At 50.1% G+C, this 57,671-nt stretch carries 50 protein-coding genes and 1 tRNA gene (2 of these 51 cut by a window edge); 33 read left to right on the plus strand and 18 right to left on the minus strand.

All coding sequences use genetic code 11. From position 1 onward, the window contains the following. The 5 genes in view from hflX to Q8M75_RS07420 are tightly spaced (at most 47 nt apart) and all read left to right on the plus strand, a layout consistent with a single transcriptional unit that may run on beyond the window. Positions 1–780, plus strand: partial view of a GTPase HflX gene (hflX, locus tag Q8M75_RS07400; RefSeq protein ID WP_305487923.1) — the 3' portion only. The gene continues 477 nt to the left of window position 1, outside the view; the window shows 780 of its 1,257 coding nt (coding positions 478–1,257); the start codon falls outside the window, past its left edge; it ends in the stop codon at positions 778–780. Beyond that, positions 770–2,212, plus strand: a complete 1,443-nt coding sequence (hflK, locus tag Q8M75_RS07405; protein WP_305487924.1) for an FtsH protease activity modulator HflK — start codon at positions 770–772, stop codon at positions 2,210–2,212. The genes hflX and hflK overlap by 11 nt, the downstream gene beginning before the upstream one ends. A gap of 5 nt (positions 2,213–2,217) precedes the next feature. Beyond that, the gene (hflC, locus tag Q8M75_RS07410; RefSeq protein ID WP_305488227.1) at positions 2,218–3,087 is read left to right on the plus strand and encodes a protease modulator HflC; all 870 of its coding nucleotides are present in this window, start codon (positions 2,218–2,220) and stop codon (positions 3,085–3,087) included. Positions 3,088–3,099: 12 nt separating this feature from the next. Then, entirely contained in the window at positions 3,100–4,281 is a 1,182-nt protein-coding gene (locus Q8M75_RS07415; RefSeq protein ID WP_305487926.1) for an ATP phosphoribosyltransferase regulatory subunit, read from the plus strand. Between the two features lie 47 nt (positions 4,282–4,328). Beyond that, complete coding sequence (locus Q8M75_RS07420; RefSeq protein WP_305487928.1) at positions 4,329–5,669, plus strand: adenylosuccinate synthase; 1,341 nt, start codon at positions 4,329–4,331, stop codon at positions 5,667–5,669. A 72-nt stretch (positions 5,670–5,741) separates the two neighbouring features. On the opposite strand, the gene Q8M75_RS07425 is transcribed toward Q8M75_RS07420, so the two are convergent. After that, a tRNA-Leu gene (locus Q8M75_RS07425) sits at positions 5,742–5,828 on the minus strand. Positions 5,829–5,902: 74 nt separating this feature from the next. Between Q8M75_RS07425 and rnr the strand changes: the two genes are divergently transcribed. Both rnr and rlmB read left to right on the plus strand, forming a co-directional pair. Next, a complete protein-coding gene (gene rnr, locus Q8M75_RS07430; protein WP_305487930.1) occupies positions 5,903–8,266 on the plus strand; it encodes a ribonuclease R in 2,364 nt (787 codons plus the stop codon). After that, positions 8,266–9,003, plus strand: coding sequence for a 23S rRNA (guanosine(2251)-2'-O)-methyltransferase RlmB (gene rlmB / locus Q8M75_RS07435; RefSeq protein WP_305487933.1), 738 nt, complete (start codon positions 8,266–8,268; stop codon positions 9,001–9,003). The genes rnr and rlmB overlap by 1 nt, the downstream gene beginning before the upstream one ends. A gap of 127 nt (positions 9,004–9,130) precedes the next feature. Here rlmB and Q8M75_RS07440 read toward each other — a convergent pair whose 3' ends face one another. Genes Q8M75_RS07440 through tal form a run of 3 tightly spaced genes read right to left on the minus strand, consistent with a single transcriptional unit; the run spans position 9,131 to position 11,442 of the window. Then, entirely contained in the window at positions 9,131–9,412 is a 282-nt protein-coding gene (locus Q8M75_RS07440) for a hypothetical protein (RefSeq protein ID WP_305487936.1), read from the minus strand. Between the two features lie 7 nt (positions 9,413–9,419). Further along, the gene (locus tag Q8M75_RS07445; protein WP_305487937.1) at positions 9,420–10,421 is read right to left on the minus strand and encodes a nucleotidyltransferase domain-containing protein; all 1,002 of its coding nucleotides are present in this window, start codon (positions 10,419–10,421) and stop codon (positions 9,420–9,422) included. A gap of 58 nt (positions 10,422–10,479) precedes the next feature. Then, positions 10,480–11,442 carry a transaldolase gene (gene tal, locus Q8M75_RS07450; RefSeq protein WP_305487940.1) on the minus strand — a complete coding sequence of 321 codons (963 nt, stop codon included), beginning with the start codon at positions 11,440–11,442 and terminating at the stop codon, positions 10,480–10,482. 86 nt (positions 11,443–11,528) lie between these two features. Between tal and rpiA the strand changes: the two genes are divergently transcribed. Continuing rightward, positions 11,529–12,218 carry a ribose-5-phosphate isomerase RpiA gene (gene rpiA, locus Q8M75_RS07455; RefSeq protein WP_305487943.1) on the plus strand — a complete coding sequence of 230 codons (690 nt, stop codon included), beginning with the start codon at positions 11,529–11,531 and terminating at the stop codon, positions 12,216–12,218. 94 nt (positions 12,219–12,312) lie between these two features. Here rpiA and Q8M75_RS07460 read toward each other — a convergent pair whose 3' ends face one another. Together Q8M75_RS07460 and argA are read right to left on the minus strand one after the other, a co-directional pair. Next, on the minus strand, positions 12,313–12,585 hold the full coding sequence (locus tag Q8M75_RS07460; protein ID WP_108469150.1) for an oxidative damage protection protein: 273 nt from the start codon (positions 12,583–12,585) through the stop codon (positions 12,313–12,315). A 52-nt stretch (positions 12,586–12,637) separates the two neighbouring features. Continuing rightward, the gene (gene argA, locus Q8M75_RS07465) at positions 12,638–14,014 is read right to left on the minus strand and encodes an amino-acid N-acetyltransferase (RefSeq protein ID WP_305487949.1); all 1,377 of its coding nucleotides are present in this window, start codon (positions 14,012–14,014) and stop codon (positions 12,638–12,640) included. Positions 14,015–14,034: 20 nt separating this feature from the next. Here argA and hrpA point away from each other — a divergent pair, with 20 nt between their 5' ends. The 11 genes from hrpA to Q8M75_RS07520 all read left to right on the plus strand — a co-directional run bounded on the left by hrpA (position 14,035) and on the right by Q8M75_RS07520 (position 28,871). Beyond that, entirely contained in the window at positions 14,035–18,006 is a 3,972-nt protein-coding gene (gene hrpA, locus Q8M75_RS07470) for an ATP-dependent RNA helicase HrpA (protein WP_305487952.1), read from the plus strand. 89 nt (positions 18,007–18,095) lie between these two features. Next, positions 18,096–19,073, plus strand: a complete 978-nt coding sequence (locus Q8M75_RS07475; protein ID WP_371131776.1) for a cytochrome D1 domain-containing protein — start codon at positions 18,096–18,098, stop codon at positions 19,071–19,073. Between the two features lie 8 nt (positions 19,074–19,081). Beyond that, the gene (locus Q8M75_RS07480; protein WP_305487955.1) at positions 19,082–19,879 is read left to right on the plus strand and encodes a polysaccharide deacetylase family protein; all 798 of its coding nucleotides are present in this window, start codon (positions 19,082–19,084) and stop codon (positions 19,877–19,879) included. After that, positions 19,876–20,856 (plus strand): sterol desaturase family protein, encoded by a 981-nt coding sequence (locus Q8M75_RS07485; RefSeq protein ID WP_305487958.1) that lies wholly within the window; start codon positions 19,876–19,878, stop codon positions 20,854–20,856. The genes Q8M75_RS07480 and Q8M75_RS07485 overlap by 4 nt, the downstream gene beginning before the upstream one ends. Next, positions 20,819–21,721, plus strand: a complete 903-nt coding sequence (locus Q8M75_RS07490; protein ID WP_305487960.1) for an EI24 domain-containing protein — start codon at positions 20,819–20,821, stop codon at positions 21,719–21,721. Before Q8M75_RS07485 ends, Q8M75_RS07490 begins: the two co-directional genes overlap by 38 nt. A gap of 9 nt (positions 21,722–21,730) precedes the next feature. After that, positions 21,731–22,558, plus strand: a complete 828-nt coding sequence (locus tag Q8M75_RS07495; protein ID WP_305487962.1) for a molybdopterin-binding protein — start codon at positions 21,731–21,733, stop codon at positions 22,556–22,558. A gap of 169 nt (positions 22,559–22,727) precedes the next feature. Further along, positions 22,728–24,143 carry a type I glutamate--ammonia ligase gene (gene glnA / locus Q8M75_RS07500; protein WP_305487965.1) on the plus strand — a complete coding sequence of 472 codons (1,416 nt, stop codon included), beginning with the start codon at positions 22,728–22,730 and terminating at the stop codon, positions 24,141–24,143. Positions 24,144–24,173: 30 nt separating this feature from the next. Further along, positions 24,174–25,292: a nitrogen regulation protein NR(II) gene (gene glnL / locus Q8M75_RS07505; protein ID WP_371131777.1), complete on the plus strand. Its 1,119-nt coding sequence runs from the start codon at positions 24,174–24,176 to the stop codon at positions 25,290–25,292. After that, complete coding sequence (gene ntrC, locus Q8M75_RS07510) at positions 25,289–26,743, plus strand: nitrogen regulation protein NR(I) (protein WP_305487971.1); 1,455 nt, start codon at positions 25,289–25,291, stop codon at positions 26,741–26,743. Before glnL ends, ntrC begins: the two co-directional genes overlap by 4 nt. Beyond that, positions 26,736–27,581, plus strand: coding sequence for an exodeoxyribonuclease III (xth, locus tag Q8M75_RS07515; protein ID WP_305487974.1), 846 nt, complete (start codon positions 26,736–26,738; stop codon positions 27,579–27,581). Before ntrC ends, xth begins: the two co-directional genes overlap by 8 nt. Positions 27,582–27,722: 141 nt before the next feature. Beyond that, a complete protein-coding gene (locus Q8M75_RS07520; protein ID WP_305487975.1) occupies positions 27,723–28,871 on the plus strand; it encodes an iron-containing alcohol dehydrogenase in 1,149 nt (382 codons plus the stop codon). A gap of 40 nt (positions 28,872–28,911) precedes the next feature. Here Q8M75_RS07520 and Q8M75_RS07525 read toward each other — a convergent pair whose 3' ends face one another. Continuing rightward, positions 28,912–29,958: a LacI family DNA-binding transcriptional regulator gene (locus Q8M75_RS07525; protein WP_305487978.1), complete on the minus strand. Its 1,047-nt coding sequence runs from the start codon at positions 29,956–29,958 to the stop codon at positions 28,912–28,914. A 180-nt stretch (positions 29,959–30,138) separates the two neighbouring features. On the opposite strand from Q8M75_RS07525, the gene Q8M75_RS07530 reads away from it, so the two are divergent. The 9 genes from Q8M75_RS07530 to Q8M75_RS10115 all read left to right on the plus strand — a co-directional run bounded on the left by Q8M75_RS07530 (position 30,139) and on the right by Q8M75_RS10115 (position 37,937). Then, positions 30,139–30,813, plus strand: a complete 675-nt coding sequence (locus tag Q8M75_RS07530; RefSeq protein ID WP_305487981.1) for an ABC transporter permease — start codon at positions 30,139–30,141, stop codon at positions 30,811–30,813. Next, on the plus strand, positions 30,795–31,592 hold the full coding sequence (locus Q8M75_RS07535) for an ABC transporter permease (protein ID WP_305487983.1): 798 nt from the start codon (positions 30,795–30,797) through the stop codon (positions 31,590–31,592). The genes Q8M75_RS07530 and Q8M75_RS07535 overlap by 19 nt, the downstream gene beginning before the upstream one ends. 1 nt (position 31,593) lies before the next feature. Beyond that, positions 31,594–32,376 (plus strand): ABC transporter ATP-binding protein, encoded by a 783-nt coding sequence (locus tag Q8M75_RS07540; protein ID WP_305487985.1) that lies wholly within the window; start codon positions 31,594–31,596, stop codon positions 32,374–32,376. Positions 32,377–32,409: 33 nt separating this feature from the next. Further along, a complete protein-coding gene (locus Q8M75_RS07545) occupies positions 32,410–33,468 on the plus strand; it encodes an ABC transporter substrate-binding protein (protein WP_305487987.1) in 1,059 nt (352 codons plus the stop codon). A gap of 65 nt (positions 33,469–33,533) precedes the next feature. Next, positions 33,534–34,847 carry a histidinol dehydrogenase gene (hisD, locus tag Q8M75_RS07550; protein ID WP_305488229.1) on the plus strand — a complete coding sequence of 438 codons (1,314 nt, stop codon included), beginning with the start codon at positions 33,534–33,536 and terminating at the stop codon, positions 34,845–34,847. Beyond that, positions 34,844–35,614, plus strand: coding sequence for an SDR family NAD(P)-dependent oxidoreductase (locus tag Q8M75_RS07555; RefSeq protein WP_305487989.1), 771 nt, complete (start codon positions 34,844–34,846; stop codon positions 35,612–35,614). Before hisD ends, Q8M75_RS07555 begins: the two co-directional genes overlap by 4 nt. A 9-nt stretch (positions 35,615–35,623) precedes the next feature. After that, the gene (locus Q8M75_RS07560) at positions 35,624–36,628 is read left to right on the plus strand and encodes a galactitol-1-phosphate 5-dehydrogenase (RefSeq protein WP_305487990.1); all 1,005 of its coding nucleotides are present in this window, start codon (positions 35,624–35,626) and stop codon (positions 36,626–36,628) included. Between the two features lies 1 nt (position 36,629). Further along, entirely contained in the window at positions 36,630–37,709 is a 1,080-nt protein-coding gene (locus Q8M75_RS07565) for an aminotransferase class III-fold pyridoxal phosphate-dependent enzyme (RefSeq protein ID WP_371131762.1), read from the plus strand. A 9-nt stretch (positions 37,710–37,718) separates the two neighbouring features. Then, entirely contained in the window at positions 37,719–37,937 is a 219-nt protein-coding gene (locus Q8M75_RS10115; RefSeq protein WP_371131763.1) for a hypothetical protein, read from the plus strand. Here the strand turns inward: Q8M75_RS10115 and Q8M75_RS07570 are convergent. From Q8M75_RS07570 to Q8M75_RS07585, 4 genes are all read right to left on the minus strand, one after another. Next, a complete protein-coding gene (locus Q8M75_RS07570; protein WP_305487993.1) occupies positions 37,934–40,078 on the minus strand; it encodes a M3 family metallopeptidase in 2,145 nt (714 codons plus the stop codon). The two genes, Q8M75_RS10115 and Q8M75_RS07570, sit on opposite strands and share 4 nt — an antisense overlap. 50 nt (positions 40,079–40,128) lie before the next feature. After that, positions 40,129–40,983 (minus strand): bifunctional methylenetetrahydrofolate dehydrogenase/methenyltetrahydrofolate cyclohydrolase FolD, encoded by an 855-nt coding sequence (folD, locus tag Q8M75_RS07575; RefSeq protein ID WP_305487995.1) that lies wholly within the window; start codon positions 40,981–40,983, stop codon positions 40,129–40,131. Positions 40,984–41,056: 73 nt separating this feature from the next. Beyond that, positions 41,057–41,695: a response regulator transcription factor gene (locus tag Q8M75_RS07580; protein ID WP_108469140.1), complete on the minus strand. Its 639-nt coding sequence runs from the start codon at positions 41,693–41,695 to the stop codon at positions 41,057–41,059. 42 nt (positions 41,696–41,737) lie between these two features. Next, the gene (locus Q8M75_RS07585; protein ID WP_305487999.1) at positions 41,738–44,275 is read right to left on the minus strand and encodes a PAS domain S-box protein; all 2,538 of its coding nucleotides are present in this window, start codon (positions 44,273–44,275) and stop codon (positions 41,738–41,740) included. Positions 44,276–44,481: 206 nt separating this feature from the next. On the opposite strand from Q8M75_RS07585, the gene aceE reads away from it, so the two are divergent. Genes aceE through lpdA form a run of 3 tightly spaced genes read left to right on the plus strand, consistent with a single transcriptional unit; the run spans position 44,482 to position 50,343 of the window. Next, positions 44,482–47,184, plus strand: a complete 2,703-nt coding sequence (gene aceE / locus Q8M75_RS07590; RefSeq protein WP_305488000.1) for a pyruvate dehydrogenase (acetyl-transferring), homodimeric type — start codon at positions 44,482–44,484, stop codon at positions 47,182–47,184. Positions 47,185–47,206: 22 nt separating this feature from the next. Continuing rightward, a complete protein-coding gene (aceF, locus tag Q8M75_RS07595; RefSeq protein ID WP_305488002.1) occupies positions 47,207–48,532 on the plus strand; it encodes a dihydrolipoyllysine-residue acetyltransferase in 1,326 nt (441 codons plus the stop codon). An 11-nt stretch (positions 48,533–48,543) separates the two neighbouring features. Beyond that, entirely contained in the window at positions 48,544–50,343 is a 1,800-nt protein-coding gene (gene lpdA / locus Q8M75_RS07600; RefSeq protein WP_305488003.1) for a dihydrolipoyl dehydrogenase, read from the plus strand. A 110-nt stretch (positions 50,344–50,453) separates the two neighbouring features. Here the strand turns inward: lpdA and Q8M75_RS07605 are convergent, their stop codons facing one another. Next, a complete protein-coding gene (locus tag Q8M75_RS07605; RefSeq protein ID WP_305488005.1) occupies positions 50,454–51,005 on the minus strand; it encodes a phasin family protein in 552 nt (183 codons plus the stop codon). Positions 51,006–51,240: 235 nt separating this feature from the next. Here Q8M75_RS07605 and Q8M75_RS07610 point away from each other — a divergent pair, with 235 nt between their 5' ends. After that, the gene (locus Q8M75_RS07610; protein ID WP_305488006.1) at positions 51,241–52,110 is read left to right on the plus strand and encodes a DMT family transporter; all 870 of its coding nucleotides are present in this window, start codon (positions 51,241–51,243) and stop codon (positions 52,108–52,110) included. 65 nt (positions 52,111–52,175) lie between these two features. Continuing rightward, positions 52,176–53,282 (plus strand): serine hydrolase, encoded by a 1,107-nt coding sequence (locus Q8M75_RS07615; RefSeq protein ID WP_305488008.1) that lies wholly within the window; start codon positions 52,176–52,178, stop codon positions 53,280–53,282. Between the two features lie 43 nt (positions 53,283–53,325). Here Q8M75_RS07615 and Q8M75_RS07620 read toward each other — a convergent pair whose 3' ends face one another. The 6 genes from Q8M75_RS07620 to Q8M75_RS07645 all read right to left on the minus strand — a co-directional run. Next, positions 53,326–54,102, minus strand: coding sequence for an IclR family transcriptional regulator (locus Q8M75_RS07620; protein WP_305488232.1), 777 nt, complete (start codon positions 54,100–54,102; stop codon positions 53,326–53,328). A 98-nt stretch (positions 54,103–54,200) separates the two neighbouring features. After that, positions 54,201–55,226: a quinone-dependent dihydroorotate dehydrogenase gene (locus tag Q8M75_RS07625; protein ID WP_305488009.1), complete on the minus strand. Its 1,026-nt coding sequence runs from the start codon at positions 55,224–55,226 to the stop codon at positions 54,201–54,203. Between the two features lie 8 nt (positions 55,227–55,234). Next, positions 55,235–55,981 (minus strand): arginyltransferase, encoded by a 747-nt coding sequence (locus Q8M75_RS07630; protein ID WP_305488011.1) that lies wholly within the window; start codon positions 55,979–55,981, stop codon positions 55,235–55,237. After that, positions 55,978–56,715, minus strand: coding sequence for a leucyl/phenylalanyl-tRNA--protein transferase (gene aat, locus Q8M75_RS07635; protein ID WP_371131764.1), 738 nt, complete (start codon positions 56,713–56,715; stop codon positions 55,978–55,980). Before aat ends, Q8M75_RS07630 begins: the two co-directional genes overlap by 4 nt. Before the next feature lie 3 nt (positions 56,716–56,718). Then, positions 56,719–57,279 carry an NUDIX hydrolase gene (locus Q8M75_RS07640; RefSeq protein WP_305488237.1) on the minus strand — a complete coding sequence of 187 codons (561 nt, stop codon included), beginning with the start codon at positions 57,277–57,279 and terminating at the stop codon, positions 56,719–56,721. A gap of 22 nt (positions 57,280–57,301) precedes the next feature. Beyond that, positions 57,302–57,671: the end of a bifunctional chorismate-binding protein/class IV aminotransferase gene (locus Q8M75_RS07645; RefSeq protein ID WP_305488013.1), read on the minus strand. 1,460 nt of this gene lie beyond the right edge of the window; 370 of the gene's 1,830 nt are visible here — the last part of the coding sequence; the start codon falls outside the window, past its right edge — the gene reads right to left on this strand; the stop codon is at positions 57,302–57,304.

The raw sequence follows: 57,671 nt of genomic DNA on the forward strand, positions 1-57,671 counted from the left end.
GGCCCTGGCGAAACCCAGATGGAGCTGGATCGACGCATGCTGGCGACCAAAGCCAAGCGCCTTGAGCTTGAACTCGAGAAATTGCAACGCCAACAGCGCACCCAGCGTCGGTCTCGCAGCCGTAAGGACGTCTTCTCGGTTTCCTTGGTGGGCTACACCAATGCGGGCAAATCGACCTTGTTTAACGCCTTAACCAAGGCCGATACCTATGCAGCTGATCAGCTTTTTGCTACCTTGGATACCACCTCCCGGCGGGTGTTTTTGCCTGAAGTGGGCTCGATTGTGGTCTCCGATACAGTTGGATTTATCCGGGATTTGCCCCATCAGCTGGTGGAAGCCTTTCGGGCGACCTTGGATGAGACCATCCATGCCGACCTAATACTCCATGTGATTGACGCCTGTAGCCCTGTAGCCAAGGAGCAGCAAGCCCAGGTTGAGGCGGTTCTGGCTGAAATTGGGGCCGATTCCATCCCCCGGCTTGAGGTGATGAACAAGATCGACCTGATGCCCCAGACCTTTACCAAAGGGCCCATGGTTGTGAGGGATATTGAGGGTCAGCCAAGCCGCATTTATCTGTCGGCGCAAACGGGGCTGGGCCTTGATTTACTGAGGGAAACTCTCGCTCAAAGCGCTGTAATGACTGATAGAATTAGGGATCAACACAACCGACCCAAGTCGCAATTGACTACGGAGGAGTTGTTGGCCCCTATGACAGAACGACCTGATTCCGCTGAATTTAACCCAATTCCACTAAAACACTATTTACCCCATGATGCGTAGACTGCTTTCGATTTTTTCGGTAAATGACCCTGGCTGGGGTAATTCGCCACGTCCAAATGACAATAAAGGCGATGCCGCTGGGTCTAAGGATGGTAATGCTGGCAATGAGGGTGCGCCCCCAGCAGAAGAGCAGGGTGCCTCGGCCAACCCGCCTTCGAGTAAACCTGACACCGATCGCAAACCGGTAGGCAATGGCCCGCCCGACCTCGATGAACTCTGGCGCGACTTTAATGATCGCCTGAGCAACCTCTTTGGCGGCAAAAAAGGTCCTAGTCGACCCAGTGGTGGCTGGGATGGCAAACCCAATCCCAACCCCAACAATGGCCGAGGCGGTCCTCCCGGCGGTTCCCGTCCACCGATTTTCTCGGGCGGCATGCCGTTTTCCTCTAAGAATGGCATTTTGGCTGCCGTTGGTGGCGTCTTCTTCATTTGGATTGCCAGTGGCTTTTTTATGATCCAAGAGGGTCAGGCTGGAGTGGTTCTAACCTTTGGTAAATACGATTACACCGCAGGACCTGGTATTAACTGGCGCATGCCGTATCCGTTTCAAACTACTGAAGTCGTGAATATTTCAGCGGTACGCTCGGTCGAAATTGGTCGCTCAGTCGTAATTAAGGCAACCAACCAAAAAGACTCTTCGATGTTGACTGAAGACGAGAACATTATTGATGTACGTTTTGCTGTGCAGTACCGACTCAAAGACCCAACCGAATACCTCTTCAATAACCGTGATCCGGATTTTGCCGTAGTGCAAGCAGCCGAAACGGCCGTACGTGAAATCGTTGCGCGTAGCACCATGGATAACGTGCTCTACGAAGGGCGTGAAAAGATTGCGATTGACTTAACCGCATCGATTCAGCGCATCTTAGATAGCTACAAGGCAGGTATCTTTATCACCAGCGTCACGGTGCAAAATGTGCAACCCCCTGAGCAAGTGCAGGCGGCCTTTGATGACGCTGTAAAAGCGGGCCAAGACCAAGAGCGCTTGAAGAGTGAAGGTCAGGCCTATGCCAATGACATTGTCCCGCGTGCCAAAGGTACTGCAGCGCGATTAATCGAAGAGGCCGAAGGCTACAAGGCCCGTGTCATTGCAACTGCAGAAGGTGATGCGATGCGCTTTAAGCAAATCTTGGTGGAGTATGCGAAAGCACCGCAAGTCACCCGCGATCGGATGTATGTAGACACCATGCGTGAGGTGTATACCAACGTCTCGAAGATTTTGGTTGATACTGCAAAAGGCAACAATATGCTTTATTTACCGCTCGATAAGATCGTGTCGCAAGTGACTGCAGAAAGCAATCAAGCAGCAAGCCAAGCCACTGGCTCTGTTACGGTTGCCCCCGCCGCTGATGTACCCACTACCAGAGCGCCCGAGCGCGTTCCAGATCGCCGTGATGGCGGTTTACGTAGCCGAGATCGGGACGCACGATAATGAATATGAATCCGAACCGCATTATTACAACCGTTGTTGGTCTGGTGCTGATTGGCATCGTCCTTTCCTCCAGCATTTTCGTAGTGGATCAGCGTAAGTACGCTGTGGTTTTTGCTTTCGGTCAGTTTGTCCGAACAGCGGATGAGCCCGGCCTGCACTTTAAGCTGCCAGCACCATTTCAAAACATACGTTTCTTTGATCGTCGCATCATGACGATTGATAACCCAGAAGCAGAACGCTATATCACTGCTGAAAAGAAAAACTTGCTGGTTGACTCGTATGTGAAGTGGCGCATTATTGATCCGCGTAAATTCTTCATCAGCTTTAAGGGTGATGAGCGGATGGCTTCTGATCGCTTGACGCAGCTGGTGCGTTCCGCGCTGAATGAAGAGTTCACCAAACGCACGATCCGGGAAATTATTTCTGAGCAGCGCGATGAAGTGATGCAAAACATTCGCAAAAAAGTAGAGGTAGATGCTGCTGATATTGGCGTTGAGATTGTCGATGTCCGTTTAAAGCGGGTTGATCTCTTGGCCGAGATTAGTGACTCGGTCTATCGCCGCATGGAAGCAGAGCGTAAGCGCGTAGCCAATGAATTGCGCTCAACCGGTGCTGCTGAGTCCGACAAGATTCGTGCGGATGCAGAGCGTCAGCGGGACGTGATTTTGGCGGAAGCCTACCGTGACGCGCAGCGCATCAAAGGTGCCGGCGACGCACGCGCAACGGCCTTGTATTCCGAGGCTTTTGGTCGCGACCCGCAGTTTGCGCAGTTTTACCGCAGCCTAGAAGCCTATCGGAGCTCATTCAAAGATAAGCGCGATATTATGGTGATTGAACCCAATAATGAGTTCTTTAAGCACCTTAATAAGAAATAAGAAGCGCGTATCGTGAATCGTTGGTTACTGCCTGAAGACATCGCCGATGTCTTGCCTGCTAAGGCGCGTAAAGTGGAGCAGCTGCGCCGCAGCTTGCTGGACCTTTATCGCTCCTACGGCTACGAGCTGGTTGCCCCGCCGTTACTCGAGTTTTTAGATTCCCTTCTCACGGGCACCGGCTCAGACCTCAATTTACAAACCTTTAAATTGGTTGACCAGCTTTCGGGCAGAACGCTAGGGCTGCGCGCCGATATGACGCCGCAGGTCGCTCGTATTGATGCGCACCTACTCAACCGTACTGGCGTAACGCGGCTTTGTTACGCAGGATCGATTGCCCACACCCGTACACCCATTGGCTGCTCTTCGCGCGAAGAGTTGCAGCTGGGTGCAGAGATTTATGGCCACGCTGGCTGGGAAGCTGACTTAGAGGCGCTGACGCTGCTATTGCAAACATTGCAAACCGCTGGCCTCTCGCAGGTTTATCTTGATCTATCGCATGCCGGCATATTGACTGGCATCGTAGCGGATCAGGCCGTCGCAAAAGAAGAGATGGAGACCCTCTACGGACTTTTGCAAAGCAAGGACCGTAGCGGCCTAGCAAACTGGTCTCGCAATTTGCCGCAGTCCGTTGGTCAAGCCTTAATGGCATTAACTGAACTGAGTGGCCCGGCTGCTGAAGTCCTTGTGCGAGCGCGGACGGCTTTGCCAAACCATGCTCTGGTCAGCGATGCCTTAGCGCTGCTGGAGCGACTAAGCAATGCCATTGGTTTGATGCCATCGGCGCCCGAAGTCAGCATTGATTTAGCTGATTTGCGTGGCTATCAATATCACAGTGGCATGATGTTTACCGCGTATGTGGATGCATTACCCCAGCCGATTGCGCGGGGCGGTCGTTACGATCATGTGGGACAGGCTTTTGGCCGTGCCCGACCAGCCACGGGTTTTTCGATTGATTTGCTCACCTTAGCCGGCTTGTCCACTGACCTGGAGGAGGGTTCGGCGATTGTGGCCCCTTGGATCAGCGATGCGGGGTTGAATGCGGCTATACAGGCCCTGCGTAGTGCGGGTGAGATTGTGGTTCAGCTAGCGCCTGGCGATGCTGGACTCAGTGCAGAATATCGACTGGATCGTGTTTTAGTTGAGCAGGGCGGCACTTGGAAAGTGCAGCCAAAGAGCGCTGGCAAGAGTAGCTAGTACCCTGCAATGTCTTTTTGATTGATTTGTTTATTACTGGATTAAATATGCCTCAACAACAACAAACTCGTGGCCGCAATGTGGTCGTTATTGGCACGCAGTGGGGCGATGAAGGTAAAGGCAAAGTCGTCGACTGGTTAACCGACCATGCGCAAGCGGTTGTGCGCTTTCAGGGTGGACACAATGCGGGACACACCCTCATTATTGGTGATAAGAAAACCATTCTGCGTTTAATTCCGTCCGGCATCATGCACAAGCAAGTGATTTGCTATATCGGCAATGGTGTTGTGCTCTCACCTGAAGCGCTCTTTAAAGAAATTGGTGAGCTCGAGGCGGCTGGTTTAGATGTCTGTTCCCGTTTACGTATCTCGGAAGCGGCTACTTTAATTTTGCCGTACCACGTGGCGATTGATCATGCCCGTGAGAAAAAACGCGGCGAAGCCAAGATTGGTACCACTGGCCGCGGTATTGGACCTGCCTATGAAGACAAGGTAGCGCGCCGTGCATTGCGAGTGCAGGATCTGTTTTACCCCGAGAAGTTTGCTGAGCAGTTGCGCGAGAACTTGGAATATCACAATTTCATGTTGACGCAGTATTACGGCGCGAGCCCAGTGGATTACAAAGCGACCCTCGATGAAGCCATGTCCTATGCAGCGCGCATCAAGCCCATGGTAGTGGATGTTTCGAGTGCACTCTATGCAGCAGGGCAAGCAGGTCAATCGCTCTTGTTTGAGGGCGCTCAAGGCACCTTGCTCGACATTGATCACGGCACTTACCCCTATGTCACCTCCAGCAATTGCGTAGCAGGCAATGCCGCAGCCGGATCCGGCGTTGGCCCCGAGTCCTTGCAGTACATCTTGGGCATTACCAAAGCATATTGCACGCGCGTAGGTGCAGGTCCTTTCCCAAGCGAACTCTATGACCACGACAACCCGGCCAAGCAAGATCCAGTCGGCATTCGGTTGGCAGAAGTCGGTAAAGAATTTGGTTCGGTGACGGGCCGTCCGCGTCGTACTGGTTGGCTCGATGCCGCCGCTTTAAAGCGCTCGATTCAGATTAATGGCCTCAGTGGTCTCTGCATTACTAAGCTGGACGTACTCGATGGATTTGAAACCATTCGCTTGTGCGTGGGTTATCACTTGGATGGTCAGCGCTTGGATGTTCTTCCCCGCGGCGCAGAAGCGGTTGCGCGTTGCGAGCCGATTTATGAGGATTTCCCGGGCTGGAAAGGCACGACCTACGGTATTCGGGAGTGGGATAAGTTGCCACCAGAGGCGCAAACATTTTTGCGCCGGATCGAAGCCGTTGCGGGCAAACCGATTGCAATGGTTTCTACAGGGCCGGAGCGCGATGAAACCATACTCCTGCAGCACCCATTTGAGGCTTAAGGCAAACGCAGTTCAGCTCTGCACAATGCTAGGGGGCAATGCGCTAAAAATGCACAACCCCATTTGGAATGATGGTGCCCAGAAGAGGACTCGAACCTCCACAACCTTTCGATCGCCAGCACCTGAAGCTGGTGCGTCTACCAATTTCGCCATCTGGGCATTGGGCTCTATTATAGGGCTAGCGGCCATTTTGGCTTATATCCACCGGAATTCTCACCAAATGAATGAAAGCCATGCGTAAATCTGTGCCCCTAGTACCGCGTGAATCCGATCGCCTCGGCACGATTCAGGGGCATCGCGATGGTTTCGGCTTTGTGGTTCCAGACGATGCGGGCGAGGACATCTTTCTCTCCGAGCGGGAAATGTCCCGGGTAATGCATGGCGACCGAGTCAAGGTTCGGGTCATGGGAACCGATCGGCGTGGACGTCCTGAAGGCCAAATTGTCGAGGTGATCACCCATGTGAATCGCCTTGTGATTGGTCGTTTGTTAAATGAGAACGGCGTTCTCATTGTGGCGCCTGAAGATAAGCGCATCGGCCATGACATATTGATACCACCCAAAGGGCAGCTCAATGCCAAACTAGGTCAAGTGGTGAGCGTAGAAATCATCGACTACCCTGACAGTTACCGCCAAGCAGTAGGCCGAGTAGTTGAAGTGCTGGGTGAGATCGATGATCCTGGCATGGAAATTGAGATTGCCGTTCGCAAGTACGGCGTGCCCCATGAATTTTCCGCGGCCACCATGAAAGAGGCTGCTGCACTGCCAGACGGGGTGACTCAGGCTGACTTAGAAGGGCGAGTAGATTTACGGGATGTGCCCCTTGTCACCATTGACGGCGCCGATGCCCGCGACTTTGACGATGCCGTCTATTGCGAGCCCACTATGTTTGGCAAGGTCAAGGCCTGGCGCTTGATTGTGGCGATTGCGGATGTGTCGCATTACGTTAAGCCCGGTAACGCCTTGGACGAAGAAGGATTGCTGCGGGCAACTTCAGTGTACTTTCCGCGTCGCGTGATTCCGATGCTGCCAGAAAAGATTTCTAATGGCCTGTGTTCTTTAAATCCGGGTGTAGATCGCCTCTGCATGGTGTGCGACTCAGTCATTGATGTCCATGGTGAAATCCTAGCCTATCAGTTTTATCCGGCGGTCATGCACTCGGCGCAGCGCTTTACTTACGACGCAGTATGGGAAGTCATCAGCAACTCCAACGGCCCCGATGCGGCGCGTTTTGCGCAGTTCCGCCCATTGCTGAGTAATTTGTATGGCTTATTCAAAATCTTATTGTCTGCGCGCGAGAAGCGGGGTGCCTTGGATTTTGAAACTACCGAGACCCAAATTATTTCAAATGAGCTTGGCAAGATTTTGCGCATTGAGCCACGCACGCGTAACGACGCACATCGCTTAATTGAAGAGTGCATGTTGACCGCCAACGTATGTGCTGCTGATTTTTTACAAAAAAATAAGCACTTGGGTTTGTACCGGGTTCATGCCGAGCCATCGGAAGAGAAAATCATGACGCTGCGGCAGGTCCTGCGCACCGCATCACTGAGTCTTGGCGGTAATGAAAAGCCACAGCCCAAAGACTTTGCCAAGCTGATTAAAGAAATTAAGCCCCGTCCCGATGCAACGATGTTGCAAACCGTGGTGCTCCGATCAATGCAGCAAGCGGTCTATCAGCCTGAAAATGTCGGGCATTTTGGTTTGTCGTATCCTGCCTATGCCCACTTCACCAGCCCGATTCGGCGTTACCCTGACTTATTGGTGCACCGGGCGATTAAAGCTATCCTGCAAAAGAAGCCGTATTACCCCAGCTTGCCTGAGCGTGTTCCACTGAACCTTACCTTGCCACGCAAGGGGCAAGCACGCACCAATGCGTCGGAAGCGAAAAAGTCCCAGAGCGCGAGTAAAGCAGCTGGACCACAAAAGGGCAAAGGGGCAGCAGCGAGCGGCGCACTCGCGGTATGGGGTCAGCTGGGTGTGCATTGCTCATCGAATGAAAGGCGTGCTGACGAGGCATCGCGTGATGTCGAGGCCTGGCTCAAGTGCTATTACATGCGGGATCACCTCGGCCAAGAATATGCCGGCACGATTACCGGAGTGGCGAGTTTTGGACTCTTTATTCAACTGGAAAATCTCTTTGTTGAGGGTATGGTCCACGTTACTGAACTCGGCGGCGACTACTACCAATACGACGAAGCCCGTCAGGAATTACGCGGTGAGCGCACCGGCATGCGCCACCGTCTGGGCGACCGCCTGCACGTCCTCGTTAGCCGAGTCGATTTAGATGCGCGCAAGATTGAGTTCTCTTTAGTTAAGTCTGTAATTAGTGAGCGCGATGGTGTGCGTAGCCGCACCCTCGTGCTCGCGAGTGATACCGGTAAGCCCAATAAAAAAGCAGCATCCAAAAAGTCGCGGCCCTCGAGTAAAGCGCCCAAGAAAAGCGCAGGCATTAATGTCAATGCAGCCAAAACAGCCGGCAAGCAAGGCGCCAAGCAATCCAAGTCAGCCAAAGCATCGCGTGGCAAGTCGGCAGCCATTCGTGCCCCAGGAAAGCCTGCCGGTAGCAAACCCCCCGTTCGAAAAGGGAAGCGTTAATGAAGCAAATTATGCTCGGCTTTCATGCGATTCAGGCGCGCTTGCGCCTTGATCCCGATAGCCTCAAGGCGGTCTATTTTGATCCAGCGCGGCGCGATCGCCGCATGGGTGATTTTTTAAAACAAGCCGAATCAATTTTGGGCGACCGACTCCACTCTGCGGATTCAGAGCGCTTGCATAAATTAGCCGGCCACGATCGCCATCAGGGCGTTGTTGCCTTGGCGGAAAAAATGACGGTGGCCCGGACCTTAGCTGAGCTGGTTGATGGCATTGAAGGCAAGCCTCTTCTACTGGTACTCGATGGAGTGACCGACCCGCATAATCTGGGTGCTTGCTTGCGTGTGGCGGATGGTGCTGGAGTGCATGGAGTGGTGGTTCCAAAGGATCGCTCCGCGCACATTAATGCGACGGTAAGTAAAGTCTCCAGCGGCGCTTCTGAAGTGATGCCTTTAATCACCGTAACGAATCTCGCGCGTAGCATGCGTGAGATGCAAGAGCTCGGCATCTGGTTGATTGGCACCGACGATCAGGCAGAGAAGTCAATTTATGACTTGGATTTAACCGGACCGATTGCTTTAGTCATGGGCGCAGAAGGCGAGGGGATGCGGCGCTTAACGCGTGAGCATTGCGATCAGCTCGTGCGCATCCCAATGCATGGCGTGGTTGAAAGCCTCAATGTCTCGGTAGCTAGCGGCGTTTGCTTGTATGAGGCATTGCGTCAACGCAGCCTGAAGTAGGCTACTGAATACTTTAAGCAACGCTTGTAAAATTTTTCTTTAAGTTTCGCATCGCAGGCTAACCTGGCCTGCGCAAAGGCGTCCCACTAAACAATATCACCAGAATTGCGGAGCTTGCATTTCTGGCTCATCCAAATAATGCGTCGCGCAAAACAACTTTGCCCTTTGGTAAGCGTTTGGCAGCATCCTTGCGTAATGCTAAAACCTCTTTTGCTGTTAAGGGGCCATCATCAGCAGCATAAGTAGACAAAACATCTGTGGCGGACCTCGACAAGGCGATATGGATAACCTGCATTTCATTTATCCCTAATTCTTTTGCTATTGCACTAACTGTTGCTCGTGTCATACCAAATGGTGTGTCCCTAGATTGGAATTTCACTAATAAGCTATCGTTTACAGCCTTCATCATTACAAATCTATCGTTTCATTTTTAAATCAGTTAGCGCGCGTTTGAGTACGCCTTTTGGAAAGTACCGCATATCGCACGTATTCATTGGCAAGTGAGGTAAGTACTCTTGCAATATGGCAACCACCATTAGTGCTTGATTGAGATCTCGCTGTTTTTTTACTGGCTCGCGGTCTACTTGATGGGACAGCCAGGCTTTATGGATAGCAAATGCCCTGGGGTCCGGTACCGGCATCATGACAGGTGCCCCATTGCTGGCAATGACAACCTGTTCTACTCGCGGCGAGTTTGCTAGCCATTCTAAATTTGGTATTTCTACGAGCTCTAGATCATTCTTGGCCATGGGGCTTGGCTTTGCAAATAGCATTCCTTTGTCTTGCCCAATTAAATCAACCATGAAACCATCTTTATTGATTGCTCTAAATTGCTCTGTTGAGGATAGTTCAAAGGTCTTGTCTGCTTTTTTAAGCAATCCCAGGAGTCCTTCGCCATCCAGTTTTTTTGTAATCAGGGAAACTGGTTGGCGCACATCGTATAGAAGATCAACGTCACCCGATGCTAGTAGTTCCATTTTTAGCTCGACTGCAGCCATCGATTCGTAAGCGAAGATCGCATGCGTTCCGACCACCCTCAACTCGGAGAGGGCTTGCACTTGATCTAGTTTTTTTAAGATGTCCCCAATAATTTTGGGCATTCTGCCAAGACGTACCGCTCTATTGAGCCTGGATTGAGTCTCTAGCGCGGTATTTAAACCCTGGTATTTTTCTTCGGTAAGTTCTTTCCTGGCCTTAAATTGGTCATAAATGAGTTCAGTTTTTGGACTTCTTGCGCCAAGCGACTTGCTATTACCGCTTGCGGTCGTCATCCTCAACAGGTAATCAGTGCCGTTGACATTTTTCCAGCGCATGCCATATTTGTGCTCATTGTGGCGCCAAGCAACCTCCCGCCAAGCCCGATAGAGTTGGTCTGATTCCACTAAAAAGAGCCGCTGTTGATCTGAGAGGGGTATCATGTTTTTACCTGTAAAAACCGTTATTTACAATTTACAGGTAAAAGTACATCAGGTCAAGCTAGTTTGAGCTTTTCAATAAGGCTTCTAATTTGACAATATCGCCACAGAAAGCCCGTATGCCTTCGGCTAGTTTTTCCGTTGCCATGGCATCGTCATTGAGCTGCAAGCGAAAGGCTGACTGAGTAACATTCAGTTCTTTCATCTCTTTGCCTTGCGTCGCCTTGGGATCGAGCTTTCGTGTAACCACCTCAGAACTGCTTTGCAGTTCGGCGAGCAACTCCGGGCTAATGGTCAATAAATCACAGCCCGCCAATTGCATAATCTGATTGGTATTGCGAAAGCTAGCCCCCATGATCTCAGTAGCGACCCCAAAATGCTTGTAGTAGCCGTAAATTCCTTTGACGGATTGCACGCCTGGATCATGTTCACCTCCATGCTGGGCGTCATTCCAATTGCTACCCAGCTTGGCTTTATTCCAATCGGTGATCCGGCCCACAAAGGGTGAGATGAGTTTTGCTTTGGCCTTGCCGCACGCCGCCGCCTGCACTAAAGAAAACAGCAGGGTCATATTGCAATGAATGCCTTCGGCTTCCAGCACTTTTGCAGCCTCGATTCCTTCCCAGGTGCTGGCTAACTTGATTAAGACGCGATTCCGATCAACGCCTTGGGCCGCGTACAGGGCAATTAACTCCCTGGCTTTGGCGATGGTGGCTGCGGTATCAAAAGACAAGCGTGCATCGACCTCGGTAGAGACTCTGCCAGGGACGATCTTGAGGATTTCTAAGCCAAAGGCAATCAAGATGCGGTCCATCAATGCCGATACACTGGCCTGTGGGTTTGCGGCCCGTACTGATTGCACGAGCTGCTGGTAGCTGGGCTGCTGAACGGCTTTTAAAATCAAGGATGGATTGGTAGTGGCATCCTGCGGCGCAAACTGCTTCATCCGCTCAAAATCACCGGTATCGGCTACTACGGTCGTAAAGGCTTTTAGCTGGTCTAAAGCCGTATTTGCGGTTGTCATGGGTATGCCTGTTTCCAATCCAAAATGGGACACCGTTATAGTGTCGTACAGTGAGTAGCATAAATGACTTCTGAGATAGGCCTCCTATGGATCAAGATCAACTAAAGCGCCTGGTGGCGGAAGCAGCACGCGATGCGGTATTGGCACTGGCCCCCGGTCAGGTTCTCGGTATTGGCACCGGCTCTACTGCCAACTGGTTTATTGATGTACTGGCCCCGCATAAAGCACACTTTTCAGGGGTGGTGTCGAGCTCTGTTGCCAGTACGCAGCGATTACTAAAACACGGTTTTTACGTGATTGATGCCAATCAGGTGGAAACCTTGCCTGCCTATGTCGACGGCGCCGATGAGATTGATCCCAGCGGCCACATGATCAAAGGCGGCGGCGGGGCGCTCACCCGCGAGAAGATTGTGGCATCTCTGGCAAAACAGTTCATTTGCATTTGCGATGATTCAAAGCAAGTAGCAACTTTAGGCCGCTTTCCGTTGCCGCTGGAGGTGATTCCATTATCAGAAGCATCTGTGTCTAGAGCGATGCAGGCATTGGGCGGCAGTCCACGCTTGCGACTGATGGCGGGCACTTCGGATCCTTTTGTGACTGACAATGGCGGCTGGATTATCGATGTGGCCGGCCTCAGCATTAACGACCCAGTTGAATTGGAATCCGAGATCAACCAAATTCCAGGTGTAATAACCGTCGGCTTATTTGCGCGTCAAAAGGCAGATGTGCTGTTTGTTGGCGGCGCGAATGGTGTTAAGCGCATCGATTTTTCGTGAGCATTTAGATAATCAACAAGTCAGTCAATAAAAAAAGGACCGCTGAGCGGTCCTTTTGCAATCGAAGCGGTCTTACTTAGGTAGCTTAGGCAGCTTAGGCGCTGGGTGGTACGTAGCCCGTAGCAGCATCGGCCCCGCCTTCGTAGAAGTATTTTTCCACTTGCTTTAACAGGTACTGGCGCGCACGAGGATCGGCCATATTGAGGCGGTTCTCATTGATCAACATGGTTTGGTGTTTTAACCAGCCAGCCCATGCCTCTTTAGAGACTTCCTGCCAGAGTTTTTTGCCCAGATCGCCTGGAAGGGGTGCAAAGTCCATTCCCTCGGCTTCTTTATTGAGCTTAATACATTGAACCATCCGTGCCATTGCGTAAACCTTTCTAAATGCAATCAGTGAATACTAAAAAGTTGAACTTGCATTATGTCAAGTTTTTGGTCAAGACCATCGACTTGCGATCCCAGTTATAAATTTGTTTGCGCTCTTCGGGCAAATCATCCACGCTGGAGCGCATGAAGCCGCGCTTTAAAAACCAATGTTCGGTACGGGTTGTCAGAACAAACAGTTTTTTAATGCCTTCTTTTTTTGCCCTGGCTTCAATGCGCTTGAGCAAACGCTCGCCATCGCCCGAGCCTTGTACGTCTGGATCAACTACTAAGCAGGCGAGCTCACCAATCCCGTTAGGGAAGGGGAACAGAGCGGCGCAACCGAATAGCACCCGGTCATGCTCGATGACGGAGAAGCGATCGATGTCACGCTCAATCACGTCTTGACCACGGGCAGCGAGTATTCCTTCTTCTTCGAGGGGCATGGTTAATTGCAAAATGCCGCCGACATCGTCCTGGTTTGCTTCGCGCAAATTCTCAATGCCGGAAGAGGCAAGCATCATGCCAACGCCATCGTGGGTAAAGAGTTCTTCGAGCAATGCGCCATCGCGGTTGCAGGGCAAGAAGTGCACGCGGCTGACGCCAGCCTTAATTGCTTTTCCGGACAAGGTCAGCAAAGCTTTCATGCCCGAAGGGATTTCGGGATGGCTGCTGATGTATTCCTGCATCTGCGCCAAGGACAGCTCGGTAATTAAGTCGCCGGCTTCATCATGAAGGCCTGAGTAGGGTGTTAAGAACACAATCTTATCTGCTTTGAGGGCAGCAGCCGTGGAAACGGCAACGTCCTCAAAAGACAGATTGAATGCCTGCCCCGTTGGTGAAAAGCCCAATGGGGAGAGCAAGACAATCTTATTGCTATCGAGCGAGAGTTTGATGGAGACTGAGTCAACCTTGCGGACGAGACCGGTGTGAACAAAATCCACCCCATCGACTACGCCAAAGGGCATGGCCGTAATGAAGTTTCCCGAGATCACTGAAATACGCGAGCCCGCCATTGGGGTATTCGGGAGGCCGCGACTAAAGGCAGCCTCAATATCCAGGCGCAGTTCACCAGCCGCCTCTTTGACGCACTCGAGTGCGGCTGCATCCGTAATGCGGTAGCCGTTCATGTGGCCCTGCCCAAACTGACTCTTGATCTGGCGTAGGGTCAGCTGCTCTTCAATCTGGGGACGAATGCCATGAACCAAGACGATCCGCATGCCCATGGCATGCAACATAGCAATGTCTTCAATGATCCGCTCTAAGCCAATTTCCTGAACCAGTTCGCCCGCAAAGGCGATCACAAAGGTCTTTTCTCGAAAGCTATGAATGTAGGGGGCGACGTCTCTGAGCCAGCCCACAAAAGGGAAGTTGCCTGGAGTTTCGCTCTCGGGGGGCGATTTTGCGGGGGAGTTCGGTGTGCTAGCTGCCATAGTGAGAAAATTATAGGGTGATGCCGCCGATAAACCAATCAAAATCCGATGCTGTGCCTGCTTCCAACACAATTAGTGGCGGCTCTAGGCGGATCGCGATCCGCTTTCCGGAGGAATTGCCGGTCTCGGGTCAGCGTGAAGTCATTATGGAGGCGCTGCGCTCTAATCAGGTGGTGATCGTTTGCGGCGAGACTGGTTCGGGCAAAACCACGCAGTTACCGAAGATTTGTTTGGAGCTCGGCCGCGGGATCATGAATGGCGGCCGCTTGATTGGCCACACCCAGCCCCGACGTATTGCCGCTACGGCAACCGCCAAGCGCATCGCCCATGAGCTCGGAACGCCCATGGGTCAGGATGTGGGTTATCAAATCCGCTTTGCAGATAAGACGACCACAAGCGCCTCGATCAAACTCATGACCGATGGCATCTTGCTGGCGCAAACCCAGCGCGACCCACTGCTCAAGGCCTATGACACCATCATCATTGATGAGGCCCATGAACGCAGCCTCAACATTGATTTTTTACTCGGCTATCTGCGCCAACTATTGCCCAAGCGTCCTGATCTGAAGATCATCATCACCTCAGCCACGATTGATGCGCAGCGTTTTTCGCAGCACTTTACGATTGGCTCTAAACCAGTGCCGGTGATTGAGGTGAGTGGCCGGCTGTTTCCGGTGGAGCAGCGCTATGCACCACTCGAGTTAGACGCAAAAAAAGAAGCGATGGATTTGCCCGATGCAGTGGCGCAGGCAGTGACGCAAGTCTGGAGTGTGGGCGCCTCTGGTTCGGGTGATGTGTTGGTTTTCTTGCCGGGGGAGCGGGAGATTCGGGATTGTGCCGAGACCCTCAGAAAAGATTCTGTTTTGCAAAGCCGCTTTCATCCCGATGTACTTACGCTCTTTGCGCGTCAGTCGGTTGCGGAGCAAGAACGGGTGTTTCAGCCGGGTAATGGCCGCCGCATTATTTTGACCACCAACGTTGCTGAAACTTCATTGACTGTTCCTAATATTCGCTATGTGATTGATAGCGGCCTAGCACGCGTGAAGCGCTACTCGTATCGCAATAAGGTCGAGCAGTTACAAATTGAGCCGATTTCACAAGCGGCTGCCAATCAAAGGGCGGGGCGCTGCGGCCGGGTTTCGGATGGCATTTGCATCCGGCTCTATAGCCAAGCCGATTTTGAAGCACGACCCCGCTTTACTGATCCTGAGATTCTGCGCAGCTCATTGGCTGCCGTCCTCTTGCGAATGAGTGCACTGCGCCTCTCGAATATTCAAGACTTTCCATTCATTGATCGGCCGCTGGGTCGTGCAATCGCCGACGGCATTCAATTGCTCGATGAGCTTGGCGCGATTGATACCGAAGGGGAAAACAATACCTTTACCTTAACGAATACGGGTAAGGCGCTGGCTGATTTGCCGCTAGATCCGCGTATTGGTCGAATCTTGCTGGCGGCGCGCGAGCATCATGCTTTGCGCGAAGTAACGATTATTGCTGCTGCTTTGGCTACCCAAGATCCGCGCGAGCGCCCCATGGATCAAGCGGCCGCAGCCGATCAAGCCCATCTCCTCTTTAAAGACGAGAAGTCTGAGTTTCTGAGTTTTGTAAAACTCTGGGATTGGTATCACGATGCGTTAACGCATAAGCAAAGCAATCGCCAGCTCGAAAATCGCTGCCGCAGTCAGTTTTTATCACCACGGCGACTGCGTGAGTGGCGCGATGTACATGGGCAGCTACACACTATGCTTGGCGAAAAAGGCTGGAAAGAAAACGGCCTGCCTGCTACCTATGAGCAAATTCACTTGGCTTTGCTGACCGGCTTACTGGGTCATGTGGCAAAGAAAGAAGAGGAAGAGCGTGGCCCGCATGCCGGCTCCTATTTAGGCGCGCGCGGTATTCGTCCCCATATTTGGCCGGGCTCCACCTTAGGCAAAAAAGCGGGCGCCTGGATTTTGGCAGGGGAGTTGCAGGAGACCAGCCGTTTGTATGCACGAACGATTGCGAAAATCGAACCCCAATGGGTTGAGAAGGTTGCTGCGCACCGCTTAGTTAAATCCTTGAGCGATCCATTTTGGGATAACCGCCAGGGTGAGATCATGGCGTTTGAGCGGGGCACCCTGTATGGATTGCCGATTTACCATGGCCGAAAAGTGCGCTTTGCACCCCATGATGCGCTGGAAGCCCGCCAGTTATTTATCCAGCAGGCCTTGGTGGGCGCCGAGCTATTTGGCCGTATGGAAACCCTCGCTCAAGAAAAAGAGTTAGAGGCGCTCAGTAAAAAAACCTACCCCAGTTGCTTTGGGTTCTTTTGGCATAACCGCAAGTTAATTCGGGAGATTGAGGCCTTAGAGCATCGTTCCCGCCGCCCCGATGTATTGGTGGATGAGCAGCTACTTTTTGCTTTTTATGAAAGTCGCTTACCCAGTGATGTATTTAGTCGATCAGGTATGCAGGCTTGGCTGCAAAAGACAGCGGATGCAGAAGCAAGCTTACGCTTAGATAAAGCCGATTTAATGCGCCACGAGGCTGCCGGCATTACAGTTGATCGCTATCCAAAAACCCTAAGCATGGGCGGCAGCAACCTCAGCCTTACTTACCATTTTGAGCCGGGTAGCGTGAAAGATGGCGTGACCTTAGTGATTCCCTTGACGGTACTGAATCAAATTGATGGTCGCCGCTGCGAGTGGCTCGTCCCCGGCATGTGTGAGGAAAAAACCCTCTTATTACTTAAATCCCTGCCTCAAAAACTGCGACGTCACTGCGTACCCTTGCCCGATTACGCCAAAGGCTTTATGCAGCGCGTAACGGATGCCAAGCAATTTGGTGTGGGTGATTACATGGATGCCTTGATTACGGATTTACGCAAGGAGAATGGCCTGGAATTCAAGCGGACCGACTTTCGTCCCGAGGCATTGCCGGCCCACTGTGCCATGAACTTTCGCTTGGTGGATGAGCACGGGCGTCAACTCGAGCTGGAGCGTAATTTATCGCGCTTGCGCGCCGAGTATGGTCAAGAGGCCCGCAGTGCCTTTCAGGCAGTAGCACAAGAAACCGTGACGTCCGAGGTGATGCAGGCGGACAGCAAAAAGACCAATGCGCCCTCGAGCAATGCCCCTGCAACCGCAGTCACTGGCGGTTATCGCCAATGGGGTTTTGGCCCCTTGCCCGAGACGCTAGAGATTCAAAAGGGAAACAAAACCTTGTTTGGCTATCCCGCTTTAGTAGATCGCGGTGATGCAGTCGACCTTGAGGTATTTGATGATTTGATTGAAGCACGTAAGGTGCATTGGCAGGGTTTACGTCGCTTGTTCGCCATTAGTCAAAAAGATACGCTGAAGGCCTTGCAAAAACAGATGCCAGGCATCCGGGAAATTGGCTTACTGTTTATCAATATTGGCCAGGTGGATCAATTCATTGAGCAGATACTGCAGCTGGCATTGGAGCGCGCCTTCATGCAAGATCCGCTACCAAGCAGTGCCGAGGAGTTCGCGGAGCGGGTCAGCAGTGGGAAGCCGCGCTTGACCTTAATTGCCCATGAAATCGCTCGCCACACTTTGGCCGCGCTAGAGGCCCATGCCGAGACGCAGAAAAAAATGGCACAGGCAAAGGCTATTTCGCAAACTGCTCATGCGGATATGAGCGAGCAAATTCAGGGTCTGATTTTCCCGAAAATGTTGGTGGAAATTCCCTATGCGCAGCTGGTGCATTTGCCAAGGTACCTCAAGGCGATTGCACTGCGCATTGAAAAGATGCGTACGAACCCAGCACGGGATGCGCAGTGCCAGCGCGACTGGGAGTCGCTGGCTAGGCCATGGCAAAAGCGCCTCCACGGCAATAAGGGCGCATCCTATGCAATGCAGGATGATCCGGGCTTGCGGGATTTTCGTTGGCAACTGGAGGAGCTCCGTGTGGCCCTGTTTGCGCAGGAGCTCAAAACCCCAACCCCGATGTCTTTAAAGCGCCTCGAAAAGGTCTTTGCAAGCCTGCGTTAAGCCACAAACTGCTTACAATAGAGGGTATATCCAACTTTCTTAGTAAACAGGCCATTGACGTGCAAATACCCGTATTTTTTCAAGCTACTTTGAGGTCAGCAGTCGCTTTTATGGCCACTTCCCTGTTGTTCGGAGTGGCTCAGGCCTCCAAGCCGGCTGAGCCCACGCTAGCGGTTGTATTAAATTCGGGGGATGCTAGTGTGAGTCTAGTCGACATGAAAACCCGCACGGTTACCAAAACCATACCCATCGGCAAGGAACCGCATCACGTCATGTTGACGCCAGACGAAAAAACCTTGCTCGTTGCTAACGCAGTCGGGAATGATATTGCCTTGATGAATCCATTGACCGGCGAGGTCACCGGACGTATTCCGAAAATTATCGATCCGTATCACATTGGTTACTCTCCCGATAACCGCTGGTTCATTACTGCAGCAAACCGTTTAGACCGCGTTGATATCTATGCTGCGAACGGAGCTGATTTAAAGTTAGCCAAAACGATTGCTGTTGGCAAAACACCAAGTCACATTGCATTCACCGCGGATAGCAAGCTCGCATTTGTGACGATGCAGGATTCTAACGATCTTGCCGTGATCGATTTAGTTAATCAGACCTTGTTATGGAAGATACCAACCGGGCCAGCTCCTGCTGGACTGTGGATGACGCCAGGAGATCAATACCTTTTAGTGGGTATTACCGGCGGTGACTATGTGCAAGTGATCGACTGGCGTAATCGCCGCGAAGTGAAAAAGATCTTTACCGGCAAAGGCGCGCATAACTTTAGGCCGCAAGGCGATCGCAAGCACGTTTTTGTGACAAACCGCATTGCTTCCAGCATTTCGCTGATTAATATGCAGACCCTGGAAAAGGTGGGCGATATCACTGGCTTGCCAGCGGGGCCGGACGATATGGAATTAACGCCCGATGGTAAGCAATTGTGGGTCACCTTTCGATTTGCGCGCAAAGCCGGTGTGATTGATGTGCCAACCATGAAATTAGTCAGCGTCATCCCCGTTGGTAAATCTCCCCATGGTATTTTCTTTCACCCACGCGCGCCTTGGGAGTAATGCATCGCATGCGCTTCTCGACTAGGCCCCTTTTTTGTTTATCGTTTGCCGTAGCCTCTCTATTGGGAGCGAGCCTTGCTCAGGCAAAGGTCTGTCAAAAGCCGATTTATCTTACCTTTGATACTGGCAATATGGCAGTAGCCGAAACGGTGGCTGCAATTTTGAATCGGCAACAAGTCAAAGCTACCTTCTTTTTGGCCAATGAAAAAACCTTTCGCGGCGACTACTCATTGGATGATGGCTGGAAATCCTTTTGGCAAGAGCGAGTCAAAGAAGGGCACCGCTTTGGTAGCCATACCTATGATCATGTTTATTTTTTGAAGGATGTCCCAGAGAATGCATCTGGCGATGCCCGGGTGCAAATGAAACCGGAGTTCGGCGCCAACGCCAAACAAGTCAAATCCATGAATGGCGCTGAAGTCTGTGCGGAGATTAATCGGGTGAACACCCGTTTTCAGGAGCTGAGCAGTCGACCTTTGGATCCGATTTGGCGTGCTGCCGGTGGCAAGACATCACCACGCTTGCTTGCTATGGCGGAGCAGTGTGGATATCGCCACATTGGCTGGGCACCCGCCGGATTTTTAGGTGATGAATTGAGTTCGGAAAAGTTCCCGAATAAAGTGCTTTTCGAAAAGGCCTTGCAATCGGTCAAGCCAGGTGACATTACGATGGCGCATTTGGGTATTTGGTCGCGCAAAGATGCTTGGGCTCCGGCTGTTTTAGAGCCTCTGATTGAGGGCTGGAAACGCAAAGGCTACTGCTTTGATGTGCTTCCTGTAAGTCCAGCGAAGGCAAAACCAGCATGAGTTCGGTCGATTCTGATTTAACCATTACTCGCCTATATGGCGAAGTGCACGAGAGCCTCTATCGGCATGTCGTCGAGCCTCTCTTGTTTCAATTTAATTTAATTGGATTGGCTGAAGATGCCTACGACGGTGTTGAGTGGTTTATGCTGGGCGTGCTGCAGATTGCCATCATTGTGCTGGTGTTGCGGACCTGGGAGCGAGTCAATCCAGCTGAGAATCAAGGTGCGCACGTCAAAGCCAAGTGGCCCGATGTGGCCTATACGCTCTTTCATCGATTGGGCTTTTTTCAAGTATTCATTTTCTTTGCGTTCTCTGGACTATTTTTCCAGATGCAATCGGTTTTGCATGACTGGCGCTTTGAGCGACTCAATGTGGAAGATTGGTGGCCGGGCGTTACTACCATTCCGCTAGTGAGCTTTTGCATTTACCTCGTGATGCTGGACTTGGTCGAATATGTCTATCACCGTGCCTCCCATCGATTTCAGTGGTGGTGGCAATTGCATACCTTGCACCACAGTCAAGTCGCCATGAATGCCTGGTCAGATGACCGCAATCATGTTGTGGATGACATCATGCATGCCTTGGTCTTTGCATTTTTTGCCTTACTGTTTGGCGTGCCCCCAAGTCAGTTTGTCTTTTTGGTGGTGGTGGGTCAGTTGATCGAAAGTTGGCAGCACGCGAATCTAAAAATTCACTTAGGCATTGGACGCTATTTTTTGATTTCACCGATGTTTCATCGCATGCACCACGCCGTTGGCTATGGGCATGAGGCTAAAGGTAAGGCGGGTGTGTTGGGCGGCTGTAACTTTGGTGTTCTATTTCCGTGGTGGGACATGCTGTTTAAAACAGCAGTATTCCCAAGCGCGGTTTATCCCACAGGTGTACGTGGCGTGACTGTGCCCAATTCAATTTGGACACAGCAGTGGCAAGGATTGCGCCATGCCTATCTTCATTTATTCCACCTCAAGCGAAAGTAAGCGAATGCAAGGAGTTCAAAACGTATTTCGTTCCCTTGGTTTGGCCATGGTCGGTACGATGCATCCCCGCATGCTCTGGCTTAGTTTTCGACCTTTTTTGATTGTGTCGATTCTTTGGGGAATTGTGATTTGGTTAATTTGGTCTCCTGCACTGGATATGCTGCGGGTGTTTTTAACCACCTCCATTTTTACGAGCTGGATTCAAACGGTATTAACTTGGGTTGGCCTGGATGAAGCCCGTGCTTGGGTTGCCCCTTTGTTTTTGGTGATGCTCTTAATCCCCTTAATCGCCACTAGCTTGTTGGTCTATATCGCTTTTTCAACCGTTCCAGCGATCGTCTCTAGTGTGATGCGGCAGGGAACCTATCAGGGTATCCAGGCGCTAGGTAAGGGCAGCATGATCGGTAGTTTTTTCTACACCATTTGGTCTGCCCTGATTTGCTTGGCTTTAATCATGCTGACGCTGCCAGTCTGGTGGGTGCCACCTCTAGTGGCCATATTGCCGCCCTTGTTATGGGGCTGGTTAACCATGCGCTTAATGTCGTATGACGTCTTACTGAAACATGCCACCACTGCTGAGCGCGATACCTTGCTCGAGCGCTATCGTTGGGAGCTATTGGGTATGGGCGTTGCAGCCGGTATGCTGGGTGCGGTACCTACGTTCTTTTGGGCAACGTCTGCACTGGCTTTGGTCTTATTCCCCTTTGTGAGCTTTGTGGCGCTCTGGGTTTACTCCATCATCTTTGTCTTTGCTGCACTGTGGTTTTCCCATTTCTTGCTGGGTGCCCTTAAAGAATTGCGCGCAACGGAAGAGGCCAAAACGCCGAAGGTGGAGCATGCTGTTATTGATATGGAGGTATCGTAAATGACTGCCATGGATAAGCAGCCCGCACGACGCTTCGGTTTAATTGTGATTGGTGATGAGATTCTGTCCGGCCGTCGCGCTGATAAACACCTCGGCAAAATGATTGAGTTACTACAGGAGCGAGGCTTGACTTTATCGTGGGCCCGGTATGTGAGCGATGACCCAGACCAAATTGTGCAATGCCTGAAAGAAACCTTTGCTAGTGGCGATGTTGTCTTTAGTACCGGCGGCATTGGCGCTACCCCTGATGACCATACACGCGTAAGTGCCGCTAAGGCACTGGGCTTAGAGATCGAGTTGCATCCGCAAGCCAAGGCCTTGATTGCCAATCGCATCATTGCAATGGCAGAGGGCGACGCTGCTAAGGCCGATTTGTCCCTTGCCGAGAATCAGCATCGCTTTAAGATGGGAGAGTTTCCGGCGGGCTGTGAAATCATTCCCAACCCCTATAACCAGATTCCGGGATTTCGGATTCAGGAGCACCATTTTTTCCCTGGTTTTCCGGTAATGGCGGCGCCGATGATGGCGTGGTGTCTTGATCACCATTATTCCCATTTGTTTCATCAAGAAAACTGGTTGGAAAAAAGTTTTATCGTCCCCGAGGGGATTGAATCCCGGCTAACACCCCTGATGGAGGAGATTGAGCGTCGCTTTGAGGGCGTCAAAGTCTTTAGCTTGCCATCGGTAGGAGATCCGGTACGGGGCGGTGTTTATGCCCGGCGCCATATTGAACTAGGCGTGAAAGGTCGCGCCGATGCGGTGCACTTGGCATGGGACGCTCTTCGCCAAGGAACGGAATCCCTTAATTACCTAATTTACGACCTTATTAAGCACTAAATTGGTGCAAAAATGGGTGTGACACCCCTTTTTTGGCACTGTACTAGTGCAATAATAGCTATTCAAGCGGTTCGCTTTCGATACATTGCATACATCGAATGGATGTTGTGTGCACCATCAGGGCATGCCAACGATTACAGAATTTGTTTCACTTATTGAGGAGATTTGCATGACAAAAACCGTCGCAGACGTAATGAAGTTGGTAAAAGAAAAAGAGTGCACCTTTGTTGATTTTCGCTTTGTAGATACCAAAGGCAAGGAGCAACACACGACCGTGCCCATCTCGCATTTCGATGAAGATAAGTTCGAAAGTGGCCATGCATTTGACGGCTCCTCGATTGCCGGCTGGAAGGGTATTGAAGCATCCGATATGTTGTTGATGCCAGATCCGACTGCAGCCTACATCGATCCATTCTATGAAGAGCCAACCCTGGTAATCACCTGCGATGTGATTGAGCCATCCGATGGCAAAGGATACGATCGTGATCCCCGTTCGATCGCTAAGCGCGCTGAAGCGTATTTAAAAGGTACCGGACTAGGTGATACTGCTTACTTTGGTCCAGAGCCCGAGTTCTTCATTTTTGACGGCGTCCGCTGGGGCGACAATATGAAGGGCTGCTTCGTTAAGATTGATTCGGAAGAAGCCCCTTGGTCATCGTCTGCTGAGATTGAAGGCGGCAATACCGGCCATCGTCCAGGCAAAAAGGGCGGTTACTTTCCAGTAGCTCCGGTTGATACCTTCCAGGACATGCGTTCTGAAATGTGTTTGATCTTGGAGTCCATGGGCATTCCAGTTGAAGTGCATCACCATGAAGTTGCTGGCCAAGGCCAAAACGAATTAGGTACCAAGTTCAGCACACTCACTCAGCGCGCTGACTGGACCATTTGGCAGAAGTATGTAGTGCAGAACGTAGCCCATGCCTATGGCAAGACCGCCACCTTTATGCCTAAGCCAATCGTTGGCGACAATGGTTCCGGTATGCACGTACACCAGTCCGTATGGAAGAATGGTGAGAACTTGTTTGCTGGTAACGGCTATGCCGGTCTTTCTGAATTCGCCTTGTACTACATTGGTGGCATCATTAAGCATGCCCGCGCACTGAACGCTATTACCAATCCAGGTACCAACTCGTACAAGCGTTTGGTTCCCGGCTTTGAGGCTCCAGTGAAGCTCGCTTACTCTGCGCGTAACCGTTCAGCTTCGATTCGTATTCCGCACGTATCGAATCCAAAAGGTCGCCGTATTGAAACTCGCTTCCCAGATCCATTGGCCAACCCATACTTGTGCTTCTCAGCGCTATTAATGGCTGGTTTGGACGGCGTACAGAACAAGATTCATCCAGGCGAAGCTGCTGATAAGAATTTGTATGACTTGCCACCAGAGGAAGATGCAAAGATCCCAACCGTATGCCACAGCTTAGATCAGGCCTTGGATTGCTTGGATAAGGATCGTGAATTCTTAACCCGTGGTGGTGTGTTCACTAATTCGATGTTAGATGCGTACATTGATTTGAAGATGGAAGAGGTTACTCGTTTCCGTATGACGACTCACCCCATCGAATTTGACATGTACTACTCACTTTAATTGCAGGAGTAATCCTTGAGCGCAGGTGTATTGCGCAATTCGTTCAAAGGGGCAGCTTCGGCTGCCCCTTTTGTTCCGAACTTGCTTGATCAGCTACCCAATGCCGTCATTATTTTTGATGGCAAGACGAAGCATTTGCTTTACGCCAACCCTGCAGCTGAGTCTGCGCTCGATCTTTCCCGAAAGTCCCTTGTGGGTCATTTGCTCGGCGAACTGTTTGCCGATAATCCAGCTCTGAATGAAATGATTGATGAGGTTGCGAACAACATTACCACAGCCCAACGTCAAGAGATGATCCTGCATGTGTTCCCAAATACTATCCACTACGACGCAGTTCCAGCACATGTGGTCATTGCCTTATTGGAGGACCCAGACCTCTTGCTGATGGAATGGTTCCCGCTCGATCAGCAGTTGCGCAGCGAGCGTGATGAGCGTGTGACCCAGCAGGTCGAGGCCAATAAGCAGTTAATGCGCAATTTAGCGCATGAGATTAAAAACCCCTTGGGCGGTATTCGTGGCGCGGCTCAGCTGTTGGAATTCGAGCTCCCAGAAAAAGGCTTGCGGGAATATACCCAAGTCATCATTAAAGAATCCGATCGCCTGCAGACTCTGGTCGATCGTTTATTAGCGCCGCATCGCCGGGCCCATACAACCGAGCTCATTAATGTGCATGAGTCCTTAGAGCGCGTGCGCAGTTTGGTGCTCGCTGAGTTTCCGAGTGGATTGCGCATTATTCGCAACTATGACACGAGCTTGCCAGACATTATTGGCGACAAAGAACAGCTGATTCAGGCGATCCTCAATATCGCCCATAACGCTGCCCAAGCCTTATCCGAAGAAATACGTCGCGGCACTGCGGTGATTGAGTTTCGTACCCGCGTAGCCCGTTCGGTAACGATTGCAAAGCAGCGCTACAAGCTTGCCTTGGATTTGCATGTGATTGACAACGGCCCCGGTATTCCGGATGAAATCCGCGATCGCATCTTCTTCCCATTAGTGAGTGGCCGTGAAGGGGGGAGTGGTCTAGGCCTTACCTTGGCGCAAACATTTGTACAGCAGCATCAGGGATTTATTGCCTGTGAAAGTCAGCCAGGTAAGACGGATTTTCATATTCAGATACCGTATCGCAAGCAGGAGTTATCAGCATGAGCAAATCAGTGTGGATTGTGGACGACGATCAATCGATCCGTTGGGTTCTGGAAAAGGCATTGACTCGGGAGGGTTTATCTCACCGCAGTTTTACTAATCCAAACGATGTTCTCAACGCGCTTGAAAACGAGTCGCCGCAGATTTTGATTTCCGACATTCGGATGCCGAGGGGTAATGGTCTCGATTTGCTGCAACACGTTAAGGCTAGTCACCCCAATTTACCCGTGATTGTGATGACTGCCTATTCTGATTTGGATTCGGCGGTGTCGTCGTTTCAGGGTGGGGCGTTTGAGTACCTAACAAAGCCGTTTGATCTCGAAAAAGCGATTGAGTTAATTCGCAGGGCAATCGGGGAAAGTGAACGATCTCAACCTGCGGCAAAAGAGCCGCGCTATTGGCAGCAAGAAACACCTGAGATTATTGGGCAAGCGCCTGCAATGCAAGAGGTCTTTCGATCGATCGGCCGTTTGGCGCAATCCCACGCAACGGTTCTAATTACGGGTGAGTCGGGCACCGGAAAGGAGCTCGTTGCCAGAGCGCTGCATAAACACAGCCCTCGGGCCAAAAGCCCTTTTGTTGCCTTCAATATCACTGCTATTCCAAAAGACCTCTTAGAGGCTGAACTATTTGGCCATGAGCGCGGCGCATTCCCAGGGGCCCAAACCATGCGTCGGGGGCGTTTTGAGCAAGCCGACGGCGGCACCCTGTTTCTCGATGAGATCGGTGATATGCCATTTGATTTGCAAACCCGCTTACTACGCGCCTTAACCGACGGTCATTTTTATCGCGTCGGCGGGCATGATCCGATTCGAGCTAATGTCCGCATTATTGCTGCGACGTATCAAAATTTAGAAGCACGTGTAGCGACTGGGCTATTCCGGGAAGATTTATTGCATCGATTAAACGTGATTCGACTGCGTTTGCCGGCATTGCGTGAACGTACTGAGGATATTCCAGTTCTGGCTCGGCATTTTATGCAGCACTGCGCCAAGGCACTGGGCGTAGAGCCAAAGCGTTTGTCCGATGAAGCCATTAAAGTCATTTCAGAAAAACCGTTTCCCGGTAATGTGCGCCAATTGGAAAACCTGTGCCATTGGCTCACCGTCATGTCGCCCGCTGCTGAAATTGGGGTCAGTGATTTACCAGCGGATTTGGATGCGCATAGCGGCATGGTCGAATCAGTACAAGCCGAGGAGCAGGGTGGCACTGTCATCACAACGCAACGCAGTGTGTCAGGCGACTGGGAAAGTGGCCTTGGACGGCTCGCCGTTAAAATGCTGCAAGAAGGTCACAAAAATGTATTTGACGCATTGACCTCGCGCTTTGAAAAGGCGGTATTGCAAGCGGCATTGGAGGTGACTCGTGGACGGCGCGTAGAAGCGGCGCAGCGTTTAGGAATTGGCCGTAATACCATTACTCGTAAATTACATGAATTGGGTATCGATGACTGATGTAACGCGGATTGCTGCTTGGAATGTAAATTCGATTAAGGTCAGGCTGCCGCAGGTATTGCGCTGGCTCGAGTCCCAAGAAAAAGCCCATACGCCAATCGATGCACTTTGCTTACAAGAGCTCAAACTAACGGACGATAAGTATCCGCATGCGGAGTTTGAAGCGGCTGGCTACATCAGCCTTGCTGCGGGCCAAAAGACCTATAACGGCGTAGCCATCCTATTGCGCCGTGCCGCCTTAGCATCGATTGCTGCGGATAGCGATACTGCCTTTATAAAGACGGTACGCAATATTCCGGGTTTTGAGGATGAGCAGCAGCGCACTCTGGCTGCGACAGTCTGCTTTAAGGGTAAGCAGCCTATGCGTTTGATCTCCGCTTATTTTCCCAATGGCCAATCTCCCGATAGCGACAAGTTTCAATATAAGTTAGCGTGGCTAAATGCATTGCATGCTTGGCTAAAGACCGAGCTCAATAGCCATCCGCGCTTGGCTTTATTGGGCGATTTCAATATTGCCCCCGAAGATCGCGATGTGCATGAGCCGGCCAAGTGGGTTGGGCAAAATCTGGTATCACCAGAAGAGCGTGGCGCCTTTCAAGATCTTATTCAACTTGGACTTACGGACTCATTCAGGATGTTTGAGCAGGCGCCAAAAGCATTTAGCTGGTGGGACTACCGCATGATGGGTTTTCGGCGCAATGCCGGCATGCGTATCGACCACGTCCTCCTAAGTGAAGCGCTCAAGGAGTGCTGCGTTGCTAGCCGGATCGATAAAGAGCCGCGCACCTGGGAGCAGCCCTCTGATCACGCCCCCGTGATTGCCGACCTTTCTTTGTAATACTATCTACGTTGACATTAATTGGGTTTGAGTATTAAACGTGCCAAAGTAAAACTCATTAAATGATGAGAGTTTGTTACGATTAACCGGCTCAGACATTATGATTGATTCCAAGCGTATCGTTAATCAAAGGATTGGTTTATGCAATTTGACTTTCATTCCACTAAATCAATTATTGTAAAAAGAGGCGGATCATCTGATCTTGCGAAGTTTATTCAAGATCGCAACGGAAGTTCGGTTTTCATTGTTACAGATCCCGGCGTTCTATCGGCGGGACTTTTAGACTCTGCTTTACTCAAATTTAAGTCGCTAGGCCTGCATTATCAAGTTTATTCAGAGGTTCAGGCTGACCCCTCAATTTCTGTGATCGAAAAGGCGATAAAAGCAGCTCAAAATTGCAAGTCAGATTACATTGTTGGATTTGGTGGCGGTAGCTCAATGGATGTAGCCAAGTTGGTTGCATTATTAGCGCTTGGTAAAGAGAGGCTGGAAGATATCTATGGAATAGATAAAGTTAAAGGCCCACGCCTGCCATTGATTTTGGTGCCCACCACTGCAGGCACAGGCTCTGAGGTAACCAAAAGTTCGGTCGTAACGGTTAGCGAGAGTGAAAAGAAGGGTGTTTTATCACCATATTTATTGCCTGACTTAGCGCTGCTGGATGCAGAGTTAACGCTTGGATTGCCTGCCCATGTTACTGCCGCCACGGGAATTGACGCTATGGTGCATGCAATTGAGGCCTTCACTACAAAGCATTTAAAGAATCCAATGGCAGATTGCATAGCAAAAGAAGCATTGAGACTGTTATCGAGCAATCTTCATCAGGTAGTCATGCGCGGGGATGATATTGTGGCCCGTGAAAACATGCTGCTCGGCGCCTGTCTCGCGGGCATGGCTTTTGCAAACGCGCCGGTTGCAGGGGTGCACGCCCTGGCATATCCCATAGGCGCTCGTTTTCATGTGCCACATGGCTTATCAAATTCACTTGTATTGGGTCCGGTGATGCGTTTTAACGTGGAAGTTGCCCATGAAATGTATGCAGAGCTCGGGCGGATTATTAATCCGGGTCTTCAAGGGTCTAGTCAGGAGCAGGCCTATCAATTAGCGGATTATATGGGCGGGCTTGCAGGAGATTTGGGGCTGCCACAGCGCATGACTGACGTTGGTATTGATGCTTATGATGTTGACCAGTTAGCGAAAGATGCAATGCTGCAAACACGCCTACTAATGAATAGTCCAAGGGAAATCACTTTTAAGGATGCGGTTGCGATCTATCAAGAGGCTTTATAAAAGGTTTGTTTCGTATGCGGAAAAACGAATAAGAAATAGTTTATTTTTCAAGGACCATTTTTTTGCCAATATTGGTAGTTGAGTCACGTATAACTAAGCTAACTTCCACATTAATTTTCCTCGGTAATCGCGCCAATCCTTCGATTTGCGATATGAGGTGATGTGCCGCTTTCGACCACATGCCAATTGAATCAACGCGAATAGTTGAAAGACTTGGACTTAGATGGCGAGTTAATTCAAGATCGTCAAAGCCAATAATTGAAAGTTTTTTAGGGACTTCTATTTTTTTATCTTGAGCTTCCAATAGGGCGCCAACCGCAAGAATATCTTGGCCACAGACTACTGCACTTATTTTAGGATTAATTTGAAGTAATTTTTTTAAAGCAAATCGTGCATCCTCAATCTGATAGGGCACCTCAATTATGGATTTCTTTTCTAAAGTAATTCGATGGCTCTTGAGGAGCTCACATACTCCATCAACGCGATCCCTTGCGCGATCATTATTTGCTGTTTGGCCTGCAATCATTCCAAAATTTTTATGCCCAACCTGCAGAAGGTACTCCACACCAAGTTGGATTGCCTTTTTATTATCAAATCCAGCTGTATATCCATTTAAAGGAGGGCTTAACGTGCCAATATGGATATAAGGGAGTCGCCTTGTTTTCAGTAGGCGTATGAGCTCTAATTTTTGACTGGAGCCAAACATGGCGATTCCCTCAACTCCTTGAAGGAGAAGGTTTCGAACTTGTTGGCTTTCGATATCTGGATCGTAGTTGGTGCTTGCAACGAGCATTTGATATCCCGCTTCGCTTAGCTGCCGCTGAAATTCTGCCAGTCCTTGTGCAAAGATGGCGTGATCAAGGGTTGGTACGATTACCCCAATTGAGCCCGATCGCTTCAGCATTAAGGATCTTGCGCCAGCATTGGGGATATAGCCTAGCTTGTCAATAATGCGATAGATATTCTTTTTTAGCTCATCGCTGACAGCAGTTGGGTTATTGAGAGCTCTTGACACCGTAGCAGTTGAGACCTTAGCCAATTTTGCAACCTGATCGATGGTTACGCTTGTTTTTGCTAGGGTTTTCACTGATCTCATGATGTATAAATTCTCTATTTTTCAGTCTTTTTTGATATTAGAATGAAAGCGCTTACATTTATTCTACTGGGTAATGAAATTCTGAAAAAGCTTTTTTTCTACACTCTCTTTCTGCTGGCAGTTGGCCTTATTTGGCTTTCTATAACCCAATGGTTTGGTCTCATTTCCCCGATGCGCTTTCCATCGCCCTCGGATGCATGGGCGTCACTAAAAGTGATCGCTTTCAATGGGTATGGAAATGGAAAGCTGCATCAACATGTTTTGCAAAGCGTTGGTTTGGTCACAACTGCCTTTCTAATTTCATCAGCTTCTGGCGTGTTATTGGGCATCTTTATGGGGGCCAATCGCAAAATTGAAGCTATATTTAATCCAATCTTCCTAACATTGCGACCAATACCACCATTGGCGTGGATCCCTTTGGCAATAGTCTGGTTGGGTCTTGGTGATCCAGCCAAAATTATGGTTATTTTTGTAGCTGCATTTGTTCCTTCGGCAATTAATACCTTTACGGGGATACGATCACTTGATATTGCTCAAAAGGAGGCGGCCTTGATGTTAGGGGTATCGCGCTTTAGTTTTTACACAGAAGTGTTAATACCAACTGCCATGCCGCTCATTTTTTCAGGTTTACGTCTTTCTTTGCAGGCATCTTGGACAACCTTAGTAGCTGCCGAATTGGTTGGTGCCGCTTTGGGGCTGGGCTCAATCCTAAACCAAGCTGCACAAGACATTAATCCAGCCATGATTTTGGTAGGCATGCTGAGTGTGGCCATCTGTGGATGGCTAATGACACAGCTATTGGGTTTGCTTGAAAAATCCGCAATGCCATGGAGGCGATTGCCGTGAAGCAGGAGACCCTCAATCGTCAGGAATGGATGTTGTATTCACTCCTAGGAATAGGTTTATTTTTATCTGTTTGGTATGGCGCAGTTTTTCTTCAGGTTACTCCCAAACAATTTTTACCTGCTCCCCATGAGGTTTTAGATAAATTAAGCTCACTTCTGACTCAGCCATTTTCAGGATTTACATTATTGGCGCATATTGCATCGAGCTTTCAACGATTTTTGTATGGATTTATTTTGGCTATTGCAATTGGTATTCCATTGGGATTGCTGATGGCATTATCCAAAAACATAGATCGCTTGATAACTCCTTTTTTTGAAAGCATTCGCTTTATTGCACCTATCGCTTGGGTACCATTTGCTGCGCTTTGGTTTGGAACCGGCATCGGTGGCCCAGTCTTAATTATTTTTATGGGCGCATTCCCTCCAGTGCTGATTAATACCTATCGCGGTGCTATTCACGTCGATAAAAAATTCATCGAAGCCGCTCAGATGCTTGGCGCAAGCAAAATTCGATTGATGGCAGAGGTTTTGTTTCCGGCGGCCATCCCATCCATTGTGGCCGGTCTCAGAATTTCAGCTGGCTTAGGTTGGCAATCTTTAATTGGAGCCGAGTTAATCGTGGCATCGAGTGGAGTTGGATACATGATGGTGAAGGGCCAGGCAAGCATTCAAACCGATATTGTGATGAGCGGCATGGTAGCGATTGGGATCATAGGACTTGTGATTGATGTTTGTTTAAGAATGACTGAAAAATTAGTTAGTAAGTATCGAGAAAATTAAGATGGCAAATATTGTTTTTGATGGCGTGGAAAAAAAGTTTACGCAAGGTGGTAAAGAGTTTCTTGCGGTTGGCGAGACAAACTTTACGGTTGCCGATAAAGAATTTGTTGCCATTGTTGGTCCATCCGGCTGTGGCAAGACAACCTGCCTGAGAATGGTTGCTGGATTTGAGGCGCCAACAAAAGGCGTTATTCGAGTTGGCGGAGAGATTGTTACTGCGCCGGGCCCGGATCGGGCGGTTGTTTTTCAACAATTCGCCTTGTTTCCGTGGAAAACAGTATTGGATAACATTACCTTTGGCCTTAAGGCAATGGGATTGGATGAATCCGAGCGAAATAAGCGCGCTGCAAATCTAATTACTATGGTCGGCTTGGAGGGTTATGAAGCAGCCTATCCACATCAATTATCTGGCGGAATGCAGCAGAGAGTTGCGATCGCACGGGCGTACGTTCTTGACCCCGGGGTTTTGTTAATGGATGAGCCATTCGGAGCGCTTGATGCCCAAACTCGGGTTGTCATGCAAGAGGAGTTAGTAAAACTAGCCAGGAAAAATCCGAGGACTGTTTTATTTATCACGCACGCTGTTGAGGAGGCTGTCTATTTGGCTGACCGAGTGGTTGTAATGTCACGCCGACCTGGCTTAATTAAGGAGGTGATTGACGTTAAAAAAATCCGCCTGGATGAGCGTTGGGATGAGCATGCTCGCATTGAAGATGTAATGGATTTAAGTTCGTTTGTGCATTTACGTAGTCAGATTTGGAAGTTACTAAGGGAGCAGCATTAAGTAAGGCGGTACTTTTTTAACCAAGGAGACGTAATGAAGATTAAATCAAAGTTAATAAGTGTGTTAATGGGGTCGATCATCGGGTTAGGACTTGCGACGCAATCGCATGCGCAAGCGAATCTGACTGAGATTAAGGTAAGTTATCAGCCGGCACTGTATTGGGCTTTACCATTTTATGTTGCCACTGAAAAAAATTGGTGGGCAGAACTTGGATTAAAGCCAACATTTAGTACTTTCCCAGCTGGCGTACCTCAAATTGCTGCATCAGCTTCTAAATCGTGGGATGTTGGTGGCACAGGCTCTGTTCCTGCTGTTTTGGGGTATGTCCGCTTCGGCATTAAAACCATTGGCATAACAAATGATGAGTCTGCAGGTAATGCATTACTTGCAACAGCAAAGACAGCGGATGCATTTGCGAAAAATCCACAAAGCATCAAAGGCCAGACCATTGTATTGACTGCAAATTCCACCGGTGATTATGCAGTGCAGTCGTGCTTAAAAAAGTATGGCATTGCCAAGTCTGATGTCACTATTAAAAATATGGGTCAAGCTGAAATTATTTCTGCCATGTCTTCGGGTAACGCTGATTTAGGTGGTTTATGGGCCCCAAATATTTATACACTGGAAGAAAAAGCGGGGGCAAAAGTCATTTGTAGCGGAAAAGATGGCGGAGCTTTTGTCCCTGGCGCTCTAATTGTTCGTGGTGATTATGCAAAAGAAAATCCGCAAAATGTGGCTAAGTTTCTTGCAATCTATATTCGCGCATGGAGCTGGATGAATGCGAATAAGCCACAAGCTATTGCCATGATGAAGAAATTTTATGAGCAAGGTGGCGTAAGTATCTCAGAGGCATCGATGCGTAAAGAGTTTGATACCCGCCCAACCTATGATTTGGCTTCGCAGCTAAGAATTATGGATCAAGCAAAAGGCACATCAGAGGCTGACGGCTGGTTCAATGCAATAGCAGCTTTTATGCAAAGCACTGGCGCTCTTACTAGCGTTCCTCCAGCCAAAGACTACGTTACCGATGAGTTTATGAAGATGGTAAACGCAGATAAGAAACTGCGTGACTTTGCGGCAAATACGAAGTAATTAATCGTGGTCCCCGTTGGGAGTAATTTCAGCGGGGATTCTCAGCTAAAAATGTAAGGGTGATGATGAGTGTTCAATTTTTAAAAAAAGCGGCTAAAACTCCTGAAACAGAATCCTCTAATGCGCAGCAAGTTGTTGCTGAGATGCTGTCAAACATAGAAAAAAATGGCGAATCTGCAGTTCTAGAGTATGCAAAATCCCTCGATAAATGGACTGGAGATATCGTTATGTCTCCGGTTGAAATTGATCGAATTCTTGCAGAAGTGCCAAATCAAGTGAAGCAAGACATTGATTTTGCTGTAAAGCAGGTTTATGACTTTGCGATTGCACAAAAAGAAAGTATTCGCGATTTTTCAACAGACTTATATCCGGGCGTTATTGCCGGTCAAAAGGTTTTGCCGGTAAATGTGGTCGGTTGCTATGCTCCATCTGGCCGTTATGCCCATATTGCTTCCGCCTATATGACGGTTGCAACTGCTAAGGCTGCTGGCGTAAAAAATATTATTGCCTGTTCTAGTCCATTTCGTGGCGGCGGTATTCATCCATATGTCCTCTACGCTTTTAAGGCAGCCGGTGCCGATGTAATCATGACCTTAGGTGGCGTCCAGGCAATTGCCTCTATGGCCTTAGGTCTATTTACGGGGAAGCCTGCTGATGTGGTGGTGGGCCCTGGAAATAAGTTTGTTGCTGAGGCTAAGCGTACCTTGTTTGGAAAGGTCGGTATTGATGTATTTGCTGGACCTTCTGAAATTGCAGTCATTGCCGATGAAACGGCTGATCCTAAGATTGTCGCTAGTGATCTGGTGGGGCAAGCAGAACATGGACATGAGTCTCCCGCATGGCTTTTTACAACCTCCAAGACGCTTGCCAATGAGGTTGCAAAATTAGTTCCGGAGATGATCGAGTTGCTCCCGCCCATTGCTAAGGACGCTGCTTTTTGCGCCTGGCGCGACTATGGCGAAATCATTTTGTGCGATAGCAATGAGGAGATGGCGCGAGTATCAGATCAGTATGCAAGCGAGCATCTAGAGGTGCACGCAAAAAATCTTGACTGGTGGCTTGAGAATTTAACCAATTATGGGTCATTGTTTTTGGGTGAAGAAACAACTGTAGCGTACGGTGATAAAACAAGTGGCCCTAATCACGTTTTGCCAACCAAGGGTGCAGCCCGTTATTCTGGCGGTTTATCGGTGCACAAGTTTATGAAAACTCTTACTTGGCAGCGTATGACAAGAGAGGCTAGCAAGCAAATGGCAACCGTCACTGCTCGCATTAGCAGGCTTGAGGGAATGGAAGCACATGCAAGAACAGCGGATGATCGCCTGGAAAAGTATTTTCCTAAAGAAAACTTTGACTTAGGGAGGCCGGTAGAGGTATGAGCGTCCTTAATCAATTTTCCCTTAATGGAAAAATTGCATTAATTACTGGTGGCAGTAGCGGAATCGGCGAGGCAATCGCCGAGGCCTTAGGCCTCGCTGGTGCGCAAGTGATCTTAGCTGCCCGCAGAAAGCCTCAGTTAGAGGAGGCTCGTGCGCGGCTTGCAAGTAAAAATATCCACGTTTTAGCTTGTATACCAGCTGATCTGGCGGACTTAAATGCCTGTGCAGCTTTGGCAGAAGAGGCCCTGATACATGCCGGTCAAGTTGATATTCTGGTTAATGGAGCGGGGGCGAATTTACGCGAACCATTTATGGATGTCACGCAGGAAACATGGACCCGTCAATTAAATTTGCAATTAAGTGCCCCGTTTTTTTTGACACAAGCACTGGCCCCAAAAATGAAATCAAATCAGTGGGGGCGGATTATTAATATTGCTTCCTTACAAAGTTACCGTGCGTTTTCAAACAGTGCGCCATATGGTGCTGCAAAAGGCGGGATACTTCAGCTCACGCGCGCAATTGCCCAAGAATGGTCTAAGTTTGGAATCACCTGCAATGCCATAGGGCCTGGATTTTTCCCTACCGCATTGACGGCGCCAGTATTTAATGACACAGAGCTTGTTAAATTACATGCTAATCGCACTGCAATTGGTCGGAATGGCGAGATGAAGGATATTGAAGGCCTTGCTATTTTCTTGGCCAGTAATGCCTCTTCGTATATTACTGGGCAAACTATCATGCTTGATGGTGGTTACACAGCTTCTTAGGACTCGATTATGAAAGCACTGGTTTATACCAACCCCAATGAAATGCAGCTATTAGAGCGCCCTTATCCGACCATGGATCAGGATGAAGTTATCTTGAGGATCGACTCAGTTGGGATTTGCGGAAGCGATATGCATGCTTATCATGGGCATGATCCGCGAAGGAAGCCAGGATTAGTACTGGGGCATGAGTTTTCGGGTGTTGTAATTGAGAGCCTATCGACCAATTTCAAGAAGGGCTCACGCGTTACTGGCAATCCATTAATTACGTGTGGCGTATGCGAGTATTGCGTTCAGGGGAGAAATAATCTTTGCTCTAATCGCACTATGGTTGGAATGACGAGGCCGGGCGCTTTTGCGGAGTATATGAGCATCCCAGCAAAGACATTAATTACGCTGCCGGATGATATGGCGATGGACGCAGCCGCCTTGACTGAGCCTGCCGCTACTGCCGTTCATGCAATCAATTTATCAATGCGAGCATTACATCGCCCCATCCAAGAATGCCGTGTCCTAATTATTGGGGGTGGCGCTATTGGCATGTTGACAGCTTTATTACTTAAACATTTTGGAGTGAATGATTTATGTGTTGCTGAAACAAATGCTTTGCGTAGAGAGTCAATTCGTCTCCATGCTGAGTGCAAAACAAGCGATCCAATAGTAGAAGCGATCATTGAAAATCATTATGATTTTGTTATTGATTGTGTTGGGACAAAACTAACCCGTAAATCAGCATTTGAGTCAATCAAACCCGGCGGAGTGATTATGCACGTTGGTCTGCAGGATTGGGCAAGTGAGATTGATATGCGCAAATTAACCCTTGCTGAAATTACTCTATTAGGGACCTACACTTACTCAACTGCAGATTTAATTGCGACTGTAAACTATTTAAATCAAGGTGCATTTGGATCTTTAGCCTGGGTCGAAAAGAGATCGCTGGATGATGGTGCTAATGCGTTTGATGATTTGAATCGCGGCAACACTTCTTCAGCCAAAATTCTGTTAAAACCAAATTAAGATGTCAAATTCAGATGCCTTTTGGATGCCATTTACGCCCAATCGGGACTTTAAGCTTTCGCCTCGATTACTAGCATCCGCTTCTGGCGTTACTTATCAAACTGCCGATGGAGGGGCTGTTTTAGACGGTATATCTGGCTTATGGTGTGTTGGGGCTGGTCATAAGCACCCAAAAATTGCTGAGTCGATGAAGACTCAAATCGACACACTGGATTTTGCTTCCAGTTTTCAGGTTGGGCATTTAGGCGCATTTAAGCTAGCAGAACGTATTGCATCGATTGCACCCAAAAATCTGGATAGGATATTTTTTGTTAATAGCGGATCTGAAGCATGCGATACCGCTATGAAAATGGCGCTAGCCTATTGGCGTGTCCGTGGGCAAGGTCATCGAAATTTATTTATTGGGCGTGAGCGCGGTTTTCATGGGGTGGGTTTTGGTGGCATCTCAGTTGGCGGAATGATTAATAATCGTAAGGTTTTTGGCGCCTCATTATTGCGTTCTGATCATTTACGATCAACTTGGGATCCTGCAAATCAGGCCTTTGTGAAGGGAGAGCCTGAGCATGGATATGAGATGGCGGATGAGCTTGAAAGTCGAATCATTGCTTTGCACGGTGCGGATAATATAGCGGCTGTAGTTATAGAGCCAATTGCATGCTCAACTGGTGTTTTGGTTCCGCCCAAGGGATATCTAAAGCGTATTCGCGAAATTTGCGATCGCCATGAGTTACTTTTAATTTTTGATGAAGTCATTACTGGATTTGGCAGGACTGGAAATATGTTTGCATCAACTACGTTTGATGTTGTTCCAGATATGATTTTGTTTGCTAAGACTGTAACCAATGGGGCTGCTCCATTGGGCGGTGTTATTGTTAGCCGTTTAATACACGATACGTTGATGCATGGCCCTCGCCATATGGCTGAGTTGATGCATGGCTATACGTATTCCGGTCACCCACTATCCTGTGCCGCAGCATTGGCTATGATTGACGTAATTGAGCAGGAAGGCCTTTTGGAGCAAGTGAATGCGCTCTCACCTTATTTTGAGGAGGCCGTTCATTCACTCGCCGATCTAGATTAGGTTGTTAGTGTGCGCAACTTTGGATTAGCGGCAGGTGTGGAGCTAAAGGCAAAGCAGGACGCCATTGGTGAGCGCGGATTTAATGCTCAGGCGCTTGCATTTAAGCATGGCGTCTTAACGAGGGCGCCAGGAGACTCCTTAGTTCTAGCCCCACCATTTATAACAACGCGCTCACAAGTTGATCAAATGGTGGATGGGTTTAGAAAAGCAATTCTAGAAACAGCTTAGGCTGCTATCAAACCTCCATGGCGAAGAAGTGCATCGATGGATGGCTCGCGTCCGCGGAAGGCTTTAAACGATTCTGCTGCAGAGCGACTGCCGCCGACCTCGAGGATCTCAGTGCGGTAACGGAGGCCCATAGCCTTATCGATCACGCTGCCACTCAATTTACCCGCCTCTTCAAATGCAGCATACACATCGGCAGAGAGTACTTCAGCCCATTTATAGCTGTAATAGCCTGCTGCGTAGCCACCCGCAAAAATATGGCTGAAGGTATTGGGCCAGCGCGATAAGGGGGATTGGGGAATGGCATTAAATTGATCGCCAATTGCTTTGGCAATACCCAAAACAGCCTGACCCTCGGCATGTGCCGAATCAAATGAGGAATGCAAACGCCAATCGGTTAAGGAGAACACCACTTGGCGCAAAGTTGCTAGACCATTTTGGAAATTCTTGGCGGCGAGCATTTTCTCAAAGAGTTCACGCGGTAGTGGCTTGCCGGTATCGACATGGGCTGTCATTTTTTCGAGGACTTCCCATTCCCAGCAGAAATTCTCCATAAACTGGCTGGGCAGTTCTACGGCATCCCATTCAACGCCATTGATGCCAGAAACGCCCAGGGCCCCAACTTGAGTTAACAGGTGATGCAGGCCATGACCACTTTCGTGGAATAAGGTAATCACATCGTCGTGGGTAATGGTGGGTTGCTTTAGCTTGCCATCGACCTTCACTGGCGCTGCAAAATTACAGACTAAGTAGGCTACCGGTACCTGTACTTCACCATTGGGCAATAAGCGCCTACCGCGGGCATCATCCATCCACGCGCCACCACGTTTGCCGGGCCGTGCGTAGGGATCGAGGTAAAAATAGGCCACTACTTCACCATCCGGATTGCTGACCGAGAAAGACTGAACCGTGTCGTGCCAAATGGGCAGGTCAGCAGGTTTGATGTGAACGGAAAATAGATTCTGAATTAAGCCAAAGAGGCCGTCGAGTACTTTGGGCAGTGGAAAGTATTGCTTGAGTTCATTTTCTGAAAAAGCATAGCGTGCCTGTTTGAGTTTCTCGGACAGAAAGGCAATATCCCAGGGCTGAATCGGATCGTCTTTGGTGGCGCCTAAGTTAAATTCAGTGCGAGCAAACTGCTGCAGAGTCTCCCAGTCTGATTTGGCAAAGGGTTTTGCGCGCCGCGCAATATCGACCAGAAAGTGATCTACTTCATCAACAGTGCGCGCCATTTTGGGTGCAATACTTAGTTCGGCGTAATTGCTATAGCCGAGCATCAATGCCTCTTCATTGCGCAGACGCAATTGATCCAGCATGTTTTGGGTGTTATCCCACTCCGCCTTGCCGGCGCCGTATTGTGGCCCCAGTTCCGATGCCCGGGTGACGTAGGCTTCATACATACGCTGCCGTAATGCCCGATTTTCTGAATACTGCTGTACCGGGTAATACGACGGGAAGTGCAGGGTAAAAGCCCATCCGGATTTGCCTTGCTCTTTGGCTGTGTCGGCGGCGGCTGCAATCGCATCTTCAGGTAGCCCGATTAGCTCAGCGGGATCCGTGATGACATGAGAAAAGCCATTGGTGGCATCTAATACGTGATCCGAAAAAGCCTTGCCCAGTTCAGCCTGCAAATCCTGTATTTGCGCAAAGCGGGGCTTTTGATCCTCGGGTAATTCAGCGCCCCCCAGACGAAAGTCGCGCAGGGAGTTTTCAATCACCTTTTGCTGATCGCTTGAGAGCATGGCAAAGCTCGGACTTTGGCGCAGGACTTTAAAGCGCTCATATAAGGCCAGATTCTGACCCAGGCTCGACATGAAGGCCGTTACTTTTGGCAGCATGGCGCCATAGGCGGCGCGTAATTCCGGAGTATCGGCTACGCTATTTAAGTGGGACACTGCGCCCCATGCACGGCTAAGGCGCTCCGTCGCATCTTCCAAGGGCTCTACCAAGTCATTCCAAGTGGGTGATGTGGTTTGGCTAGTTGCGATGGCGACTGCAGATTCGGCCTCAGCAAGAAGGATATCTATGGCCGGAGCAATATGGCTCGGCTGGATTTGCGAATAGGCTACGATTCCTCTGCCAAAGTGAAGCAGGGGATTATCGGAGTGCGTTGGGCTTGGGCTTAGATTGGGATGTGTATTCATCCCTCTAGCTTAATGTAATGTGCTTGCTGGCGTGTAAACCAGCAAAGGGACTAGTGTTTGGAGGCCTTTTCCGCTGCCTCTAAGGTGTTCATGAGCAGCATGGTGATGGTCATGGGGCCAACGCCGCCTGGTACCGGAGTGATCCAGCCAGCAATGTATTTGGCCGTATCAAAATCCACATCGCCGCACAGCTTGCCATCGGGTAGGCGATTGATGCCAACATCAATCACAACCGAGCCGGACTTGACCATGTCGCCAGTAATCATTTTGGGCTTGCCAGTCGCAACCACCAAGACATCCGCATCTTTGGTGTGGTGGGCCAGATCCCGCGTTTTGCTATTGCAAATGGTTACGGTTGCGCCGGCTTGCAATAAGAGCATCGCCATTGGCTTACCCACAATATTCGATGCGCCAACGACTACTGCACGCGCGCCACGCAAGGGATACTCAATGCTTTCGAGTAACTTCATGCAGCCATAGGGGGTGCAGGGCTTGAATTCTGGCGCTCCGACCATCAGGGCACCGGCATTGGCAACGTGAAAGCCGTCAACATCTTTTTGTGGCGCAATGGCCTCAAGTACCCGCTCCGATGCGATGTGCGCAGGTAAGGGCAGTTGTACCAAAATGCCATGAATGGCTGGATCGCCATTCAAGGTAGCAATGCGGGCTAATAGCGCTTCTTCATTCATCTCTGCTTCGTAGCGCTCGAGCACCGAATGAAAGCCAACCTCTTCGCAGGCTTTCACTTTATTGCGAACATAGACTGCGCTGGCTGGGTTGTCGCCCACCACAATCACCGCCAAACCGGGACGCGTTCCCTTGGCGGTAACGATAGCGGCACGGGCAGTGATTTCAGTACGAATTTTTTTGGAGAGGGCAACGCCGTCGAGTAATTGGGCTGGCATAAGTAAAGAAAAAAGAACGTTAAAAAAATGAAGCCCAAATAATGGGCCTCCTAGAAATGCATTTGCTTGCTAATTAGGTTGGCTGTGGATCCGATAAGGCCAAACGCAGGAGGTCGGCAACGGTATTGACGTTGAGCTTTTCCATAATATTGGCGCGATGGGCCTCAACCGTTTTAATTGAGATACCCAAATCATCGGCGATTTGTTTATTCAGACGGCCGGCAACAATGCGCTCAAGTACTTGGCGTTCGCGACCCGTCAGTTTGCCAAGCAACCCTTGGGTAGTTTTACGTTGGCTCGCCTGACTGTAATCGGTGCGTGCTTTGGCCAGCATCTTTTCTACCAGGGCGCACAGTTCATTTTCTTTAAATGGCTTTTCAATAAAATCAACCGCCCCTTTTTTCATGGTGGTGACGGCCATCGATACATCGCCATGACCCGTAATGAAGGAGATGGGCATAGGGAGGTTTTCGCTAATGAGGCGCTCTTGCAACTCAAGGCCCGACATGCCCGGCATGCGGACATCCAAAATCACACATGAAATCGTTGATTTATCCGTGCTTTGTAAGGATTGCAAAAAACGTTCGGCACTGGCATGGCAGCGAACTAAATAGCCGTTGCTCTCCAGCAACCAGGTTAAGGAATCCCGGACCGCCTCATCGTCATCAACAACATAAACCACTTCGGTTGGATTGGGGTTGGATGTATTCATTAAGTTCATCAGTCAGTTCCGCTTGGTATTTCTAAACATGCATTAAGCCGAAGCGGTTGCTTCGGTTTCCGCCGTTTCGAGAGGTAATAGTATTGTAAAGGTGCAGCCTACTGCCTTGCCGCTATTGGGATCATGCTGGTTTTTGGCCCACAGGCGACCGTGGTGGGACTCGATAATGGAGCGGCAAATATTGAGCCCCATACCCATTCCGTCGGATTTTGTGCTGAAAAAGGGCTCAAACATACGTTCAATCACCCCATCGGCCACTCCCGGGCCACTATCCACGACTTGGATGCGCAGCATCGCTGGAAATGTGCTGGTCTCTAAATCAGCGCTAATTTTGATGGGCGGCACCGCCCAGCGGGAGGATAGTGGTGCATCTTCGCGTACGCTATCCAGGGAGTTTTTCAGCAAATTGACCAAAACCTGCTGGATTAAAACCGGGTCCAGACCCACTTTGGGGAGGTTGGGTGCCAGCTCCACCGCAATAGCGAGGCGATGGCGGTGCGCCTCAATCTCTACGAGGCCGACGGCATCAGCCACAATCTCGCCGATATCAGAATCCTTGCGTTGTGGCTCACTGCGTTTCACAAAACCACGTATGCGCTGAATAATCGTTCCAGCGCGGTGCGCTTGTTGCGATGCTTTCTCAAGCGCGGGAAGTAAGTCGTTTGAAAGATTTTGGTCCGCTTGACCCGATAAGCGCTTTGCTACACCCATGCAATAGTTCGAAATCGCAGCCAAGGGCTGATTGAGTTCATGTGCCAGCGAGGAGGCCATTTCACCCATCGTGGTCAAACGGCTGGTAAATTGCATGCGCTCCTCTTGTTGGCGCGCCAAGTCCTCGGTATTTTTACGCAAGGTAATGTCGGTCGCAATCAGAAGCTGCGCTAAATGACCGTCCACCCATGGTATGAATCGGCGACGTACTTCGTACCATTTAGCCTCGTCACCAATAAGTTGAATCTCTTGCGACTCGGTTTGCCGAGTTTGATTGAGCTCAGAACTGGGCAAGCCTGCTAGAGGATCGATGTTGTCGTCCTCAAGGCCATGCAGCAGTGCAGGATCCATTTCATGATTGGCTAAATCGATATGACCCTTCGAGGTATTTCCAAACCGTTCTCGATAGAAGCGATTGGCAAAGAGGAGTTCGCCTGTTTCGATGGAGATCACGGAAACGGCAGCATCCAATCCCTCGAGCACCGTAATGAAGCGATCTTGCGAGGCAGCCAATTCTTCACGAATGCGCTTTGGCTCTGAAATATCCACCAGCGAAGTGACCCAGCCAGTTTGCTCCCCTTTTTCATTGATAAGTGGCGCGATATAGGTACGCGTCGCTATGCGTGTGCCATCGCGCCGTTGTATCACCCCCTCAATGCCACCTTTTATTTCATGGCTGCTATTTGGGCTGAGCGCTAAATCCATTTTTTTAAGCAGGTACTCCTGTTGATCTGCGGGCCAGAACGGGAAGGGCGGCTGCAGGCCCATTAGCTCTTCTGAGCTCCAATCGGTCATCTCACAAAATGCCCGGTTCACGTAGGTGATGCGCTTTTGCATGTCGTGCGCCCTAATACCAACCGGCGTGGAATTCTCCATCGCATTCCGAAAGTTAGTTTCAGTTCGCAAGCTGGCTTCAGCCAATTGACGGACTTGCATTTGCTTGATGACGGACCATAAGCTCAAAATAACGAATGCGCTAAGACCAATGACCACACCAAGCAACATCTTAAATGTCAGGTTGCTCGGCGTTGGGTACGTATCAACACGCAAGATGGCATTGGGACTCAAGATACCCAGATCCAAGCTAGTTTGATTGGTTAGGGAGCGCGGCGGCATATTGCGATCCGATGAGATGGCGAGCACTTTGCCCGCATCGGTGGTTAAGCTAAAGCGGTAGAGGCCTTTTAACTCTGGCGGTATAACGTATTCCATAATGCCTTGCGCCGAGTAAAGCACTGCCATCACGCCGCTGATGTCACCATCCGGCCCAATCGGGATGGTTTGCCAAAAGATAGTTCGCCGTTCTTTTGCCATCGGCTCATCATTGGGTATATCAATTTGAATGAAGTTACTAAACGCCGGACGATTGGTACTGACAGTCAACTCAATGGTTTTATTGAGCTGCGCTTTTATTTCTTTGGTGTACGGCGCCTGATCAAACCAAGTATTGGTTCGGGATGGCGGCGGCATCATCCATTGCCGCTGATTGTCCCGATCGAGCAAAATGAGTTGGCTAATTTCGTGGTTATTCAGTAAAAACGATTCCGCTTCTTTTAAGGCGCTGGCTTTTGTCTTTTCATCGCCATTCACTCTGCCTAAATCGCGGCTGAGCGACATGAGCACTTCAGTATTGTTGGCAAAACGTAATTGAATGCGTTGCTTTACTAATGAGAGCTCTCTGAATAAGGCATTTTCTTGTTGGTTGCGTTCCTGCATTTGCAGGGTGCCCAAAATGATGGTCATCATCACCGTAAAGATGACGATCGCTACCAGGGGCGTGTAGACCAAGCGAAATCCCCTGATGCGGCGAAACCAGGAGCTGTTATTAATGCGAGCTGGGAAGGTAAAGGGTAGCTTCATGAATAGGGCATTTTTCCAATCCCCTTAGTGTATCTGCCTATTTCATATAGGTTAATTTCATATAGTGCGACTTGCACTGCAATATATTTCCACATTATGAGAAATACTATCATTATGTGGAAAATTTCTTGTCAAGGCCTTTTGTGCTTTTTAGAATATTCCCTGTAGAGTAAATACCACCCACATCGAGCTAATGGAGACACGCAATGGCCGCAGTTCCGCAATCGGTTTTAGGTAAGGCGCAAACGGATGACCTGGATATTGATCCAATAGAAACCCAAGAGTGGTTGCAGGCACTCGATGGCGTGTTACGCGCGGTGGGCCCAGAGAGGGCGGCGTATTTAATCGATCAGCAAATATCCCATGCCAGAGTCAATGGGGTAAATCAGGCCTTTCATGCTGAAACCCCTTATATCAATACCATCCCGGTGGAGTTGCAAGCGCGCCTTCCCGGCGATCAAAACATCGAGCACCGGATTCGCTCATACACCCGCTGGAATGCGATGGCGATGGTGTTGCGTGCGAATAAAGATACCAATGTGGGTGGCCATATTTCCTCCTTTCAATCGGCCGCCACCTTGTATGACGTTGGCTTTAACCATTTTTGGCATGCTCCGAGCGCAGAGCACGGCGGTGACCTGATTTTTGTTCAAGGACACTCAGCTCCTGGAATTTACTCACGCGCTTACATGCTGGGCCGTTTAGAGCAAAGCCAGCTGGATTTATTCCGTCAGGAAGTAGGCGGTAACGGTATTTCCAGTTACCCGCACCCATGGCTCATGCCTGACTTTTGGCAATTCCCAACGGTATCGATGGGTCTGGGTCCAATCATGGCGATTTACCAAGCCCGTTTTATGCGTTACATGGAAGACCGTGGCTTTATCAATGCCGGCAATCGCAAGGTATGGGCCTTCTTGGGTGATGGCGAGACAGATGAGCCAGAGTCACTCGGCGCTATTGGGATGGCTGGCCGTGAACGTTTGGACAACTTAATTTTTGTTGTGAACTGCAACTTGCAGCGTTTAGATGGTCCGGTGCGCGGCAACGGAAAAATTATTCAGGAGCTCGAAGCAGAGTTTCGTGGGGCTGGCTGGAATGTCATTAAGGTAGTGTGGGGCGGCCATTGGGACGCTTTATTCGCGCGCGATAAAAAAGGCATTCTGATGCAGCGCCTCGGCGAGATTGTCGACGGTCAGTATCAGACCATGAAAGCAAAAAATGGCGCATACGTGCGCGAGACTGTATTTAATACGCCAGAACTGAAGGCCTTGGTCTCAGACTGGAGCGACGAAGACATTTGGGCTCTCAATCGCGGTGGTCACGATCCGCACAAGGTTTACGCTGCCTTCCACTCGGCAGTGAATCATCAAAACCAGCCCACCGTTATTTTGGCGCACACCATTAAAGGCTATGGCATGGGTGGCTCGGGTGAGGCGATGAACATTGCGCACCAAGCTAAAAAAATGAGTCCTGATGATGTACGTCGTTTCCGTGATCGTTTTGAGATCCCGGTGAAAGACGAAGAGCTTGACGACATTCCCTTTGTGAAGTTCCCCGATGGCAGTCCTGAGCTGGAGTACATGCGTGCGCGCCGTCAGGAGCTGGGTGGTTATTTGCCACAACGCCGTATGAAGGCCGAGAGTTTGCCTGTACCTGCGCTTGATGCATTTAGCGCATTACTCGAAGCGACCAGTGAGGGCCGTGAGATTTCAACCACCATGGCTTTTGTGCGCATGCTCAACATTGTGATTCGTGACAAGACCTTGGGTAAACGTGTGGTGCCGATTGTTCCAGACGAGTCGCGTACCTTTGGTATGGAGGGCATGTTCCGCCAGCTCGGTATTTGGAATCAACTGGGTCAGCTCTATACGCCAGAAGATCAAGATCAGCTCATGTTCTACCGCGAAGATAAGCAAGGCCAAATTCTGCAAGAGGGTATCAACGAAGCAGGCGGCATGTGCGATTGGATTGCGGCTGCAACGGCGTATTCCACCCACGGCGTACCGATGTTGCCCTTCTACATTTTCTATTCGATGTTTGGTTTCCAGCGAATTGGCGACTTAGCATGGGCTGCAGGCGATATGCGCAGCCGCGGCTTCTTGCTGGGCGGCACTGCTGGAAGAACCACCCTCAATGGCGAAGGCTTGCAACACGAAGATGGTCATAGCCATGTATGGAGCGCATCGGTGCCAAATTGCGTGAGCTACGACCCCACATTTGCCTTTGAATTGGCAGTGGTGATTCAGGACGGCATGCGCCGCATGCTCGATGCCCAAGATGATGTGTATTACTACATTACCCTCATGAATGAAAACTATTCCCATCCTGCAATGCCAGTGGGCGCTGAAAAAGACATCATTAAGGGCATGTACAAGTTACGCTCAGTAGGCGATGCCAATAGCAAATTGCGCGTTCAACTGCTTGGCTCTGGCACCATTTTCCGTGAGGTGATTGCGGCCGCTGAAGTCTTGCATACCGACTGGGGTATTGCTTCTGATTTGTGGGGCTGCCCAAGCTTTACCGAATTAGGGCGTGATTGGAATGCCGTGCATCGGAGTAATTTGCTCAATCCAGCATCTGCGCCAGAACTCTCGCACGTAGAGCAATGCTTAAAAGATACTACCGGCCCCATCATCGCGGCAACCGATTACGTGCGTACCTTTGCCGATCAAATTCGTCCAGCAATTCAACACATGGGTCGTCGCTATGAAGTCCTGGGCACCGATGGCTTTGGACGTTCCGATACCCGCGAAAACCTGCGCGATTTCTTTGAAGTGGATTATCGCTGGGTTGTATTGACATCGCTCAGGGCGCTAGCCGACGCTGGACAAATTGATCGTCAAAAAATTGCTGAGGCAATTCAGAAATACCAGATCAATGTCCAAAAACCAAATCCAATGACTTCTTAAGCCGAATGCGATCTTTCAGACTATGAGTAAATTAATCGAAATTCACGTACCCGATATCGGCGACTACAGCGACGTACCTGTGATTGAAGTACTCGTCAAAGTTGGCGATGTGATTGAAAAAGAGCAGTCGGTTGTTACATTGGAGTCCGATAAGGCCACAATGGACGTGCCTTCATCGCACGCAGGCCTTGTGAAAGAAATTAAAGTCAAGGTAGGCGATTTGATTTCAGAAGGTGCGCTGGTATTGGTAGTGGAGTCCAGCGATACTGCTGCCGCTTCTGCTCCAGTAGTAAGTGCTCCAGCTCCCCAGGCAGCGCCTGCGATTCCTTCTGTTCCTGCATCCATAACAACACCCACACCAACACCGGTGGCTGCAGTGGTAGCGGTGCCGGCATCACCTGTAGCTCAAGCCATACCAACAGCTGGGGCTGATGTGAGTCACGCTAGTCCAACGGTACGTAAATATGCTCGTGAATTGGGTGTCAACGTTGCCCTTGTTAAAGGATCGGGCCCCAAAGGCCGCATTACGCAGGAAGACGTTCAGGCTTTTGTAAAAGGCGTGATGAGTGGCGCTACTTCAACTGCAAGCACGAAGACCGGTGGCAATATGGGCGGTCTGGATTTATTGCCATGGCCCACCGTTGACTTTACCAAGTTTGGTGCGATTGAGCGTCAACCCTTGTCCCGTATTAAAAAGTTATCCGCAGCCAATTTGGCGCGCAACTGGGTGATGATTCCGGCGGTTACCTATCATGAAGACGCGGACATTACCGAGCTTGAGGCGTTCCGTGTTTCAACTAATAAAGAGAATGAAAAGCAGGGTAATAAGATCACAATGCTAGCGTTCATGATCAAAGCGGCAGTAGCCGCACTGAAAAAGTATCCAGAATTCAATAGCTCGCTCGATGGTGATGATTTAGTCCTGAAAAAATACTTTCACATTGCCTTTGCTGCAGATACTCCCAATGGCCTCGTTGTTCCAGTCATTCGCAATGCCGATCAAAAGGGCATCAATGAGATTGCCCGCGAGACCGGTGAGCTTGCTGCATTGGCACGGGAAGGCAAATTAAAGCCAGATCAAATGCAGGGCGCCAGCTTCACCATCTCCTCCCTTGGCGGTATTGGCGGAACTTATTTTGCGCCGATCATCAATGCACCTGAGGTCGCTATTTTGGGCGTCAGCAAAGCGGCAATGAAACCAGTCTGGGATGGCAAGCAATTTGTGCCCAGGCTGATATGCCCACTGTCCTTGACGGCAGATCACCGCGTGATCGATGGCGCTTCGGCGACGCGATTTACGGCCTACATTGCCCAGCTCCTGGCTGATTTCCGCCGTGCGGCACTTTAAAAGGAATCACCATGACTAAGCAATTGATTCTGGTTCCGGACATTGGTGACTACGACGATGTGCCCGTGATTGAGGTGCTGGTAAAGGTAGGCGATCGGATTGAAAAAGAGCAGCCATTATTAGTTTTAGAGTCGGATAAGGCCACCATGGAAGTGCCGGCTGATGCGGCTGGTACGATTACCAGCATTGCAGTGAAGGTGGACGATAAAGTTAAAAAGGGCACCGTTATTGCTGAGATTGAACTCGAGGCTGGTGCCGCGCCAAAGCCAAATGCGCCTATCGCATCGGCTCCAACTCCAAACGCAGCCCCATCACCACAACCCACTGCCGCACCAATTGCAGTTAGCAATGCAGCGAGTGCTTTTCAGGGTAAGGTAGATCATGAATGCGATTTACTGGTCCTCGGCGCAGGCCCCGGCGGCTATAGCGCTGCATTTCGTGCTGCCGATTTAGGTCTGAACGTTATTCTGGTTGAACGCTATCCAACTCTAGGCGGCGTTTGCTTAAACGTCGGCTGTATTCCATCCAAAGCTCTGTTGCACACAGCTGCGGTGATGGATGAAGCGAAAACCATGTCAAAGCACGGCATTAGCTTTGGTACCCCAACCATCGACATTGATCAGTTGCGCGCCTACAAAGATGGCGTGATTGGCAAATTGACCGGTGGTCTGGCTGGTATGGCAAAAGCACGTAAGGTGAAGGTTGTCCGTGGTCTTGGTCGTTTTGTGGATGCAAACCACGTTGAAGTCAATCTAACCGCAGGGCCCAGTCAAGAAGCAAGCGGTCAAAAAGAAGTGATTCGTTTTCAGAAAGCAATTATTGCTGCCGGCAGTCAGCCGATCAAGCTGCCATTTTTGCCGGATGATCCGCGCGTTGTCGATAGTACGGGCGCACTCCTTTTGAAGAGTATTCCTAAGCGCATGTTAGTCATTGGTGGCGGCATCATTGGTTTAGAGATGGCGACGGTCTATAGTGCCTTGGGCTCCAAAATTGATATTGCTGAAATGCTCGATGGGCTGATGGCGGGTGCCGATCGCGATTTAGAGAAGGTCTGGGAAAAGCACAATGCGGGACGCTTTGATAAGGTCATGCTCAAAACGCGCGCTGCCAAAGCAGAAGCGAAGCCCGACGGAATTCATGTCACGTTTGAAGGTGATGCTGCGCCTGCAGATCCGCAAGCCTATGACTTGGTATTGGTTGCGGTAGGGCGCTCACCGAATGGCAAAAAGATTGATGCGGGCAATGCCGGCGTTGCGGTAGATGATCGCGGCTTTATTGCCGTTGATCAGCAGATGCGCACGAACGTCCCGCACATTTTTGCGATTGGTGACATTGTGGGTCAGCCCATGCTTGCTCATAAGGCAGTGCACGAAGGCCACGTTGCAGCAGAAGCGGCAGCTGGTCAAAAATCCTTTTTTGATGCCAAGCAAATTCCTTCTGTTGCCTATACCGATCCCGAAGTAGCTTGGGCCGGACTCACTGAAGAGCAATGCAAGGCGCAAGGCATTGCCTATGAGAAAGGCCTCTTTCCCTGGGCAGCGAGTGGCCGCGCGATTGCCAACGGTCGCGACGAAGGATTTACCAAACTCTTATTTGACGCCAAAACCCACCGAATTATTGGCGGCGGTATTGTTGGCACCCATGCGGGTGATTTAATTGGTGAAGTCTGTCTTGCAATTGAGATGGGAGCAGATGCCATTGATATGGGTAAAACCATTCATCCGCATCCCACCCTGGGGGAGTCGGTTGGCTTGGCAGCCGAAGCGGCGCACGGGCACTGCACCGACTTGCCGCCGGTTCGAAAGAAGTAATGCCTTGATTGCGTGATTTTTTAAACGCAGTAGACCGCCAATCAAAAGAAAAATCCCCTGCCAGAGTCTGACAGGGGATTTTGTTTGGGGCCTGGGCCCTGTAGTTTCGATTAACGCTTTGAAGATTTAGTGGCCTTCTCGGTGGCCTTCAATACGGATTCAGTTGCATTGTTCAGGTTTGTTTGAGCGACATCCAGCGCCTGCTTCATGGCTTTTTGGCTGTTCTCGTAAATGGTGCTGGCCGAGGCAATCGCTTGCTTCATCGCTGCAACAGCTGCTTCTGAGCCAGCCGGCGCATTTTTGCTCCAGTCTTCGACCATGGCGTTCATTTTCTTTTGGCTGGCCTGCATTTCTTTTTCAGTTGTTTTGGAAAAGCCCGCTTGGGTATCGTTTGCTAATTCGTATAAATGGCGGCTATAGGCCATCATCTTTTCGGCCATGGGCTGGACGGATTGGGCCTGATGGGCTAATAGCTGTTGTACATCTTTAATTTCCAATGCCTTTTTGGCATTAGTCATGCTGTCGCTCAAACTGGCCTTGGCAATGTGCATATTGAGTTCAACCAACTTTTCAATGCTGACTAGTGCCTGATTTGTAATACCGGTGAGGGTTTCTAGGTTGGCCTTTTGTGCGGCGGCCAGTTGCTCTGGTGTGAGGTTCATTTTCTATCTCCGAGTAATTGATGGGGTGCTGTATGGCTAATAACTATTACTTAAGATTATAGTTTTATTTTTGTTGCATTGCACAAAGATTTTAATATTCATATTTAATAAGAATAAAAACATTAAAAAACAATAGCTTATAAGTAAATATTTAAGTAAAAGGTTATTCGACTTGTGGTGGTCTTCCTGGAGCTAAAATCAGATAACAGAATAAAAAAAGCAAATAAAAGGATTTATGGCGTTCAGGCTTGAAGGTGCGATTGCGCCTGTTTTCGTTCTTTTATGGAGCACGGGCTTCATCATCGCCAAACTAGCAATGCCCTTTGTGGAGCCGGCCACGTTCTTGTTTTGGCGCTACCTGGGAATCTTGCTAGCCATGGGGGCCCTCAGCTTGGTGTGGCGACCAGCCTCTTGGCCGAATCAATCGCAACTCGGACATTTGCTAATTGCCGGCGTTCTGCTGCAATTTGGTTATTTAATGGGCGTATGGGCAGCCGTTCGCTTGGGTATGACCGCCGGACTGGTGGCCCTAATTGTTGGTTTGCAACCGATCATCACGGCCTGGTTTGCGGCATGGGTATCCGAGCATGTATCGCCGCGCCAGTGGCTCGGTTTGCTGCTGGGGATAGCGGGGGTTGGTCTTGTCGTTGCCGAGAAAATGAACTTTACGCCCATACCCGTCATTAGTTACTTTCTTGCGTTTGCCGCCTTATTGTCGATTACCTTTGGTACGCTCTATCAGAAGAAGTATTGCCCTGTGTTTGACTTGCGATCGGGCTCTTTAATCCAATTCAGCATCGCCTTACTTTTATCCTTCCTTTGTATGGCGCTATTTGAAGAAGGCACCATGGTTTGGAATACGCCCGTCATCATCGCCATGCTCTGGGCAATCTTCCCCATCTCGATTGGTTCTGTGAGCTTGCTGTTCATCATGATTCGCAAGGGTGCGGCAACCAAGGTCACGAGTCTGTTGTACCTAACGCCACCTACGACTGCGATTATGGCGTGGTTCTTATTTGATGAACCCTTGACCTGGATGATGGCGGCAGGGATTATTTTGACGATGGGGGCGGTTGTGCTGGTGAATCAAAAGGCGCGTCAATAAATCACCCTGAACCCGTCAAAGTTTATTATCATTACGGCTATTGTTAGGTGAAGAGGTAGTGCTGCATGCGATTACGAAGCCGGCTTGGAGTTGCCTTATGGATGACCCTGTTTGCGGTCTCTTATATCCCCGACGCTGCAATTGCCCAAACTAGCTCGAGCAATCAAAAGCAAGCGCCTGCTAAAGACAAGCCAAAACAAAACCAGTCGGCCAATAAAGCGCCTGCTGCGAAACCGGGTAGCACGAATAAAACAATTAAAACAACTAAGCCGGCAAAGACTGGCAATACGAAGACGGCTAAGAAAACCAAAGATGTACGGGTAACCGTTACTCGCCCAGCAAATAATGCAACTACCGGCTCAAGACCTTCTTTTGCCACGGCAATGGGCTTGCGGGGCCAACATGATGATCTCAGTCTGAAGTCCAGCGTGGCGATGGTCGTCAATCAAGATACCAATGACGTATTGTTTGAGAAAAATACCGGCGTTAGCCTGCCAATTGCATCCATTACGAAGTTAATGGGTGCCATGGTGGTACTCGATGCTGACTTGCCTTTGGATGAGCCCATTAAGATTAATGCGGAGGATGCCCGTAGCTACGGAAAATCGCGGCTTGCTACCGGCACATCGCTGACACGCCGTGAAGCGATGCTTCTATCGCTGATGTCCTCTGAAAATCGCGCTGCCTACACCTTGGGCAGGAACTACCCAGGAGGCATTCCTGCCTTTGTTGCTGCCATGAATCAAAAAGCCCGTGATCTTGGCATGCGGAACTCGCGCTTTGCTGATCCCAGCGGCTTATCCAGTGAGAACGTCGCCACTGCAGATGACTTGGCGAAAATGGTGAGTGCATCTTATCAGTACAAGGCCATTCGGGAGTATTCCACTTGGCCTGACCTCACCATGGTGATTAACAATCGCCCACAAACTTTTTTGAATACCAATCGCCTGGTTCGTTCTGGCGACATGGACATCGGACTGCAAAAAACCGGGTTTATTAGTGCCGCCGGTAAATGCCTCGTGATGCAAGCCAACATCAATGGCTCGCCCTTGCTGCTCGTCTTTTTAGATTCAGTGGGCACGCAATCCCGTTTTGCAGATGCGGTACGCGTCAAGGATTGGTATCAGCAAATGGATCCCAGTGAGATCCGTCCACTGCGTCGCTTGATGTAATTTCTTTGTAGGGGGGGGGATTTGCTTCTTTCTCCCACAAGACTTACTTCGAGGTAAATCCCATTCCTTTTGAAATTTGCATGGCGGTATCTTGGAGCGCCTTGAGCCAGTCTGCCTGAATGCGATCCGTAGGAGCGCTGAGCGATAAGCCAGCCACCAATTTGCCTGTGTCATCGAGGATGCCGGCCGCCAAGCAACTCACGCCTAATTCCAATTCTTCATCGTCGCTGGCATGCCCCAACTGATTGACTTTAGACAATTCAGTTTCAAGCTTACGCAATTCGGTAATGCTATTGCGGGTATGTCCAGCTAAGCCGGTCCGAGTTGCATAGGCTCGCACCTTGGTCGAGTCATCGCTTGCCAAAAACAGCTTACCAACCGAGGTGAGGTGCAGCGGCGCACGACCGCCAATCGCACGAACCACTTGCATGCCTGAACGTTCGCTATAGGCGCGATCGACGTAGACAATCTCGTCGCCTTGTCGGACGGATAGGTTGATGGTTTCCCCGGTGATTTTATGGAGTGCGCGCATCGGTGCTTGAGCTGCCTCTCGAACTGAGAGCCGAGCTTTCACTAGATTGCCGAGCTCTAAGAGTCGCAGACCGAGCCGATAAGTGCCGCCATCGCCGCGCTCAACCAGTCTGCAGGCAACCATGTCATTTAATATGCGGTGCGCCGTGGAAGGATGGAGTGCAGTTTGCTCAGCCAAAATCTTCAGGCTGCAGGCATCCTCATGCTTCGCAAGGGCATCGAGCAAATTCATCATGCGCTCGACCACCTGGATGGCGGTCTTTCCAACCTCACCAGGGGCTTTAGCCATTTTTGCTACTTTGGGGTTATCCATTGCTTTATTGTAGCCATTCTTGATGGAATTGCACAATGTGAAAACCACTACCGAAAAAATAGTCGCTTATATGGCTATTTCAGGGCTAGGGCGCATTCCCGAACCAGTTCCGGACCCTTAAAAATGAGGCCGCTATACAGTTGCACCACACTGGCTCCCGCAGCACGTTTTTCCTGGGCATCTTCTCCGGAAAGGATGCCGCCGACGCCAATAATCGGTATCCGGTTATCAAGGTGTTGCTTGAGCGACTCTATAACGGCATTGGATAGGGTGCGAACCGGCGCACCAGAGAGTCCGCCAGCTTCGGTGCCATGCTCCAGATGGGCGACTGCGCTTCGCTCAATCGTGGTGTTGGTTGCAATTACGGCGTCAATTTCAAACTCAATAAGCAAGTCGGCGATCAAACGGATGTCGGTGGGATCGAGGTCCGGTGCAATCTTTAGAAATAAGGGTTTGCGAACGCCATGCTGATCGCATAGAGCGGTACGTGCCAGCTGAATGCTACTCAGCAGGGAACGCAGCATGTCTTCACCTTGCAGAGCTCGGAGGTTCTTGGTATTGGGCGATGAAATATTCACTGTAATGTAGGATGAAACGGCGTAAACCTTTTTTAATCCAATTACATAATCGTCGGCGGCAGCTTCGATTGGGGTGCTGGCATTCTTGCCTATGTTTAAACCAATAACACCGCCGGATTGCCAGTAGCGTGAGGCCTTCACGCGGGCCACGCATGCGTCTACGCCATCGTTATTAAAGCCCATGCGGTTAATAATTCCATCAACCTCGCTGAGGCGGAACATGCGCGGCTTTGGATTGCCCGGTTGCGGTAGCGGCGTTACGGTACCGATTTCTAAAAAGCCAAAACCCAGAGCGGCAAGAGCATCAATATGCTTGCCATCTTTGTCTAAGCCGGCAGCGAGACCAACCCGATTACGCAAATGCAAGCCGCAAAATATCTGGGGGTCGACGACGGGCTTGGGCACGAAATGGGGGAGTAAGCCGAGCGCGTGCGCCCGGTCCATACTGCCCAGAGCTAGGTTATGGGCTTGCTCAGGATCAAGGCAAAAGAGCGCAGGGCGTAAAAAGGAGTAAGCGGACATGAATTGAATTATCGCGTATGCAAGGGCTGCCAGAGGTTATCGATCAGACCTTCGATGGCCTTGAACTTCGACTTATACGCCATCTTCTGACTTTCTTGGATGTAATAGCCCAGGTAGAGATAAGGCCGCTTCAGTAGCCTTACTTGTTCTATTTGCCACAGAATACTGTAGGTACCGTAACTAGCATTGGATGCCGTAGTGTCGTAAAAGGTGTAGACCGACGAAATGCCGGCTTCGACAATATCAATGATGCTGACCATGCGTAGGCGTCCTGGCTCTGGGTCCCCGGGCCCGTCCCGAAATTCAACTAAACGCGAGTTCACTCTGCTTTGCAGTAAAAACTGCGTGTATTGCTCTTGGTCATCGCGGTTCATGTCGCCATCATGATGGCGCTGCTCTTGGTAGCGGCGATACAGTGCGTAGTGCTCGTCGGTATAACTCAAGTGCAGTACATGAGCTTCTAAATTGGCATGTTGCTTTTGAGCGCGCTGTTGGCTGCGATTCGGGACAAAGTGCTCAACGGGTATACGCGTAGCAATGCACGCCTTGCAGTGATCGCAATAGGGGCGATAGGTAAATAGGCCGCTGCGCCGAAATCCAGCATTGACTAAATCGCCGTACATATCGCTATGCACCAAGTGGGACGGTGTAGCAACCTGTGAACGCGCGGTTTGGTGCGGTAGATAGCTGCAGGTATAGGACGCGGTGGCATAAAACTGCAGCGCAGTAATCGGGAGCTCATTGATTTGACTCATAGCCACCGCTCCAATGCAGTTTTATCAAAACGCCATGGACTAACGATTGACTCTCGGCTGATGGCATCGCGTGCCAGGGATAAAAATTGCGTGCGCGGAATTGGACCTCCCCCCAGTGACCGGAGGTGGTTCGTTTCCTGTTGGCAATCAATCATAGGCACCTCATGATCGTAGCACCAAGCGCAAAGCAAGGCTAAAGCGAGCTTCGAGCTATCGGCTCGGCGACTAAACATCGATTCACCAAAGACCATACGCCCAAAACTAACGCAGTACAGACCGCCCAACAGACGATCGCCTTGCTTGACCGCAATGCTGTGGGCAAAGCCGCTTTCAAATAGCTGGCTGTATGCATCCACAATTTCATGGGTAATCCAGGTGCCATCCTGGTCCTTGCGTGGACTTAGGGCGCAGGCCCGCATAATCGAACCAAAATCACCATCGACCTCAATATGGCAGGTGGGGTCGTGATAAAAATGCCGCATGGTTTTTTGCAATGAGTTGCTCACCTTAAAATTTTTTGGCTCTAGCACCATCCGTGGGTTTGGCGACCACCATAAAACCGGTTGATTATCGGAGTACCAGGGAAATAAACCAAGCCGATAGGCTGATTCCAGCTGCCCTGGATAGATGCGTTCACTGACAGCAAAAAGCCCGATTACTTCAGGGTCTGGATCAGGCATGACTGCTGGATCAGGAAACGCATCATCAGGCCCTAGCCAAGCAATTTGACTCATTGCTCAAATGGTTTCAGAGGGCAAAATATCGCGGGATCGGACAACAATTCCAGTTCCTTGCTCGAGGAGGCCCGCACTGCGATCGGCAAAAAACCACTGCAGGGTTTGTTTGGTAGTCGGAAAAGCCAATTCGGACCAGGGAATTTCGTGTTCGTAAAAAAGCGCGACCTCAAGGCTTTCCTCGCCCGCTGAAAACTCGGGGGCGGGTAATTTGGCGAGGTAAAACAAATGCACCTGCTCAACATGAGGCACATTGATTAAGGAAAACAAAGGGCCGATTTCAACATGGGCTCCAGCCTCTTCCAAGGTTTCTCGGGCAGCCCCATGCGTAGTGCTTTCACCAATTTCCATAAAGCCAGCAGGCAAAGTCCAAAAGCCATGGCGTGGCTGGATCGCTCTGCGGCAGAGCAATACTTGTTCGCCCCATACTGGAATAGTGCCCACCACATTGCGTGGATTGATGTAATGCACGGTAGCGCAACCATTGCATACATGGCGCTCGCGCGTATCGTCTGCCGGAATGCGCAATGTCACGGTCGATCCGCATTTTGAGCAGTAGTGCATTGGAAAGGATTTCATCCGTCGATTATCCGACTTTCAGGACGGCGGGTACCGCACCGCGCAGGGCATTGCAAACTAGGATGCGGTCGGCGTCCGCTAAATCAGCTGCGGTGAGCATCGCTTGACGGGCATTCCACTGCGGGTCATCCAGAAGACTTTGACGCATCAGGCCGGGAAGTACCCCTGCCGATAGTGGTGACGTTAGCCATTCGTTTGATCCTTTGGGCTGAATAAAAATCGAGCTCCGACCCCCTTCGGTAACAAAGCCTGCCTCATTCAAAAAGACCGCATCAAAACCGCCTAGTGCCACGGCATTCTTCCATGCCAAGTCATACAGGGTTCGTTGATTGACTTTATGGCCGAGCAGCATATTGCTCGATTGCATGATGGCTTGA

The sequence above is a fragment of the Polynucleobacter sp. genome (genome assembly GCF_030693775.1).
Classification (GTDB): Bacteria; Pseudomonadota; Gammaproteobacteria; order Burkholderiales; family Burkholderiaceae; genus Polynucleobacter.

Coding starts and splice junctions, on each gene's coding strand:
- hflK (WP_305487924.1), top strand. CDS start 770: ATGATGCGTAGACTGCTTTCGATTTTTTCGGTAAATGACCCTGGCTGG.
- hflC (WP_305488227.1), top strand. CDS start 2,218: ATGAATCCGAACCGCATTATTACAACCGTTGTTGGTCTGGTGCTGATT.
- Q8M75_RS07420 (WP_305487928.1), top strand. CDS start 4,329: ATGCCTCAACAACAACAAACTCGTGGCCGCAATGTGGTCGTTATTGGC.
- rnr (WP_305487930.1), top strand. CDS start 5,903: ATGCGTAAATCTGTGCCCCTAGTACCGCGTGAATCCGATCGCCTCGGC.
- rlmB (WP_305487933.1), top strand. CDS start 8,266: ATGAAGCAAATTATGCTCGGCTTTCATGCGATTCAGGCGCGCTTGCGC.
- Q8M75_RS07440 (WP_305487936.1), bottom strand. CDS start 9,412: ATGATGAAGGCTGTAAACGATAGCTTATTAGTGAAATTCCAATCTAGG.
- Q8M75_RS07445 (WP_305487937.1), bottom strand. CDS start 10,421: ATGATACCCCTCTCAGATCAACAGCGGCTCTTTTTAGTGGAATCAGAC.
- tal (WP_305487940.1), bottom strand. CDS start 11,442: ATGACAACCGCAAATACGGCTTTAGACCAGCTAAAAGCCTTTACGACC.
- rpiA (WP_305487943.1), top strand. CDS start 11,529: ATGGATCAAGATCAACTAAAGCGCCTGGTGGCGGAAGCAGCACGCGAT.
- Q8M75_RS07460 (WP_108469150.1), bottom strand. CDS start 12,585: ATGGCACGGATGGTTCAATGTATTAAGCTCAATAAAGAAGCCGAGGGA.
- argA (WP_305487949.1), bottom strand. CDS start 14,014: ATGGCAGCTAGCACACCGAACTCCCCCGCAAAATCGCCCCCCGAGAGC.
- hrpA (WP_305487952.1), top strand. CDS start 14,035: ATGCCGCCGATAAACCAATCAAAATCCGATGCTGTGCCTGCTTCCAAC.
- Q8M75_RS07480 (WP_305487955.1), top strand. CDS start 19,082: ATGCGCTTCTCGACTAGGCCCCTTTTTTGTTTATCGTTTGCCGTAGCC.
- Q8M75_RS07485 (WP_305487958.1), top strand. CDS start 19,876: ATGAGTTCGGTCGATTCTGATTTAACCATTACTCGCCTATATGGCGAA.
- Q8M75_RS07490 (WP_305487960.1), top strand. CDS start 20,819: ATGCCTATCTTCATTTATTCCACCTCAAGCGAAAGTAAGCGAATGCAA.
- Q8M75_RS07495 (WP_305487962.1), top strand. CDS start 21,731: ATGGATAAGCAGCCCGCACGACGCTTCGGTTTAATTGTGATTGGTGAT.
- glnA (WP_305487965.1), top strand. CDS start 22,728: ATGACAAAAACCGTCGCAGACGTAATGAAGTTGGTAAAAGAAAAAGAG.
- ntrC (WP_305487971.1), top strand. CDS start 25,289: ATGAGCAAATCAGTGTGGATTGTGGACGACGATCAATCGATCCGTTGG.
- xth (WP_305487974.1), top strand. CDS start 26,736: ATGACTGATGTAACGCGGATTGCTGCTTGGAATGTAAATTCGATTAAG.
- Q8M75_RS07520 (WP_305487975.1), top strand. CDS start 27,723: ATGCAATTTGACTTTCATTCCACTAAATCAATTATTGTAAAAAGAGGC.
- Q8M75_RS07530 (WP_305487981.1), top strand. CDS start 30,139: ATGCGCTTTCCATCGCCCTCGGATGCATGGGCGTCACTAAAAGTGATC.
- Q8M75_RS07535 (WP_305487983.1), top strand. CDS start 30,795: ATGGAGGCGATTGCCGTGAAGCAGGAGACCCTCAATCGTCAGGAATGG.
- Q8M75_RS07540 (WP_305487985.1), top strand. CDS start 31,594: ATGGCAAATATTGTTTTTGATGGCGTGGAAAAAAAGTTTACGCAAGGT.
- Q8M75_RS07545 (WP_305487987.1), top strand. CDS start 32,410: ATGAAGATTAAATCAAAGTTAATAAGTGTGTTAATGGGGTCGATCATC.
- hisD (WP_305488229.1), top strand. CDS start 33,534: ATGAGTGTTCAATTTTTAAAAAAAGCGGCTAAAACTCCTGAAACAGAA.
- Q8M75_RS07555 (WP_305487989.1), top strand. CDS start 34,844: ATGAGCGTCCTTAATCAATTTTCCCTTAATGGAAAAATTGCATTAATT.
- Q8M75_RS07560 (WP_305487990.1), top strand. CDS start 35,624: ATGAAAGCACTGGTTTATACCAACCCCAATGAAATGCAGCTATTAGAG.
- Q8M75_RS07565 (WP_371131762.1), top strand. CDS start 36,630: ATGTCAAATTCAGATGCCTTTTGGATGCCATTTACGCCCAATCGGGAC.
- Q8M75_RS07570 (WP_305487993.1), bottom strand. CDS start 40,078: ATGAATACACATCCCAATCTAAGCCCAAGCCCAACGCACTCCGATAAT.
- folD (WP_305487995.1), bottom strand. CDS start 40,983: ATGCCAGCCCAATTACTCGACGGCGTTGCCCTCTCCAAAAAAATTCGT.
- Q8M75_RS07580 (WP_108469140.1), bottom strand. CDS start 41,695: ATGAATACATCCAACCCCAATCCAACCGAAGTGGTTTATGTTGTTGAT.
- Q8M75_RS07585 (WP_305487999.1), bottom strand. CDS start 44,275: ATGAAGCTACCCTTTACCTTCCCAGCTCGCATTAATAACAGCTCCTGG.
- aceE (WP_305488000.1), top strand. CDS start 44,482: ATGGCCGCAGTTCCGCAATCGGTTTTAGGTAAGGCGCAAACGGATGAC.
- aceF (WP_305488002.1), top strand. CDS start 47,207: ATGAGTAAATTAATCGAAATTCACGTACCCGATATCGGCGACTACAGC.
- lpdA (WP_305488003.1), top strand. CDS start 48,544: ATGACTAAGCAATTGATTCTGGTTCCGGACATTGGTGACTACGACGAT.
- Q8M75_RS07605 (WP_305488005.1), bottom strand. CDS start 51,005: ATGAACCTCACACCAGAGCAACTGGCCGCCGCACAAAAGGCCAACCTA.
- Q8M75_RS07610 (WP_305488006.1), top strand. CDS start 51,241: ATGGCGTTCAGGCTTGAAGGTGCGATTGCGCCTGTTTTCGTTCTTTTA.
- Q8M75_RS07615 (WP_305488008.1), top strand. CDS start 52,176: ATGCGATTACGAAGCCGGCTTGGAGTTGCCTTATGGATGACCCTGTTT.
- Q8M75_RS07620 (WP_305488232.1), bottom strand. CDS start 54,102: ATGGCTAAAGCCCCTGGTGAGGTTGGAAAGACCGCCATCCAGGTGGTC.
- Q8M75_RS07625 (WP_305488009.1), bottom strand. CDS start 55,226: ATGTCCGCTTACTCCTTTTTACGCCCTGCGCTCTTTTGCCTTGATCCT.
- Q8M75_RS07630 (WP_305488011.1), bottom strand. CDS start 55,981: ATGAGTCAAATCAATGAGCTCCCGATTACTGCGCTGCAGTTTTATGCC.
- aat (WP_371131764.1), bottom strand. CDS start 56,715: ATGAGTCAAATTGCTTGGCTAGGGCCTGATGATGCGTTTCCTGATCCA.
- Q8M75_RS07640 (WP_305488237.1), bottom strand. CDS start 57,279: ATGCACTACTGCTCAAAATGCGGATCGACCGTGACATTGCGCATTCCG.